Consider the following 56626-nt stretch of genomic DNA (forward strand, 5'->3'; position numbering starts at 1 on the left):
CAGAAGAAGACACGGATTGATGAATCGAACTATGATTTTTCATGGACTCGCCCTCGCTGTCGTTGGCTGTTTAGACTGCCACCGTGGCGCATTGACGCCTCGGCTTGGGCGAGTCCATCCAATTACAAAAGCTCAGGCATCTCCCCGATTAACTGTAGGAGCCGGCTTGCCGGCGAAGGCGGCCTTGAGTGCGGCATCGCATGTGAGCAGGGTTAAAAGCCTGGCAGCCGTGCGGTGCCGGGTCCCCCTTCAAGTGTTAGCAGCAACGCCTTCGCCGCAAGCCCCCCGGCAAACCCGGTGAGCTTGCCCGACGCACCAATCACCCGGTGACACGGGGCCACGATCGAAATCGGGTTCTTGCCATTCGCCGCGCCCACCGCCCTGACCGCCGTCGGGTTGCCGATCTGTTCGGCGATCTGGCTGTAGCTGCGGGTCTGGCCAAACGGGATGGTCAACAGCGCCGCCCAGACCTTCTTCTGAAATTCGGTGCCGGCAAAATCCAGCTCCAGATCGAAGCGATCGCGAGTGCCGGAAAAATATTCACCCAGCTGCGCCGCCGTGCGCACCAGGATCGGATTGTCCGGCGCTTCGCTCATCGGGCCGAGGCGCACCCGGCCGGGTTTGTCGTTTTCCCAGAGGATGGCCGCCAGTCGGGAACCGTTCGCTACCAGCTTCAACTCGCCGACCGCAGACGCCAGGGTGATGTATGTATAAGTCATGCCAGGGCTCGCGCGAAATTGCTGAACAGGCGTTAAGGATACTGTCCTGACGGGGAGGCGCAATACGTAATCCCGACCATACTTGCCTACTGACTTTGAAGCGTTCCTGTGTTCAATAACAACAAGAGACCGACTCATGAAGTACGAACCTTTTGCCAAATCGCTGATTGCGACCTCGTTGGCGCTCAGCTGCCTGACGGCCTACGCCGCCTCTGTCGCCCCGGCCACCGGGGAAAACGGCATGGTGGTCACGGCCCAGCACCTGGCCAGTCATGTGGGTGTGGATGTGCTCAAGAACGGCGGCAACGCCGTCGATGCCGCGGTCGCGGTGGGCTACGCGCTGGCGGTGGTATACCCCGCGGCCGGCAACCTCGGTGGCGGTGGATTCATGACCATTCAACTGGCGGACGGGCGCAAGACCTTCCTCGATTTCCGTGAAAAAGCGCCGCTGGCCGCCACCGCCAACATGTACCTGGACAAGGACGGCAACGTCGTGCCGGACCTGAGCACCCGTGGCCATCTCGCCGTGGGCGTGCCGGGGACCGTGTCGGGCATGGAGCTGGCGCTGTCGAAGTACGGCACCAAGCCGCGCAAGGAAATCATCGCCCCGGCCATCAAGCTGGCCGAAGACGGCTTCGAGCTGGAGCAGGGTGACGTCGACTTGCTGGACTACGCCACCGACGTGTTCAAGAAGGACATGAAGGATTCCGGCTCGATCTTCCTGAGCAACGGCGAACCGATGAAGGTTGGCCAGAAACTGGTGCAAAAAGACCTCAGCAAAACCCTGCGGGAAATCTCCGAAAAAGGCGCCGACGGCTTCTATAAAGGTTGGGTGGCCGATGCCATCGTCACCTCCAGCCAGGCCAACAAGGGCATCATCACCCAGGCAGACCTCGACAAATACAAGACCCGCGAACTGGCGCCCATCGAGTGCGACTACCGTGGCTACCACGTAGTCTCGGCACCGCCTCCGAGCTCCGGCGGCGTGGTGATCTGCGAGATCATGAACATCCTCGAAGGCTATCCGATGAAAGACCTGGGCTATCACTCGGCCCAGGGTATGCACTATCAGATCGAGGCGATGCGTCACGCCTATGTGGATCGCAACAGCTACCTCGGCGACCCGGATTTCGTGAAGAACCCGATCGCCCACCTGCTGGATAAAAACTATGCGACCAAACTGCGTGAGGCGATCAACCCGCAGAAAGCGGCGAAATCGAGCGAGCTCAAGCCTGGCGTAGCGCCCCATGAAGGTAACAACACTACCCACTTTTCCATCGTCGACAAGTGGGGTAACGCGGTGTCGGTGACCTACACCCTGAACGACTGGTTCGGTGCCGGCGTGATGGCGAGCAAGACCGGGGTCATCCTCAACGATGAAATGGACGACTTCACCTCGAAAATCGGCGTGCCGAACATGTACGGCCTGGTGCAGGGCGAGGCGAATGCCATCGCGCCCGGCAAGGCGCCGCTGTCGTCCATGAGCCCGACCATCGTCACCAAGGACGGCAAAGTGGTGATGGTGGTCGGCACGCCGGGCGGCAGTCGCATCATTACCGCGACCTTGCTGACCATGCTCAACGTGATCGACTACGGCATGAACATCCAGGAAGCGGTTGACGCGCCGCGTTTCCACCAACAATGGTTGCCGGAAGAAACCAACCTGGAGGCCTTCACCACCAGCCCGGATACGATCAAAATCCTTGAAAGCTGGGGCCACAAGTTCGCAGGTCCCCAGGATGCCAACCATCTGGCGGCGATCCTGGTGGGCGCGCCATCCCTGGGAGGTAAACCGGTAGGCAACAACCGCTTCTACGGGGCGAACGACCCACGGCGCAACACCGGGTTGTCGCTGGGTTATTGAGGGTTGTGTCTGGAAGGGGACGGGCTTATGGTCGTCCCCTGATCCCTCGACATTCAAGGAAGGAAATCATGACCACCGCCATGTTAATCATCGACGTCCAGCAGGCTCTGTGTTCCGGTGAGTACGAATGCTTCGAGATTGGCCGGGTTATCAACACCATCAATGACCTGTCTGCCCGGGCGCGCAAGGCCTCGGTGCCTGTGGTGCTGATCCAGCACGAAGAAACGGGTAATCCACTGGCGCATGGCGCGCCCGGTTGGCAACTGGCCGAAGGGCTGGAAACCTCGCCCAAGGACCATCGCTTGCGTAAGACCGCCGGGGATTCGTTCTACCAGACCGACCTGAAAAAACTGTTGGCGAAAGAAGGCATCGAGCGCCTGGTCATCTGCGGACTGCAGACCGACTATTGCGTCAATGCCACGGTGCGCCAGGCCCTGAAACTGGGCTACGACGTGGTACTGGCGGGCGACGCCCATTCCACCGTCGACAACGGTAACCAGACCGCCGAAGACATCATTGCCGAGCACAACAAGGACCTGGCCCACCTGACCGGCTCCGTGGCGCGGATCGATGTAGTCCCGGCCAAAGACATCCACTTCTAACCCCCACACATTTCCCTTGTAGGTGCGGGCTTGCCCGCGAGGGCGTCCGGTCAGTCAAACCATTATTGGCCGTAATGACGCCATCGCGAGCAAGCTTGCTCCTACATTAATTTCGGTCGTTCACAGATTTGCGCACACCCTCTAACCCTGTAGGAGCGGGCTTGCCCGCGAAGGCGTCAGGCCAGTCAAATCAATATTGGCCGTCATGACACCTTCGCGAGCAATCTCGCTCCAACACGTAGTGCGTCAAGTCGCAAACATCAAAACCCGTTCCTCCCGCACCGCCACCGGCACCACGCCGCCCAGCACCAGCCGGGTAATGGTCGCCGCCGCATTCGCGTAATCCTCATCCTGCGGCGTCTCGCGCCCGGTGATGTGCGCCATTTGCCAGCCCAAATTGGTGTAGGTGCGAGTCGCGGACCAGATGAACAGCATCAGGTGCTCCGGGTCCACCGGCGCCAATAATCCGCGGTCGATCCAGCTGCGCAGGCATTCGACATTGCGCTGGGCTTGGGCATACAGCAGGTCGCGGCACTCTTCGGGTAATTGCCGGGCACCCAGCAACAACTCGCCGCTGAACACCTTGGCAATGTGCGGATGCTCCCACTTGTTCGGGCTGAACAGCAGTTTGTAACTGTTGATGTCATTGCGCGCTGGACGCCCCTCACGGCCCTATGGCATGTTCGAAACGAACAGCCATGCAGTGAACGGGATCGCAAAGATGAAGGAGGGAAACAAGGTCGGCGGTGACGTGACGATGGCGACGCTCAAGGCGTTCAACCAGTGCGTGTTGCACCTGGCAAGGCTGGCGCGGGAGAGCGGGGCGTCGCGGTTCATCGTCGATGGTCTGCAGGCATTCGGTGAACTGGTGCCCTTCGCATCCGCCTGGTGGGGCGAAATGTCTGCACCCGGTCCTGAGGTGCCCATGCAAAGCTGGATGCACGGCAGCATCAATCTTCCTGAGACCTTTGCCGCCGAATGGCATCCGGTGGCGGCCAACGATCAGTTTTCCTATGCCACGCTCAATCGTCCCGGTGAGGTGGTGTGCGACAAGGGTTTCAACGACCCTTGCGAGGCCGTCAACGATTTCGCCCGGCGCTTCGATCTCTATCACTTGATGAGCATCACCTACGAATTGCCCGAAAGCGGCCTGATGTTTTTCGTCTGCCTCTACCGGGGTGAGCATGAACAGGCGTTCGAGGAGAACGAAGCCGAGCTGTTTTTGGCGTTCTGCGATCACCTGTTCCAGCAGTGGCGGTTTCAGGTGCAGGACATGATTCGCTTCGACTGCGAAAACGCCGCGAGCGATTTTGGCGTCGCGCGCATGGACGGCACTCTGCTGTATGTGGGGGCCAGGCTGTGCGTTGCCATCCAGCGTGAACTGCCCGGCTGGAGCGGTTCCACGCTGCCACCCGAGGTGATTGCGCAATTGTCCAAAGCCCCCTGCGTGATCCGCCTGGGTCGCTGTGCCCTGACCCTCACCCCCAACGCTGAACACGTCATCCTGTCCCTCGATGCACCCTCGGGTGGGGATGGCCTGGCGCCTCGGGAACGCACCGCCGCGATGCTGTTTGCCGCCGGCCACTCCTACAAGGAAATTGCCCGGATGCTCGCCCTGAGCCCGTCGACCGTGCGTACCTACCTGCGCAATTGCTACGTGCAGCTGGGTGTGAAAAGCAAGGTCGAACTGGGTTCCGTCCTGCGTTCGCCGGGTGTGCTGACGGAGTCCATGCGCCGGGATTAATCCCAGCCATTTCACCTATTTGCCTGACCCCCCTCATTTGCAGAGGTCCATTCGAGCGCCGCGCCCTATAGGGTATGCCCTGTCTATCAAGGGCTTGTGCAGTCGCTTCGGGCCGCTTCAAAACAATAAGAACAGGGGTGAGGCATTTGAGACTTTCCAGGTTGTTCATCGCCGTTGCATCGACCACGGCGTTTTCCTGCATGGCATGGGGCGCGACGCCCGCCGACACGGTCATGCGCAATGGCTACGTGTACACCGTCGATGGCCAGGACTCGGTACAGCAAGCCGTCGCGATTGCCGGTGGCAAGATCGTTTATGTTGGCAGCGATGCCGGGGTCGCCGGCTACATCGGCCAGCAAACCCGATTGATCGACCTGGGCGGGCGCATGCTGATGCCGGGCTTCGTCGATGCGCACATGCACCCGGGGGATGGCGGCCGCGCCATGACCTTGTGCGACCTGAAATACCAGATCATGACCCGGGCGCAGTTTAAGGCGAGCATCCAGGCCTGCCTCGATGCCGAGAAAGACAAAGGCCCGGACGTGTGGCTCGAAGTCGGCAGTTGGGACCGCATGGGCATGACCGGGCTCGATGGCGATGCCGACAAATCAACCCTGGACGCGCTCAAGACCCAGCGTCCGATCCAGGTCCGCTCCACTGATTTCCACACCATTCTGACCAACTCCCGCGGCCTGGAACTGGCAGGGATCAACAAGAACACGGTCGATCCCGAAGACGGCAAGTACCGCCGCGACAGCGCCGGCAACCCGAATGGCATCTGCGAGGACGGCGCCGCCGAGTCACTGGCCGCCGTGGTGCCACCGGCCTCTGATGCGGAAAAACTCAACCAGTTGCGTGCCGGCCTCGACGCGATGCGCCAACAGGGCATCACCAGTTTCTTCGACGCAATGTCCGGCCCGGAAAACGGCAAGGGTTTCACCCGCCTGCAACAGTCCGGGGAGTTGACCGCAAGGGCCTTGCTGGCGATCAAGCTGGACCCGGCCGCCGCCGCAGCCGACCCGGCGAAAACCATCGCCGAGGCCAAGGCCCTCGCCAGCACCTATGACCAAGGCGAAGTGAAGGTGGCGCCGGGGGTGAACATGCGCCACGTCAAACTGTTCATGGACGGCATCATCAATGCCCCGGCGGACACCGGCGCGATGCTGACGCCGTATCTGCACAACAGCGGCACGGACAAGGCGCCGCAGTGGACACCGGGCAACAACCTGGGCGAGTTGTACTTCCCGCCGGCCGTGCTCAATCCGTTGATGCTGGAAGCGGTCAAGGCCGGTTTCGATCCGCACCTGCACGCCACCGGCGAACGCGCTGTGCGCGACGCACTGGACAGCGTCGCGTACGTGCGCCAGCAACTGCCGGGCAATCCGTTCCGCCCGTCCATCGCTCACGCCGAGTCGGTCGATCCGGCCGACTATTCACGCTTCAGGGCGCTGGATGTCACGGCCACCATGTCATTCCAGTGGGCGCAGCAGGCGCCGTCCACCGTCGACGGCACCAGCGATCACCTCGGCGCCGCGCGTTTTGCGCGCATGGAACCCTCGGGCAGCATCGCCCATGCCGGTGGCCGCGTGGCCTTCGGCAGCGATTGGCCGGTTGATCCGCTGGATGAGTTCCTCGCCCTGAAAGTCGGTGTGACACGCTCGGGCGATCCGACCAACCCCCACAGCTACGGGCCCAAGTATGCCGGGCGCCTCAATGCCGATCCGGCGCTGTCGCGCGGCGAAGTGCTGCGCAGCATCACTCTCAATGCCGCCGAGCAGCTAAGGCTGGACGCGGTGCTCGGCTCGGTTGAAGTCGGCAAATTTGCTGACCTGATCGTGCTCGACAAGAACTTCATGCAAGTCCCCGAACAAGCACTGGGCCGTAACGATGTGCTGCTGACGCTGGTCGGCGGCAAGGTCGTCTGGGTCAAGCCACCGTTCCTCGGGCTGACGCCACAGGCTGGCGCCCAGACCGTCACTTCCCGATCCGCCCAATAAAAACGAGAGAGCGTTGCGATGCGATTGATTCCAAACCTGTTGGCCGCCGCACTGGCCTTGTCTTCGGTGCAGGCGATGGCCGCCGCTGACCTGGTGTTGTTCAACGGCAAAGTGTTCACCGCCGAGCCCGGCCAGGCGTTGGTGCAGGCCGTCGCGGTACAGGACGGCAAGATTTTGAAAGTCGGCAGCAACGCCGAGATCAATGCCCTGGCGGACGACAAGACCCAGCGCGTCGACCTGGCCGGCAAGGTGCTGATGCCGGGCATGATCGACACCCACAGCCACCCGGTGGTGGGCGCGTTCGACAGCATGAAGGCCAACCTGCTGGACGAAGTCAAACCGATGCCAGAGCTTGAGCAATGGTTGATCGAAGAGGACAAGGCCGGGCGTGCCCGGGCCGGCGATGTGATCAGCGTGGCCGGGGTGAGTTCGGCCTATTGGGAAAAAAGCCGCGAGCTCGGCAAGCTGTTCAATCAGGGGCGCTGGGCCGATCAGCCGATTGTCCTCAGCGGCATCGACGGCCACACCGGCTGGGCCAACAACGCGATGCTCAAGCGTCTGAACATCGACGCCGCACTGGTCAAGAGCCTGCCGGAGAAAGAGCGCGGCTACATCGGTCATGAAGAGGATTTCACGCCCAACGGCTACTTCGCCGAATCGCGCTGGGACGTGGTGCGCGGCGCGATTCCAGCGCCGAGCCAGGAGACCATGCTCAAGGCCGCACGCGAGGCGGTCCGCATCAACAACCAATACGGCGTCACGGCCTGGATGGACGCCGCAGCCAACGGCGGCAGCGAAGATTCGCTGTTCGATTTCCATGCCACCAAGGACACGGTGGGCGTGCTGCCCCTGTACAAGGCACTGGCGCAGAACGGCGAACTCAGCGCCCACGTCGCCGCGCTGATGGTCACCAACCCGAAGAGCAAGCCGGCTGACCTGGAAGTGATTGCCACGGTCATGAAGCAGTTCGAAGGCGTGCCGAACCTGACATTCCCCGGCATCAAGGTGTTTGCCGACGGCATTCTCGAATACCCGGGCCAGACCGCAGCGGTCATCGTGCCCTTCAAGAACAGCCATAAAAACGGCCAGTTGTTGATCGATCCTGCGCACTTCGGTGAACTGGTGGTGGCGGCGGAAAAGCGCGGCTGGATCGTCCACGTGCATGCGGTCGGTGACCGCGCCGTACGTGAAGCGCTCAATGGCGTGGCCTTTGCGCGCAAGCTCAGCCCGACGCCGGTGCCGCACAGCATCGCGCACTTGCAACTGGTCAATCCCAAGGAATTTCCACGCTTCAAGCAACTGGGCGTGATCGCCTCGATGCAACTGCTGTGGGCCACCGGCGAGTCCTACACCGTGGAACTGGTCAAGCCGTACATCAGCGCATTTGCCTACGGCTACCAGTATCCCGCGCGCTCCCTGCATAACGCCGGCGCGACGATTGCCGGTGGCAGCGACTGGCCGGTGTCCAGCAACAACCCGTTCAACGCCATCGCCCAGGCCAGCACCCGCAAAGGACCGCTGGGCGTGCTCAATGCCAAGGAGAGCATCGACCGCCAGACCATGTTCTACGCCTACACCCTCAACGCCGCGAAAACCCTGCGCCTGGAGCAGCAGATCGGCTCGCTCGCGCCGGGCAAGCAGGCCGACCTGATCATCCTCGACCGCGATGTGTTCAAGGTCAGCGATGACGATCTGTTCGAGACCAAAGTGCTGAAGACCTACTTCGCCGGCAAGCAGGTCTACGCCCCCGCGTCCTGATCTGCACACAGCCCAAACGTAACAACTGCCAGCCCCTCGTGACGCGAGGGGCGCGGCATCGCCATGCCTGAAATTCCCCCGTACACATAACAACAAGAGACCGGTATGAACGCATTTTCAGCATTGACCCTCGCCGCACTGGCACTCGCTCCCTTGACCAGCCACGCCGTGGCCCTCAACGATGACTTCAGCCTCGACGTGACCCTGGGCCTGGTCAGCGACTACCGCTCCCGTGGCATTTCGCAGACCCTCGGCGATCCGGCGGTGCAGGGCGGCGCGACCTTGCTGCACAGCAGTGGCCTGTACATTGGCGCCTGGACTTCCAACGTGGATTTCGGCGGCGGCTTCGATACACGGGAAGAACTTGAGTATTACGCCGGCTATTTCTGGCAGGCGACCGACGCGATCAGCCTCGACCTGGGCTACATCAAGTACGACTACCCGAAAAACGCCGAATTCAACCTGAGCGAGGTCTACGCCATTCTCGATTTGTATGGCGTGAAGTTGGGCGCCTATTACTCGAACGATACGCCGAACGTATTCGGCGACGACCAGGACACGCTTTACACCTATGTCGGCTACAAATTCATGTTGCCGGCCGAGGTCGGCCTGGAACTGCGCGTGGGGCGCAACGATGTCAAGGATCCGGCCTTCCTGTCCGCCAACGGCGACGACCGCGAGGCCTATTACGAGTGGGAAGCCAAGGTGACCCGCGACTTCGTCGGCGTGACCTGGGGCCTGAGCTATGTCGACACCGACCTGACCAAAAGTGAATGCACGGGCTGGTACGGCTATGACGATTTGTGCTCGGCGACCGTGGTGGCGAGTGCGACCAAAACCTTCTGAGTCCGTCCCTGGGGGCGGTAGCGGATGAGCGGGGTCAGCGAGGGGCGTTTGTGGCGAGGGGGCTTGCCCCCGTTGGGGCGCGTAGCGGCCCTAAAAGATAGGCCTGCTGCGCAGTCCAACGGGGGCAAGCCCCTTCGCCACCGGTTCGGCGTTTGTTATTGCTTGGGCAGGCTCCAACGCTCACGCAACTGTTCGTATTGCGCCTGCGGCAATTGCACCAGCACCGGCGATTTTGTCGGATCCAGCCATTGCAACAACCGCGCAATATCCCCCGGGTCCATGGCCGTGCAACCTCGGGTTGGCGCCGTGGGCCCGCGCCAGATGTGGAAGAAAATGCACGAACCCGCAGCGGCAGTGGCCGGGGTGTTGTGCTGGATGAATATGCCCTGGCGGTACAAGTCATCGCTGCGGCGCATGTGTTCGGAACTGCTCCAGTCCTTGGCCACCACCGCGCCGTCGAGCAATTGGTTGTAGCGGGCTGATTGGCTGTCATCCACGCATTCGACAGTCGGCGTCAGCGATAAATACGGCACGCGGGTGTCGGCCGCAGGCGCGTAGCCAAACGCCGTACCCAGCGTGAACATACCGGCCGGGGCCTTGCCGTCGCCCTCCTGTTTCACTGGCCCTTCAGCTTGCCCGGGATCGATCAGGCCCTTGCCCCAGCCCATGCCGTTCTTGCCGAGCACCACGGCGAATGGCGCTTCGAATTTTTCAAAGCGCTTGCCATGTCTTTCATAGCGCTGAGCGGTGGCCTGAATGTCATCCCAGCTGTTGCTGGTGACCACGATCAACTGATCGCTGCCGTCGAGCCCCTGGGCCATGGCGGCCAGGGGAACAACCAGCAGCAACAGGGTTTTAATCAATGTGTTCATGGCGCAAGTGGCGTGATGGGGAAATCCATCACGTCCGGTTTCTGTGGATTGCCGCTGTAGGTGAAGTGCCACCACTCGGCGGAGTAGCCGACAAAACCTTCCTTGGCCATGGCCTGGGTCAGCCGCTGGCGATTGGCTTTGGCCGTGTCGTTGATCGAGGTCGAATCGGTGTGCGCCCGCTCATCGAAGCAGTCGAATCCGGTGCCCATGTCGAGCGCGCCGTCGTGCCAACGCTCGCCATAAGGTGCGGTGCAATCCACCGCTTTCACCGAAGGCGACCAGGTGTCGGCGGGCAGGGCACCGGGGCCGGTCAGGGTCAGGTCGACGGTGTTGCCTCGGGAATGATTGGACACCCGCGCCACGTAGCCCAGGTGCCAGAAGTCCTGCTTGTTTACCCGTGGATAGAACTCGGTCTTGAGCGGGTCGCCGGGTTCGTTGGCAAAGCGGCCCATGTCCGCCACGGCGCGGGTCGGGCGATAGCAGTCGAATACTTTCAAGCCGTAGCCGTCGGACTTCAGCGCCGTTTGCACCCGGGCCAGGGCCTTGGCGGCATCCGCCGACAGCAGGCATTGGCCTGCCTGGTAGCCGTCGAGCGGGTGCCCGGTGAAGTTGTGGGCGCTGGCGTAGCGGATGTCCTGCTCGATACTCGGATCAATGCTGCGCACGTACACCATGTGCGCAGGTCTCGACGCGTCGGCCATGCACACCGTGGCAAGGCTCAAGCTCAGCAACAACAGACAGGGGGAACGAAACATCGGGAACGGCTCCAGGCATGACCAGTCGCCCAATCATGGCTTGAAACCGTGCGCACCTCCATGAAGTTGTTGATCGGCGTGATAGGACGAACGCACCAGCGGCCCGGAGGCGACGTTCTTGAAGCCCATGCGCGTGCCTTCCTCGGCGAACCAGGCGAAGGTGTCCGGGTGCACGAAGCGCTGCACCGGCAAGTGACTGCGCGAGGGTTGCAGGTATTGGCCGAGGGTCAGCATGTCGATGTCGTGCTCGCGCATGCGCTGCATGACTTCGATGACTTCCTCGTCTGTTTCGCCCAGGCCCAGCATCAGCCCGGACTTGGTCGGCACATTAGGCACCGCGAGCTTGAATTTTTGCAGCAGGTCCAGCGACCACTCGAAATCCGAGCCCGGGCGCGCCGCTTTATACAGACGCGGTACGGTTTCCAGGTTGTGGTTGAACACATCCGGCGGCGCCGTGGCGGTGATTGCCAGGGCCACGTCCATGCGCCCTCGATAATCCGGCACCAGGGTTTCCAATTGAACACCGGGCGACAGTTTGCGGATCTCGCGCAGGCAATCGACAAAGTGCTGGGCACCGCCGTCGCGCAAGTCGTCGCGGTCCACCGAGGTGATCACCACGTACTTGAGGCGCAACTCGGCGATGGCCACGGCGAGGTTCATCGGCTCGTTGGTGTCGAGCGGTTTTGGCCGGCCATGGCCGACATCGCAGAACGGACAACGACGGGTGCAGATGTCACCCATGATCATGAAGGTCGCGGTGCCACCGGAAAAACACTCGCCAAGGTTCGGGCACGAGGCTTCCTCGCAGACGCTGTGCAGCTTGTGTTTGCGCAGCAGTTGTTTGATCCGCTCGACCTCGGGAGAAATCGGCATGCGCACGCGAATCCAGTCGGGTTTGCGCGGGAATTCATCGGTGGGAATGATCTTCACCGGAATCCGCGCCACCTTGTCCGCACCGCGCAGTTTGGTGCCGACCTGTACTTTGGGCGGGAGGTTGCTGGCTGAATCGACAATGGCGTTCATGGTGCATTCCTTGTGCAGCAGGGAGCAGAACCCGTAGGAGTGAGCCTGCTCGCGATAGCGTCGTATCAGTCAATAGGAATAGCGACTGATCCACCGCTCTCGCGAGCAGGCTCACTCCTACAGCGGATTTGTGTGGATTGCTCAGTCGCGGTAGACCGGGAAATCAGCGCACAACGCCGCCGCCTGACGCGCGACATTGGCCTCGATGTCGGCATCGCCCAAATGATCGAGGATGTCGCAAATCCACCCGGCCAACGCAATGCTTTGCGCTTCCTTGAAGCCGCGGCTGGTGATCGCCGGCGTACCGATACGCAGGCCGGAGGTCACGAACGGGGATTGCGGATCGTTAGGCACGGCATTCTTGTTGACGGTGATGCCGGCACGGCCGAGGGCGGCGTCGGCGTCCTTGCCGGTCAGGCCCTGGCGGATCAGGCTGACCAGGAACAGGTGGTTGTCGGTGCCGCCGGACACCACGTCATAACCGCGCTCGATAAACACCTGCGCCATGGCCTGGGCGTTGCGGATCACTTGCGCCTGATAGGTCTTGAAGCCGGGTTCCAGTGCTTCCTTGAAGCACACGGCCTTGGCCGCGATCACGTGCATCAGCGGACCGCCCTGGCCACCGGGGAATACCGCAGCGTTAAGCTTCTTCTCCAATTCGGGATTGGCCTTGGCCAGAATCAAACCGCCACGCGGGCCGCGCAACGTCTTGTGCGTGGTGGTGGTGACCACGTCGGCGTAGGGCAGGGGATTGGGGTACAGACCGGTCGCCACCAGGCCGGCGACGTGGGCCATGTCGACGAAGAAGTAGGCGCCAACCTTGTCGGCGATCTGCCGCAAGCGCGGGAAGTCCAGGGTCTTCGAGTAGGCCGAGAAGCCGGCGATGATCATCTTCGGCTTGTGCTCGACGGCCAGGCGCTCGACTTCGTCGTAGTCGATCAACCCGGTACGGGTGTCGATACCGTATTGCACCGCGTTATAGAGCTTGCCGGAGAAACTCACCTTGGCGCCGTGGGTCAGGTGGCCGCCGTGGGCCAGGCTCATGCCCAGCACGGTGTCGCCGGCTTGCAGCAAGGCGAGGTAAACCGCGGCGTTGGCCTGGCTGCCGGAGTGCGGCTGGACGTTGGCGTAGTCGGCGCCGAACAGCTGCTTGGCGCGGTCGATGGCCAGTTGTTCGACCACATCGACGTGTTCACAGCCGCCGTAGTAACGCTTGCCCGGGTACCCTTCGGCGTACTTGTTGGTCAGGCCGCTGCCTTGCGCCTCCATCACTCGCTGGCTGGTGTAGTTCTCCGAGGCGATCAGTTCGATGTGGTGTTCCTGCCGCGCATCTTCGGCATTGATCGCTGCCAACAGTGCGTCGTCGTAGCCTTTGATCTGGTCGTGCTTGCTGAACATGGTGGGGTCCTTTTGCGGATTCGGGAAAGGTGAGGGGCGTCAGGCGTCGGCGTGTTCGGCGGTCAGGCGTGCATAGGCGTCCTGGTCCAGCAAGTCGTTCAATGCCAGGGCATCCACCGGTTTGAAGCGAAAGAACCAGCCTTCGCCCAAGGGGTCTTCGTTGACCCGTTCCGGGCTGCTCTCAAGCGTGTCATTGACCTCGACCACTTCACCGTCCAGCGGCATGCCGATGCTGCTGGCGGCTTTCACCGACTCCAGCACCGACACTTCGGCACCGGCACCGAAGGCGCCTAGTTCAGGCACTTGGACAAACACCACATCCCCCAGCGCTTGCTGGGCAAATGCGGTGATGCCGACGGTGACCAGGCCATCGGCCTCAAGGCGCAGCCATTCATGATCGACGGTAAAACGCAATTCGCTCATCTCAACTCCTTATTGTTTTAAGGCTCGTGGCGGGGCGACGAGCGGGGTTGGAGGAGTGATAGCAAGGGTAGTGCCAATGTTTTTTATTTGTTTTAAATCAATAGCTTGAAGTGATTTTATTAAGTGCGACAGATTTCATTCGTATTGAAATCAATACAGGAAGGCAGGGCTGTGGGCGTAGACGCGGTAAATGCGCGGTGGGAAAGGTTTTGTCTTGATTTCGCTACGCTGTATCGATTTTCAGACGGTGAACCCGGCAACAACACAGATCCCTTGGGAGCGGGCTTGCTCGCGAAGGCGTCGTGTCAGGCAACATGGATGGTGAATGACACACTGCATTCGCGAGCAAGCCCGCTCCCACATTTTTGACCGAGTCAGGTTCAGGATTTGCCGGGAATCCCGTATTTGCGCAAGCGAATCGCAATCGCGCTATGGGACGTCTGCAACCGCGCCGCGAGCAAGCGACTCGACGGATAACTGCGATACAGCTGCTCCAGCAGGTTCTTCTCAAAGTCGCCAACCGCCTCTTCCAGGCTGCCCACTTCACCGTCGTTTTGCCGCTCGACCGCCGTGCGGGCAATGTCGAGGTCGTCGATGTCCACCAACGGGTTTTCGCAAATCGCCGCCGCGCGAAAGATCACGTTTTGCAGTTGCCGCACGTTGCCCGGCCAGCGGTTGCCGAGCAGGGCGCTGAAGGTGCTCGGCGCCAAGCGACACGTCGGTCGCTGGATCTGCGCACACGCCTGCTGCATGAAGTGATTGGCCATCAGCAGGATGTCGTGGCCGCGCTCGCGCAGGGGCGGCACTTGCAGGTTGAGCACGTTGAGGCGGTAGAACAGGTCTTCGCGAAACCGGCCTTCGGCGACCATTTTTTCCAGGTCGCGGTGGGTCGCGCTGAGCACCCGCACATTGACCCGTACCTCCTTGTCGCCGCCGACCCGACGGAAGCAGCCATCGCTCAGAAAACGCAGCAACTTGGCTTGCAGGTACGGCGACATTTCCCCCACTTCATCGAGAAACACCGTGCCTTGGTCCGCCAGCTCCAGCAGGCCAAGCTTACCGCCCCGTTGCGCGCCGGTGAAGGCGCCGGGGGCGTAGCCGAACAGCTCGCTTTCAGCCAGGCTCTCCGGCAGCGCCGCGCAGTTCAGCGCCAGGAACGGCGCGTCGTGCCGTGGGCTGATGGCGTGGCAGGCGCGGGCCACCAACTCCTTGCCGGTGCCGGTTTCACCCTGGATCAGCAACGGCGCATCGAGTGCCGCGACCCTTTGCGCACGGGCCTTGAGCGCGCGGATCGGCGGCGATTCGCCAAGCAGCGCATCGAAGCCTTCGGCATGGTCATGGTGCAACGCCGACAGGCGTTCGCCGATGCGATTGGGTTGATACAGGGTGAGCAGGGCGCCAGCATCGGTAACCGGCATCGCGTCGAGCAGAAACGTCTGGCCGCCGAGGCTGACCTCGTGCATCGGCAGGCGGAAATGGTGAGCGATCAAGGTGCGCTGCAAATCGGCATGGTCGAACAATGCAGTCAGCGATTCACCGGCCGGTTCGCGGCCACAGAGGGCGATCAGCGCCGGGTTGGCCAACAGCACGTGACCCCGGTCATCCACCGCCAGCACCGGGTCGGAACTGGCGGCCAGCAACGCGTCCAGTTGCAGTCGGCGACGCTGCCCGGGGAGGATGTCAACCATGGTCACGGCTTGCACGCCCCGTACATCAAACAGCGCTTCGCGCAATTCCTCCAACACCTCGGCACCGAGGGTCGGCGCATCGATGTAGACGTTCGGCGGCACCATCTCCACGGCGTCCAGGTTGAAGCTGCGCCCGCCCAGCAGGGCCAGCACTTCCTGGGTGATGCCGACGCGGTCGATGAAGGTGACGTGGATGCGCATGACGGGCCTGCAAGGTGGGCGAAGTCAAGTCAGTATGCCCGGCAAAATTTGCATTTGGCGAGCGTCACCTCATGGCGTGCCGGTTTTGCGGGTGCTGGCGGCCAGGTCCTCCAGGAACGCTTGCAGGATCGGCGGCGGTGCCACGCCACGCCGGGTGATCACGTCGAACGGCGACTTCAGGCGCAGGCTCGAAGGGGCCAGTTGGTGCATCTCGCCGCTCTTGAGCCACTGGCTGGCGAAGTGTTCCGGGAGAAACCCCAGGTAGGCGCCGGAAATGATCAGGATCGCCGTGGCCTCGATGTTGTCCACGGTGGCGGCAGCCTTGCTGACGCCCAGGTGTTCGAGGTCGTATTGCTGCATGTAGCCGCGCACCACGATGCGGCTCGCGGCAACCTCTTCAAGCAATTCCTCGCCTTCAGCCTGGCTGCCGTACAACGGATGACGTCGCCCGCAATACAAACCCAGCGCTTCCTGGTACAGCGGTGATTGCAGCAGCCCCGGCACATGGATCGGGAAGTGCCCGATGGCCAGGTGCAGGCGACCGTCGAGCACCCGTTCTTCCAGTTCCGCCGGGGTGCCGACGTAGACGTTCAGGTGCACGTCATGGCCCCGTGAAACGAAGCGTTGGGTGGTGCGCGGGATCGGCGAGTCGGGGTCGGTGATGGTGGTGTCGATGATCCCCAGGTTGAGCTTGCCGCTGATGTGCTGCTTGAGCACGTCGGCGTCCATGCAGAAATTTTCCACCGCCGATAGCAGGCGCTGGGTCGCTTCATGAATCGCCACGCCTTGCTCGGTCAGGCGAAAGCCGCTGCGCCCGCGCTGGCAGAGTTTGACCCCCAAGCGTGTTTCCAGGTGGGTCATCTGTTCGCTGATGGTCGACTGCCCGGCGTTCAGCGCCGCTTGCGCCGCGGAAAACCCGCCACAGCGGACAATCGTGGCGAATACCCTGAGCAACTTCAGATCGACATCGTGTAGCTGGATCACCTTGAACCTCCGGCTTGTGGATGCATCGGTAATGCCGATATGAGTATCTGATGTTTAGCATTTTTTCCACGAAAACCTGCGCCCATAGTCTCTCCAACGGCGCTCGCCTTGCAGTTGCGCCAAGCCGATAACAAGAAGTGGAGAGGCTAGAAATGTCGAACAACGGTTATGAATCCGGTCGTCTGAACCTGCCATTCGTGGGTCATTGCACCTTTGGCAAATCCCCGGTGTGCACCGACTGGGACGCGCTGGATGCCGACGTCGCAGTGCTCGGCGTGCCCAACGACATGGGCACCCAGTGGCGCTCCGGCGCACGCTTTGGACCCCGCGGGATTCGTGAAGCATCGACGCTGTTTTCCTTCGGCCATGCCGGCGCCTATGACCACGAAGATGACGTGATGTACCTCACCGCGTCGGACGTGCGCATGGTCGACGTCGGTGATGCCGACATCGTCCACACCGACATGGCCACCAGCAACAAGAACACCGAATACGCGGTGCGCAAGATCCTCGATGCCGGGGTGATGCCCGTCGTACTGGGTGGCGACCACTCGGTGCACGCCCCGGTGATCAAGGCCTTCGAAGGGCGCGGCCCGATCCACATCATTCACTTCGATGCGCACCTGGACTTCGTCGACGAACGCCACGGCGTGCGCTACGGCCACGGCAACCCGCTGCGCCGCGCCTCGGAAATGAACCACATTGTCGGCATGACCCAGATGGGCATCCGCAACGTGTCGTCGTCCAACCGCGACGACTACGAAGCGGCCCACGAAGCCGGCTCGAAAATCCTCTCGGTGCGCGACGTGCGTCGCCTCGGCGTCGAGGGTGTGCTGGCGCTGATTCCGCAGAACATCAACTACTACATCACCATCGACATCGACGGTTTCGACCCGTCCATCGCCCCGGGCACCGGCACCCCGAGCCACGGCGGCTTCCTCTACTACGAAGTGCTGGAAATCATCCAGGCCCTGGCCAAGCGCAGCAAAGGCAACATCGTCGGCATGGACCTGGTGGAAGTGGCGCCGGTCTACGACCCGACCGGCATGACCTCGATCCTCGCCGCGCAACTGCTGCTCAACAGCATCGGTTTCATCTTCCACGAGCGGGGCAAGGTGCGAGCCGCCGCCGAGAGTGAAACCACGCCAGCCTGAACATCGAAACCAGTGACCCGGCAGGCTCTGACTGCCGGGCAGAGAGAATAAAAATGGACACGATCGTCAAGAGTTACCTGCAAAAATTCGGCGTCAGCGAAGCCACCCAGACCTTCCTCAGCAAGGTTCAGAAAATGTTCATCGGCGGTGCCTGGGTCGAAGCCAGCGACGGCCAGACCTCCGATGTGATCGAACCGTCGACCGAAGGCCTGATCACCCGCATTCCCATGGGCACCACCGCAGACCTGGACCGCGCCGTGCAAGCGGCCCGCGCGCAGTTCGATGGCGGCGCCTGGCGCCAGGCCAAACCGGCCGAGCGCGAGCGCATGATGCAACGCCTGGCCGACCTGATCGAACAGAACGCCGCTGAACTGGCAGAAATCGAATCCATCGACATGGGCAAATCGGTTGCCTTCGCCAAGGACGTCGACATCCAGGGCACCGTCGATACCCTGCGCTACTTCGCCGGTTGGGCCACCAAACTGCACGGCCGTACCGTCGAACCTTCGCTGCCGGGCAACTATCTGGCCTATACCCGCAAGGAAGCAGTGGGCGTGGTCGGTGCCATCGTGCCGTGGAACTTCCCACTGCAAACCATGGCCTGGAAGCTCGGCGCGGCGCTCGCGACCGGTTGCACCGTGGTGGTCAAACCGGCTGAGCTGACCTCGTTGTCGGCCCTGCGTTTTGCCGAACTGGTGCAGGAAGCGGGCATCCCCGACGGCGTGATCAACATCGTCACCGGGCGTGGCAGCGTGGTCGGCGCGGCCATGGCCACCCACCCCGGCATCGACAAACTGACCTTCACCGGCTCGACCCCGGTCGGCCAGACCGTCGGCCGTGCCGCGCTGGATGACATGAAGCGCCTGACCCTCGAACTGGGTGGCAAATCACCGGTCATCGTCTGCGCCGATGCCGACATTCCCGCCGCTGCGCAAGCGGTCGCCAACGGCGTGTTTTTCAACTCGGGACAGGTATGCGACGCCGGTACGCGGGCCTATATTCATAGCAGCGTCTACGACGAATTCCTGCGTGAACTGATCGCCTACACGCGCTCCCTGAAAATGGCCCCGGGCCTGGACCCGGAGTGCTTCATCGGTCCCTTGGTCTCGGCCCTGCAAAAGCAGCGCGTGACCGAGTACATCGAAACCGGCAAGGCCGAAGGCGCGCAACTGGTCTACGGCGGCCAGCCGGTCAATGGTCCGGGTTTCTTCGTCGAGCCGACCATCTTCGCCCATTGCCGCAACGACATGCGCATCGTCCAGGAAGAGATCTTCGGCCCGGTGCTGGTCACCGCACCGTTCGACGATGAAGAGGACGCACTGGCCCTGGCCAACGACTCGCCTTACGGCCTGGCGGCGGCACTGTATTCCAATGACCTGGGCAAGGTGCACAGCCTGATCCCACGCCTCAAGGCCGGCTCGGTCTACGTCAACGCCCACGGCACCCTCGACCCGTCGATGCCGTTCGGTGGCTACAAGCAGTCTGGATTCGGCAAGGACCTGGGCGCCGAGCAGCTCGATTACCTGCTCGAGACCAAGGCGGTATGGATCACGCTGCCATGAGTCAGGGCTGACTCCGCCTTTGTAGGCGCTGGCTTGCCAGCGAAAGCGGCCTCACATTCAACAGTTTTATCGACTGACTTGTTGCTTTCGCCGGCAAGCCGGCTCCTACAGGTTTTTGGAACAGCATGGAGGCACCTGGGCGTCGTTCACCCAAAAGAACGCGGTTTTCTCGTCATGATCTTCCAACAATAAGAGTCCATCATGAACACCAACGCCAAGTCCGCCACGAGCGTGTCCGCCCTCGACGAAAAATCCGTCGTCGAGGGGCATTCGATTGATTTCATCCCCGAGAGCGAGCGCACCGACAAACTGGCCAGCCAGGGTCCGTTCTGGTTTCTCGGCAACTTCACCTTCTTCACCATGACCATCGGCTTCGTCGGCCCAAGCGTCGGTTTGACCGCGCTCTGGACCACGCTCGCCGGCACGCTGGGCATCATGTTCGGCACGCTGTTCATGGCATTCCATGGTTCGCAAGGCCCACACCTGGGCTTGCCGCAAATGATCCAGTCCCGTGCGCAGTTTGGCTATCGCGGCGTGATCCTGGTGCTGCTCGCCACGCTGTTCGTCTTCGCCGGCTTCAACATCGTCAACTTGGTGTTGATGATGCAGGGGCTGCACACGCTGTTCGGCTTTCACCCCTGGGCCATTGCGCTGGCGGTGACGATACCGGCGGCGGTGCTGGCGATTCTCGGCCACGACTGGATGCACCGCAGCTTCAAATGGGCGTTGTACCTGTCGCTGCCGCTGTATGGCCTGGTGACGTTGGCGGTGCTGATGGGCTGGGTGCCGGACGCGGTCTTGCCGGCATTGGCACCTGGTGAGGTGGCCCCGGCGCCACTGGGTTTCAACTGGACCGGTTTCATCGCGCAGTTCGCGGCCGCCGCCAGCTACAACATCGCCTATGCGCCGTATGTATCGGACTACTCGCGTTACCTGCCGAAGAACACCTCCAGCGGCAAGCTGATCGCCGTGGTGTTCCTCGGTGCTTCGCTGTCCGGTGCGTGGATGATTTCCGTGGGCGGCTGGCTCGCCGATCACCTGCATTCCACTGACGTGCTGGTGGCCCTCGGGCAAGTCGGCAATACCGTATCGCCGCTGATGGGCACGGCGGTGGTGGTGATCACCATCCTGGCGTTCCTGCCGGTGATCGCGATGAACATCTACAGCGCCAAGCTGACCACGCTGACCTGTGTCGACTCGATCAAACACATCGAACCCACCCGCAAGGCCCGCATCCTCGCCATCGTCTTCGTGATCCTGTTGCAACTGGGCGTGGCGCTGAGCATCCAGAGTTCCGGCAAAGGCCTGTCGGTGCTGGGGATCTACCTGGTGGTGATGCTGTACTTCCTGGTGCCCTGGACCTCGGTCAACCTCACCGACTACTTCTTCGTGCGCAAGGGTCGCTACGCCATCCCGCACTTCTTCATGCCCCACGGCAACATCTACGGCAGCTGGGGGCTGCGCGGTATCGCCGCCTACGCCATCGGTTTTGTCTCGATGATCCCGTTCTTCTACATCTTCGACGGCGTCGAACAGCGCGAGGTGTATGTCGGCCCGCTCGCCAAGGCGCTGGGCAGCATCGACATCGCCTGGCTGGTCGGGTTGATCGTCTCGGGCCTGGCTTACTACTGGCTGAGCCGCTCGATCGATCTCAAACGCGAAGAAGCGGTGATCCAGCAGATCGAGAAAACCTCTCCGCAATACACCACCGGCGACACGCTGACCCACAAACAGCAGCCACTGCCGGTCTTCACAGAATCGACGGTCGGGAGATAGTCATGACCACGCAAAAATACGACTACATCATCATTGGCGCCGGCTCCGCAGGTTGTGTGTTGGCCAACCGCCTGAGCGAAGACCCGGCGACGTCGGTGCTGGTCCTGGAGTTCGGCGGCAGTGACAAAAGTGTGGTGATCCAGATGCCGAGCGCCTTCTCGATCCCGATGAACACCAAGAAGTACAATTGGCGCTACGAAACCGAGCCGGAAACCTTCCTCAACGGCCGACGCATTCACTGCCCACGGGGCAAGGTGCTGGGCGGCTCGTCGTCGATCAACGGCCTGGTGTACATCCGGGGTCACGCACTGGACTTCGACGAGTGGGAATCCCTCGGCGCCGAAGGCTGGGGCTATCGCAACTGCCTGCCGTACTTCAAGCGTGCCGAAAGCTACGAGTCGGGCGGTGACAGCTACCGCGGGCAAACCGGGCCGCTGCACACCACCAACGGCAACCACATGAAAAACCCGCTGTACGGGGCCTGGGTCGAAGCCGGGGCAGAGGCGGGGTACATCAAGACCGAAGACTGCAACGGCTACATGCAGGAAGGTTTCGGGGCCATGCACATGACCGTCAAGAACGGCGTGCGCTGCTCCACGGCCAACGCCTATCTGCGCCCGGCCATGGGCCGTCCGAACCTGACGGTGATCACCCACGCAATGACCCGCCAGGTCATCCTCGAAGGCAAGCGCGCGGTCGGGGTCATCTATGACCACGGCGGCGAGACACAGCAGGTGTATTGCAACCGCGAAGTGCTGATCTCGTCCGGGCCGATCGGCTCGCCCCACCTGTTGCAACGCTCGGGCATCGGCCCGGCGGAGGTCTTGCGCAAGGCCGGGATCGGCGTGCGCCATGACCTGCCGGGGGTAGGGGAGAACCTGCAGGATCACGCCGAGGTGTACATCCAGTTCGGCTGCAAGGAACCGGTGACCCTCAACAGCAAGATGGACCCGCTGAGCAAGTTGATGATCGGTCTGCGCTGGCTGCTGTTCAAGGATGGCCTGGGCGCCACCAACCACTTCGAGGCCGGTGGTTTCATCCGCTCCGAGGTGGGCCTGCGCTGGCCGGACATCCAGTTTCACTTCCTGCCGGCGGCGATGCGCTACGACGGCAATAAACCGATCAAGGGCCATGGTTTCATGGTGCTCACCGGGCCGAACAAACCGAAGAGTCGCGGCTACGTGCGCGTGCGCTCGGCCGACCCGTACGAGCACCCGGAAATTCGTTTCAACTACCTGGAGCGCGAAGAGGACCGCGCAGGTTTCCGTCGCTGCATTCGCCTGACCCGCGAGATCATCGGCCAGAAAGCGATGGACCGCTTCCGCGACGGCGAAATCGCCCCGGGGGCGCAGGTGACCAGCGATGAAGACCTCGACGCCTTCGTCCGTGACAATCTGGAAAGCACCTACCATCCGTGCGGTTCGTGCCGCATGGGCGAGGACGACATGGCGGTGGTCGACTCCGAACTGCGCGTACGCGGTATTACCGGTTTGCGGGTGATCGACTCGTCGGTGTTCCCGACCGAGCCGAACGGCAACCTCAACGCACCGACCATCATGCTCGCCGAACGGGCGTCCGACCTGGTGCGTGGCATCAAGATGCTGCCATCCGCGGATGTGCCGGTGGGGCTGGTCGAAGGCTGGGAAAACAGCCAGCGCACAACGCTGCCGGGGCGCAACGTGCGCGTCTGATCCACACAAAATCCTGTAGGAGCTGGCTTGCCAGCGAAAGCGGTCTACCTGACACACCGCGCCGCCCGGTTCGCCGGCAAGCCGGCTCCTACAGGTGATCTTCGTTGAAAAATAGTGCATCGCGGTCGCGTCGCCATTGCTAGGCTGTAAATCCTTGAGACCGCAATGGAGCACCCTCATGGCTATCCAGGCCCTGCGCGCCGACGCATCACACATCGAACAAATCGCCCCACTGTTCGACGCCTACCGGATGTTCTACCAGCAGCCGTCGAACCTGGCCCAATCCCGTGCATTCATCGCCGAGCGCCTCGCCCGGGATGAATCGGTGATTTTCCTTGCCCAGGACAGCGACGGTGAAAACCTCGGTTTCGTCCAGCTGTTCCCGACCTTTTCCTCCATCGATGCCCACCGCACCTGGCTGCTCGGTGACCTGTTCACCACGCCCGCCGCCCGGGGCAAAGGCGTCGGCACCTTGCTGATGAACACCGCGCGCGAGTTTGCGACGCTGGCCGGTGGCAAAGGCATGACCCTGGAAACCGCCACCGATAACCTCACGGCGCAACGCCTTTACGAATCCCTGGGCTGGGTGCGCGACCCCGGTTACTACACCTATGGCCTGGACTTGAAGAACAGCTGAATCAGCGGGCCGGTTCGCCAAACACCGGCCGCATGAACGAGCGTTCGTAGCTGAGGATGAATTTTTTCTCCTCAGCGAACTTGAACGCTGCGATGCATTCCGGATCGCTCATCGACTGCTGCCGGTAATGCTCGTAGGCCGCCAGGCTCGGGAAGGTGAACAGCGCCAAAGCGATATTGTTGGCGCCTTCCGACGGCAAAAAGTAGCCGTGATGCTGGCCACCGAACTTTTCCACCAAGGGTATCCACAACTTGCCGTAGTGCTCGAAAGCGTCGAGCTGATACGGGTCGAGCACGTATTTCAGGTAGCAAGTGACCATTTTCATTCCTTGATCAAAGTGTCGGAGCAGGCAGGTACTGTAGTGACTGGCCGCTGAAAACGACAGCGCGCGGCTCGACATTCGCCGGTGAATTTCCGCCAATCGCCTCGCATTATTCGTTCAGTCGATAGTGACCATTAAGAATCGCAAGTTCTGTTTTTCGGGCAAAGGCGGAAAATCGCCTGCATCGAAACGCTGCTCAAGGAACCTGCGCGATGAACCTGATGACCCGACTGGCTGTAATTGCCCTGCTGCTGGGCAGTGTGACATCGACCCCGGCGGCCCTTGCCGGAGACGCACCTGCCTGCCATCTGTCGCCGCTGACGGCGAGCCAGGGCAACTTGCAGTACGGGCAGACAGTCGGCGTGCTCTACAGCGAAAACACCGTGGAAAACCTGCAATACCTCGAGCAATACCACTCGGTGGCCGTCAACGGTGCGAAAAACGCGCTGGATTCGCGGATCCGCCAGGCGTTCGTCAACAGCTCCGACCCGGACCTGGCCATCGATTGGCTGATGAGTTCGCTGCACAACACGTTTTTGTCGGTGACCGTCTACGACAGCCTCGATGCCCTGGTGCAGGCCCATCCGGATGTGGTGGTGATGCTCGATACCCACAACCAGTTGCTGACCCAGCGTAACGACAGGGTCGAGGCGCGTTTCGCCGCACGCTTCTACGACGCCCACCTGCAATACATCGGCAAGGCCGAAGGCGCGGTGGAAAAACAACTGCCGTCGGTGTGGGTGCATGACAAGGCCGCGCCGCAGATTGCTGCTCAAATTGAACAACAACGCGACCTGCAACTGACGGCCTTGAAACAGTTCGATGCCTCGTTGAAGGCGCTGGTATCAGCCGGATTGACCGCAGCAGCCAATTAATAAGCCCGACGCCCATTGAGCGGCGGGCGAGCCGATTCACCGTGTTTCTTTTCAGGACCTTTTTGATGCGTACTTTTTTTGCCCCGACCCTGGCTTTCGCCTCGCTGTTGCTGGCCGGTTGTGCCACCCCGAACGCCCCGAGCATGACCTTGCAGACCAGCAAGTCGCCCGAGGAATACACCCATTGCGTGGTGCCGAAATTGCAACATGACGCGTTGGCGCCCACGGTCTCGCAGACCCAGCGCAGCTACCGGATCGTCGTCCCGAGCAAAGTGGCGGCGGACGATGTGCTGGAAACCTACAAAGCTTCCAATGGCGGCAAAGTGTTCCTGTACGAACGCAAACTGCTGGCCTCGACCAGCTTCGAACGCGCCGCGCAGGAATGCCTCTAAGCCAAATTCAAGGCAAAAAAAAGGTTCTTCACGCAATCCCGGGAAACTGTAGGAGCCAGCTTGCTGGCGATGCACTCAAGTGCGCCGCATTTATCCAGTTCACACGCGTTATCGTTAACGACCATCGCTGGCAAGCCAGCTCCTACAGGAGACCGCGCCCGAGTCCCGCGCCAGTGAAAGAGGCAAAAAAAAGCTGCCGGGAGTGGCAGCAGAAAGTTAAAGCACGCATTGGATGGGTGGAGTATGGCGGCCAGTGCATGACAGTTCGATGACGGCTTGATGGCCGCTGGTCAGGACACCACTTTCCGGGGTGATCGATTCCCTGTGGCGAGGGAGCTTGCTCCCGCTGGGTTGCGAAGCAACCTAAAAAATTCCCGGCGTACCGAATAGCTTGTGAGTGCTGCGCACTCAAGCGGGAGCAAGCTCCCTCGCCACAGGTCTTGCATTCCGTTTTAGTAGATCTCCGGGACGATGATTTCCTGCGGCACCGGCACCCGCGAATAATCCTTCTGGCGCACCCGTTGCGGCAATTCGATCACCGGCAGTTCGACTTCTTCATACGGCATCTGGTTGAGCAGGTGATGGATGCAGTTCAAGCGCGCCTTCTTCTTGTCGTCGGCCTGCACCACCCACCACGGTGCTTCATCAATGTGGGTGCGTTCGAGCATGATTTCCTTGGCCTTGGTGTAGGCCTCCCAGCGCCGGCGCGACTCCAGGTCCATGGGGCTGAGTTTCCACTGCTTGAGCGGATCGTGAATACGGCTGAGAAAGCGCAGGTTCTGTTCCTGGTCGGAAATCGAGAACCAGTACTTGATCAACTGGATGCCGGAGCGGGCCAGCATGCGTTCGAATTCCGGCACGGTGCGAAAGAACTCTTCGTACTGGTCGTCATTGCAGAAGCCCATGACTTTTTCCACACCAGCGCGGTTGTACCAGCTGCGGTCGAACAGCACGATTTCCCCGGCCGCGGGCAGGTGCGACACATAACGCTGGAAATACCACTGCGTGCGCTCGCGATCGTTGGGTGCGGGCAGGGCGGCCACTCGGCAAACCCGAGGGTTGAGGCGCTGGGTGATGCGCTTGATCACGCCACCCTTGCCGGCGGCATCGCGGCCTTCGAACAGGATCACCACCTTGTGGCCGGTCTTGACCACCCAGCTCTGCAACTTCACCAGTTCGCCCTGCAGGCGAAACAGTTCGGCGAAGTAGCGGCGCCGGGCGTCCTTCTCGCTGCCATCCTCCAGGTGTTCATCGAACAGTGCGTCGAGGTTGTGCCCGTCTTCCGATAATTCCAGTTCCAGTTCTTCGTCGCTGATATCCAGCAGCTCGCGGCGGATCCGCTGCATCAAGGTGTCTTGGGTTGAAAGCATGATGGGACACTCGCGTCGTGGGTGGCTCAGCCGATCCTAGTCACGCTTTGTTACGAAGTGGTGATGCGCCGAGGTGTCATCCGAGTGTCATCGAAGCCATGGCAAGATCCTCGCAATCCGTCTTCAGTGCCCGACGGCCGTCCGTGCGCCGGCCGTTGATTTGCAAGGAATCCCGAATGAAAGACGCCCCCCTGTTTGCCGCCATCGACTTGGGCTCCAATGCGTTTCGCCTGATGATTGGCCAGTCGGTGAGGCGCAACCAGCAAATGGTCATCCAGGAGGTAAAAACCCTGCGAGAGCCGGTGCGGCTGGCCGAAGGCCTGCAGGGTGGGGCGCTTGATGAGTTGGCCCTGGATCGCGGCTGGCAGGCGCTGGCGCGTTTCGGCAAGAAACTGCGCGGTTTCGAGGCCGGGCGGGTGCGGGCGGTGGCCACCAGTGCGGTGCGCGAGGCAGACAATGCGCCGCTGTTCCTGGCGAGTGCCGAGCGCCACCTGGGTTTCCGCATCGACGTCATTTCCGGTCACGAAGAGGCGCAACTGGTCTACGCCGGCGTGGCCCACACCTTGCCGGCGCAAAGCACGCGGCTGGTGGTGGACATTGGCGGTGGTTCCACGGAAATGATCATCGGCCGCGGCAGCCAGTTGCTGGTCACCGAGAGCATTGCCATCGGCAGCGGCACCTTCGGTGCGCATTACTTCCATGGCGGGCGGATCATGGCCGAAGCGCTGTTGGAGGCCGAGCGCGCCGCCACGGTGCAGTTCGAACGCATTGCCCGGCGTTATCGCGCCATGGGCTGGCAGCAAGCCATCGGTTCATCCGGCACCGCGCGAATGCTGGCCAAGGTGCTCAAGGCCAATGGCCTGAACGATGACGGCCTGAGCGGCATCACCTACGGCGGCCTGTTGCGCCTGTCGTTGCGGTTGCTGGAAGTCAGGCATGTGAAACACCTGAAGTTGGCGGGTTTGCCCACCCATCGCCTGAGCATTCTGCCCGGCGGCCTGGTGTTGATGCTGGCGGCGTTCAAGGTGTTCGGGATCACCCATATGATCGCGTCTGAACCGGGTTTGCGCTTCGGTGTGCTGCATGGATTGATGAGCCAACACTGACAACCCGCCAGCAGAGGTAAACCCATGCCCGACCCCCGTAGCGTACACCCTGGCCCGGGTTCGCCAGATCAAGGCGTTGATCCAGGCCGCCGTGGCACTCAATACCTCCCGCGAAAAAAATAAGCAATGCACAGATCCCCCGTAGGAGCTGGCTTGCCAGCGAAGGGGCCGGCAAGTTCAGCATCGATGTCACCTGACACACCGCCTTCGCTGGCAAGCCAGCTCCTACAGGGGGGCGTGGCGGCACCAATCAATTGTAGGCGCTGGCTTGCCAACGAAGAGGCCTTCGCAACACACTCGCGCCTACGGCAAATGCGCAAGACATGTTCCAATAGCGAGCCTTCGCAGACTGGAACCGGACCATGAAGAACCTCGCCGCACTGACCCTCGCCTTGTTACTCACCGCCAGTCTGCCCGCTCTTGCCGAAGGCGATGCCCAAGCCGGCGAGAAAGTGTTCAAGCGCCTGTGCAGCGGCTGCCATCAGATCGGTGAATCGGCCCGTGCCTTCTTCGGCCCGCAACTCAATGGGGTGATCGGTCGCCAGTCCGCCACCACCACCGACTACGTGTATTCCGATGCGATGAAAGCCGCCAACCTGGTCTGGACCCGCGAAACCCTGACCGCCTACCTCGAAGCGCCGAAGCAGGTCGTGCCCGGCACCCGCATGATTTTCTGGGGGCTGAGCGACCCGGAAAAAATCCAGGACCTGCTCGCCTACCTGCAAACCTTCGCGGCGCAATGATCACGTCAGATTAGTCACCAACCACTCGGTGAAGGCCCGCGCCATCGGGGTGTTCTCGCTGTCGCGGTGGGTCAGCAGTGCCCAGTTCGGGCCACGAATGGTTTGCTCCACCATTGGCTGCAACAGCCCGGTGGCCTGCGCCTGCCGACTGAGCAACTGGCTCACCAGCGCGATGCCGAGCCCACTGCACGCCGCGTCCAGCAGTAACCCCGGATCGGAAAAATTGAACCCCTGATCCCTTTGCCCCACATCAATCCCCGATTCCACCGCCCAGTGGCTCCAGTCCATCTCGCGCTCGCCATGCAACGTCGTGCGCTGTTCTATCGGCACGGCCGACAGGCTCGGGTGACACGCTGGAAAGAGGCGGTCGGCGTGCAGCACCTTGAAGCTGCATTCGGCCTGCGAGCTGATGTCGTCGCGCACCGCCAGGTCGATGGTCTGGCTGGCCATGTCCGGCACTTCATCGGTGCTGAAAATCCACAGATCGACCTGCGGATGCAGCTGCCGGAATTCTCCCAAGCGTGGCAACAACCAGTGCCGGGCAAACGCCGGGGTGGTGTTGAGCACCAGTTGATTGGGTTTCTGGTACTGCCCCAACCGGCGAATGCCCACTGCCAGTTGCTGCAACAACGCCTGGGTGGTGCTGAGCAGGTCGTGCCCGGCATCGGTCAGGCTGACGCTGCGGCCGCTGCGATAGAACAGCGGTTGTTCCAGGTACGCCTCGAGGCTGCGGATCTGCTGGCTGATCGCCGATTGGGTGAGGTGCAGCTCTTCGGCGGCCTTGTGAAAACTGCCCAGGCGGGCGGCGGCTTCGAAGCCGCGCAGGGTGCTGAGGGGCGGCCAGTGTTTGAGCATATCGATAAGTTCCTCTAATCAGTTGCCCGCAAAATCCATCGTTTGTTTGCCCGTTTTTACCGACCGTAGCATGCATGCCAAGACCGCCAAGGCGATTTTCATTGAACACAATGACTTAACTCAGAGGTGCTTGTCATGCAGCAGAACGTAATTCAAAACAGTGGCTGGACGATGCCGGCCGAATGGGTCACCCACGCCGCGACCTGGATGGTCTGGCCGCACAACAAGCCCCTGTGGGAGTCCGGTTGGCGGGTGACGTTGCCGCAGGTTCAGGAAGACTTCGCCCGGGTGGCCAACGCCATCGCTCGCTTCGAACCGGTGAAGCTGGTGGTCGATCCGTCGGCCATCGCCAGCGCCAAAGCGTTGTGCGGGCCAAACATTGAGTTGATCGAACTGGCGGTCAACGACAGTTGGTGCCGCGACTCCGGCCCGAGCTTCGTATGCCATCCGCAACAAGGCCTGGCCGGTGTCAGCTGGCGCTTCAATGCCTGGGGCGGCAAGTCGGCCCACGATCTGGACGAAAGCCTGGCCCGACGCGCGCTCAATCAGTTGGGCCTGGAGTGTTTCGGCACGGCGCTGAGCAACGAAGGCGGAGCGATTCATGTCGACGGCGAGGGCACGCTGATCACCACCGAATCGGTACTGCTCAACCCCAATCGCAACCCGGGCGTAACCAAGGCCGAGATCGAAGAGATCTTCAATCGCTTGCTGGGCGTGAAGAAAACCATCTGGCTGCCCGGCGATCCGGACTACGTGACCGGCGACATGACCGACGGCCACGTCGATGGCGTGTGCGCCTTCGCTCGCCCTGGCGTATTGCTGGTGGACGCCACCCACGACAAAAACTCGGTGTACGCAAAAGTCGCAGCAGAAAACCGTCGTGCCCTCCAATTGGCCACCGACGCTCAGGGCCGTCATTTCGAATTGATCGAACTCTACGAAGCCACCGATGCGGTCGACACCGAAGCCGAAGTGTTCTGCGCCTCCTACACCAACTTCTACATCGTCAACGGGGCGATCATCATGCCGGCCTACGGCATCGACGCCGACAAGGTGGCCGCCGGGGTTCTGGCGCAGGCGTTCCCCGGACGCGAAGTAGTGCCGGTGCGGATCAACCATCTGGCCCATGGCGGTGGCGGGGTGCATTGCATCACCCAGCAACAGCCGGCCTGGCCAGTGGAGGGTTGAAGCCATGACCTTACTCACTGTCGCCACCTCCCAGATGCCCTGCACCTGGGACCTGAAACACAACCTCGATCAGGCCGAGCAACTGGTCCGCGAAGCGGCGGCCAAGGGCGCACAGGTGATCCTGTTGCAGGAGCTGTTCGCCACGCCGTATTTCTGCATCGAGCAACACCACAAGCACCTGGCACTGGCCGAGGAGTATCGCGACAGCGCGGTACTCAAACGCTTCGCCGCACTGGCCAAAGAGCTTGGTGTAGTGCTGCCGCTGAGCTGGTACGAAAAGGCTGGCAATGCCTACTTCAATTCGTTGAGCGTGGCCGACGTCGACGGGCGCTTGCTGGGCGTGTACCGCAAGACCCACATCCCCAACGCCATCGGCTACCAGGAGAAGGAATACTTCAGCCCCGGCGACAGCGGTTTCCGGGTCTGGGACACCGCGTTCGGGCGCATCGGCCTGGGCATCTGCTGGGATCAGTGGTTCCCCGAAACCGCCCGTTGCCTGGCGTTGATGGGCGCTGAAGTGCTGCTGTTCCCCACGGCCATCGGCTCCGAGCCGGGTTGCGCAACGCTCGATTCGCGCGATCACTGGCAGATGACCATGCGTGGCCACGCCGCCGCGAACCTGCTGCCGGTGGTGGCGGCCAACCGTGTCGGCCGGGAAGCGGCGACCACCGATCCGACCTTGCAAATGAGCTTCTATGGCTCGTCATTCATCTGCAACCACAAGGGCAAAATGCTCGCCGAAGCCGACCGTGACAGCACCGGCGTGCTGGTCCACAGCCTGGACCTGGCGGCGATGCGCGAGGACCGCCTGACCTGGGGCATCTACCGCGACCGCCGTCCGGAGATGTACGGCGCCTTGTTGACCCAGGACGGTCGTCAAATCCATTCACGTTGGGCAACCGAAGGGGTGTGACATGAACACGATCAACAAGCTGTGCCTGGCCATGGGGCTGGCGCTGACCTGCGCGGTGCCGGCGCTGCACGCCGAAGAAAAAACCCTGCGGCTGTACAACTGGGCCGATTATTTTGCCGAAGACACGCTGAGCAAGTTCACCGCCGAAACCGGGATCAAGGTGATCTACGACGTGATGGACGGCAGCGAGACCCTGGAAGCGAAAATGCTCGCCGGTGGCAGCGGCTACGACCTGATCTTTCCCGGCGACACGGTGGCCGAACGCCTGATGCGCGCCGGCAGTTTGCAACCGCTGGATCAATCAAAGCTCACGGCGCTGAACGACATCGAACCCGCCTTGCAAAAGCTGCATTCGCACTATGAGCATTCGAGCAAAGCCACTGTGCCGTACACCTGGGGCACCATCGGTCTCACCTATAACGCCGAGCAGATCGCCCAGCGTGCGCCGGACGCACCGGTTGGCAGCCTCGACATGTTGTTCAAACCGGAACTGGCGGCGAAGTTCGCCGACTGCGGCATCTCGATGATCGACTCCCCGGACGAGGTGCTGGCAGTGGTGCTCAACTACCTCGGTCGCGATCCACGCAGCGCCAAGCCGGCGGACCTGGCGGCGGCGAGCGAGTTGCTGATGAAGGTGCGGCCGTATATTCGCAAGTTCCAGTCGCAACCGGTGACCGACCTGGTCAACGGCAACCTGTGCATGTCCCTCGGCTACAGCGGTGACATGACCCAGGCCCAGCGCGCCTCCGACGGTGCCGGCAAGAAAACCGCGTTCCACTACCGTATTCCCCGAGAAGGCACCACGGTATGGATGGACACCATGGCCATTCCCGTCGACGCCCGGCACCCGGAATACGCCTACGCTTTCATCAACTTCGTCATGCGCCCGCAGAACATGGCCGCTATCAGCAACTTCACCGGCTACTCGACTTCCAACGCCAAGGCGCGGCCGGACGTCGACGCCGCCATGCGCAACAACCCGGACATCTACCTCGATGAGGCGACCTACGAGCGACTGATTCCCGGCAAGGACATTCCCCAGAGCGACATGCGGGCACGCATGCGCACCTGGACCCAGTTCAAGACCGCTACAGTCAATTGAATATCGGTCGGCCGGTGGGCCGACCACCCCTCTATTGCAGGAACCTACATGCCGACACGTCGTACATTCATCAAGCAGGTTTCAGTAGTCACCGGGCTGGGCGCGTTGGCGTCCATGGGGCTTGCGGCCCTGCCAGTGCGGGCGGCCGGCAAAGCCATGTGGCACATGCCCGATGAAGGGGAGAAGCACCAACGGGCGTTTATCGCCTTCGGGGCGCAGGACGCGATCTGGGAAGATTTCACGCCCCATGTGCAGGACGCCCTGGGCTTGATTGCTCGCACGATCGCCAAGTACGAGCCGGTCACCGTGTTCTGTCGCCAGGGCGAACGGGCACTGGCCGAAGCCAAATGCGGCAGCAAGAACACCACCTTCGTGATTGCTGATCTGGATGACATCTGGATGCGCGACATCGGTGCCAGTTTTGTCGTGGACGGTAGCGGCGGTCTCGGTGCCGTCGACTTCAACTTCAATGGTTGGGGCAACAAGCAGCAGCACGAGGAGGATGCGCAACTGGCGACGCTGGTTGCTGAAAACGCCAAGGCGGTTTACCAGCGCAGCGCACTGGTGGGCGAAGGCGGTGGCATCGAAGTGGACGGCCACGGCACCGGGATCATGACCGAAAGCAGCTGGATCAACCGCAACCGCAACCCCGACTGGAGCAAGGCCGAGGTCGAGGCTGAACTGAAACAGCGGTTGGGCCTGCGCAAAATCATCTGGCTGCCGGGTATCAAAAACAAAGACATCACCGATGCCCACGTCGATTTCTATGCGCGCTTCGTCAAACCCGGCGTGGTGATCGCCAACCTCGACAACGACCCGCAGTCCTACGACTTCAAGGTCACCCGTGCCCACCTGGAGATACTGGAAAACGCCACCGACGCCGATGGCCACCCGCTGCAGGTGCATACCCTGTCGCCGCCGCTCAACCCGCGCAGCAGCGAGTTCACCCTGGACAACCCGGACTTTGCCGCCGGCTACATCAACTACTTCGTGCTCAACGGCGCTGTCATCGCCCCCGAGTTCGGCGACAAGGAAGCCGACGTCAAGGCCTTCGACTTGCTGTCCGAACTCTACCCGGAGCGTAAGGTGGTGCAGATCAACGTCGACGCCATCTCTGCCGGCGGAGGCGGCATTCATTGCGTGACCAGCCATCAGCCATTGGTGTGAAGCTTCCAGGCTATTTACAACCCCTGTAGGCGCTGGCTTGCCAGCGAAGGCGGTGTATCAGGCGACATTGATGCTGGATGTCCCGGCCTCTTCGCGGGCAAGCCCGCTCCTACAAAAACACACGGTGCCGGCGCCTTGCGCAAACCACTGTAGGAGCTGGCTTGCCAGCGAAGGCGGTATATCAGGCGACATTGATGCTGGATGTCCCGGCCTCTTCGCGGGCAAGCCCGCTCCTACAGGGTTTTGCGGCGGGTCAGGCTTTGCTGGCCTTGAGGTAGGCACCCAAACGCTGGCCCATTTCTTCACCCAGCGCCTGCAAGCCGCTGAGCGGGCGCACCATCACTTCAAACTCGACAATCTTGCCCTGTTCGTCGAAGCGGATCATGTCGATGCCCTTGAGGGCTTTGTCGCCGACCTTGGCGCTGAATTCGAGGATCACGTTCAAGCCATCCGCCGTCGCCAGTTCGCGGTGATAGGCAAAGTCCTCGAACACGTTCATCACCGTATTGAGGATCATCGACACCACCGGCGCGCCGGGATACGGCGTGTGCGCCATCGGCGAACGAAACACCGCTTGCGGGGCGAGCAGTTCGGGCAAGGTGCTCAAGTCCTTGCGGCTGATCATCGCGTGCCACTGCTTCAGGGACGCGGCGACATTAGGGTTCAGGTTCAGCTCAGACATCTTCAACTCCTGTTTTTTATTGTTGTGGTGCGAAAGCGTTGGTCGATCACACGGGCCGCATCGTCGGCCCATTGCCGGTAAAGCGGTGGCCCCGGATGGAAACCATCGCTGGCCATCAATCCAGGTTCCGGAGCCAGCGGCGTCGTCAGCATCGTACATTGATCCACGCGCGCTGCCAGCGCCGCCAGCTGTGAGTTGAAGCGCCGCGCCCGCAACCCCAGGAACCAGCGCAACGGCTGCGGCAGGGCGGGGAACAGGTGCATTGGCGGCAGTGGCGACACGACAATCTGGCGCACCGCGAACTTGTCGCTCAACAGCGCCATCAAGCGTTGTTGCCGGGCGATCCAGTGGTCAACGGCGAGGGTACTGGTGACGTCGTTGACGCCAATCGACAGCAGCGCCACGTCAAACGGCTCGGCGGCATGATGTTCGAGCCAGTCGAGCAACCCTTGCGCGTCCAGGCCCGAGCGCGCCAGGAGTTTCCACGACACCTGGTAGTCAACCGCCAGCCGTTCGACCAGCCTACCGCTCAGGGCCTCGTTCTGCGTCAGGGCCCCCACGCCGGCTGCAGCGCTGTCGCCGATGATCAGCAGGCGCAAAAACTCGCCGCTACCAGCCTCGCCCTGACGTTCACCTTCGGCCTCCGGCAGCTTGGGCGTCACCCGTCGCGTGTACAGGCCCTGCACCAGCAACAGCGGGCCAAGAAGCATTTTGGCGAGGGTTTCAACCCGGCTCAATTGCGCTTATCGCCCGACAATGCACAGCTCGCCGGTCGCTCGAATCATCGCCTGGCCATGCAGGTAATCCTTGATCAGCGCCGAGCGCTCGGTGGCCAGCCATTGCGGGCAGTTCGGGTCTTTACGGTAAGGCTGGAACGCGGCGTATTGCTTGAGCAACTGGTTTTGCAGGGCATCGAGCTTTGGCCGGATTTCTTTGTTGAGGTCCGGGCGTGGCGTGTCCGGCGCCTTGCGTGCCGCTTGCCATTGCGCGAACCGGCCGTATTGCACCAGTTTGCTGGCCTCGATCTGCGCGGCGATCAGGTCGGTGACCTCATCGGGGTCAAGCTTGCGTTGGGCCGCCTGCGCGCGGGCGCTGGCAATGACTTGCGCCTCCCGGGCACTGTCCTGGATCGGTTTGCCTGTGTCCCATTTGGTCAGCGCCACCAGCTCACTCAAGTACAAACGCTGATCCATCGTCGCCAGCAACGGCTGCAAGGCATCGGGCGCTGGCGACGCGATGGCCTGTGCGCCGCCAGCAAACAGACCGAACAGGGCGCAGGCCAGGCAGTTTGGCAGACGTGGGAAACGGGGCATGGGCAGAACCTCCTTGGACGCAAAATGGACTCCGGCTTGTTTATCACAAGTGCGGCCAGGGAACGATAGGGCGCGAAGGATTCAGGCCAATAACCGCTCGATCCGGGCCAGCTCCCAGGTGCTGAGCAAACTCACCGGGTCGGTGCCGAAGCGCTGGCCAATTTCGAATGCGTATTCGCGGCCATCGGGGCTTTGCCCATGCAGGCAGTGGCGCAGGTGCCCGGCTTCGACGTCGAGCGTCAGGCGCCAGCCGTCGATATCGACCAACACATGAGGCGAATCGCCAGCGTCGTTGACGCGCTTGAACGGACAAATGCCCTGCGCGGCATCGCGCATCGGCTGGTAGACCTCGCGGGCGGTGAGGGCGGGCATAGTCGTCTCAGGCAGGAAATCAAGGGGCACAGGATAAATCATCGCCCTGCAAAAAAGCCCGGAACAGCACAATCCGTTGTAGGAGCTGGCTTGCCAGCGAAGAGGCCGGCATGTCCAGCATCAATGCCGCCTGACCCGACGCTTTCTCCGGCAAGCCGGCTCCTACAGGGAAATCATTGCGTGCTCTATTTTTTGTTCAACGCCGCTTCCGCCGCGGCGATTTCTGCCTGGCGCCGCACGATCATGTCGCCCACCGGCGGTCCCTGGAAGCGCCGGGCCTCAAAGCCGAACCAGACGATGGCCGTCAGCACCAGGAAGCCGATGGTGATGTATAACGCCCAATCGTTGGGTGGCTGGATGCCGATGACGAAAATGATGATCATCGACAGGATCGAAAGAATGGCAAACACCGAGTACCAGAAACGTCCCATGTTCCACGGCCCCATGGTCGGCCACTTCGACGTCCCGTAGGTAAACAGGCCGAGGACGATGGGAATCGCGAAGGAAAAGAACAAAAAGATCACCGTGCACGACACGACGATCGTGTACACCGGCGTCGCCCCGACCGAGATTACCGACGAGCCCCAGTCGAACAGCACGGCGAGGGTAGCACCGGTCCAGATCGCCGCCACCGGGCTGCGAAAGGTTGGCGAGACCGAGGCCAGTGCCTTCGAGCACGGCAGGCCACCGTCCCGGGAGAAGGCAAAGATCATCCGTGAAACCGAGGTGACCGTGGCCAAGCCGCAGAGTATCTGCGAGATGAAAATCGCCACGTACAGCACCAGTTTCAAGGTCGGGTTGACCTGGGTATTCATGGCCCAGAAAAACACATTCCAGCCTTGCTTGGCGGCGTCGTCCATGTTCGGCAGCATCAGCACGAAGGCGCTGAGCATCAGCCAGCCGAACAGCAACGACCAGAGCACCGACATGACCATGCCGCGAGGCACCGACATGGCCGCGTTGCGGGTTTCCTCGGAGGTGTGCGCCGAGGCGTCGTAACCGGTGATGGTGTAGATCGGCAACAGCAGGCCGAGCATGAAGATCCAGCCGTTCGACACCTGCGGCCAGACGCTGCCGCCGACTTCGCCAGAGTAGTTGCTGAAGGTCCACAACCGGGCGAATTCATAGCTGGGGGCCGACAGCAGGCAAACGATGGTCAGGGCCAGCGCCGTGGCGAAAATCAGGTAGCCGGAAAAGTCAGTGAGCTTGGCCGTCAGGCCGATCCCCAAGTGGTTGCACAAGGCCTGAAGGCCCGTGAGGATCGCCAAAAAAATCACCCTGACCGTGGTCGTGTCTTCCATGCCCAGCGCCGGGCCGAAGGCTCCGAAAAAGAAGTAGTAGGTGCCGACGTTGATCGCACCCAGCACCGTGACCAGCCCCAGCAGGTTGAACCACGCGGTCAGCCAGCCCGTGAAGCGGTTGCCGAGAATCGAGCCCCAGTGATACAGCCCGCCGGCGGTAGGGTAGGCCGAGGAAATCTGCGCCATGGCCATGGCGAACACCCCGGAGATCAGGCAGCCGATGGGCCAGCCGATGCCGATGGAAATACCGCCCGCGCCCGAGGTGCCCTGGGCCAGCGAGTTGATGCCACCGGAGAGGATGCAGATGATCGAGAAGGAAATGGCGAAGTTGGAGAACACCCCCATTCGTCGTGAGAGTTGCTGGGCGTAGCCCATGCTGTGCAGCACCTTGACGTCTTCGTCGTGCGCGTCGGTGCCTGGCTGGCTTGCTGGGTTCATCTTGTGTGCCCCTTCAGGTTTTGGACAGGCCGAACTGAGCCGCCGTAGGCTCGACCTTGGTTTTTCTGTAGGCGCGAGCAAGCTCGCGCCTACAGACGGCCGTGCAGTGCCGCGTCGAAAATCTTTGCCACGCCGTCGCGGGTCAGTGGCAATGGGTTGCCACCGGCAGAAGGGTCGACAATCGCCATGTCGGCGATCAGGTCGGCCTGCCGGTCATCCACGCCCAGTTCCACCAGGGTATGGGGCACGCCGATGTCCTTGCGCAGCTTGAGGACGAAGGCCAGGAAACTGTCGAACCCCGGCGAGGGCAGGCGCAGGTAGGCCGCCAGGCGTGTGATGCGTTCTTCGATGGCTGAGCGATTGAACTGCAATACATAGGGCATGAACGTCGCGTTGGTCATGCCGTGATGGGTGTCGTACAGCGCGCCGACCGGATGCGAGAGGGCGTGCATCCCGCCCAGGCCTTTCTGGAACGCCGTGGCACCCATCGCCGCCGCCGCGAGCATGTGCCCGCGCGCTTCAAGGTCCGAGGGCGTGTGCACCGCTTTCACCAGTGCACTGGCCACCAGACGCATGCCTTCCACGGCAATGCCATCGGCCAGTGGATGAAAACCGGGGGCGCAGTAGGCTTCCAGGCAATGGGACAACGCGTCCATGCCGGTGCCAGCGGTGATTTTTGCCGGCATGCCGACGGTGAGGGCCGGGTCGCTGATGACCACGCGCGGCATCATTTTCGGGTGGAAGATGATGCGCTTGGTGTGGGTGCGCTCGTCGATGATCACCGCGGCGCGGCCGACTTCCGATCCGGTGCCCGCGGTGGTCGGCACCGCAATGACCGGGGCGATGCGGCTGTCGTCGGCACGGGTCCAGTAGTCGCCGATGTCTTCGAAGTCCCAGACCGGGCGGGTCTGGCCGCTCATGAAGGCGATCAGCTTGCCCATGTCCAGGCCACTGCCGCCGCCGAACGCAATCACCCCGTCGTGCTGGCCGCCACGCCAGGCGTCGAGCCCGCCGGCAAGATTGGCTTCCACCGGGTTGGGCTTGAGGTCACAGAACAACGCCACGCCCAGACCGGCGGCGCGCAAGGCTTCTACCGCCGCCGTTGTAATCGGCGCACGCCCCAGGCCGCTGTCGGTCACCAGCAACGGCCGCTCGATACCCTGGCTGCGACAGACTTCGGCCAGCTCGGCGATACGCCCGACACCGAAGCGAATGCTTGTGGGGTAGTTCCAGTTTGCGCTCAGGTTCATGGTCTACACCTCGTGACGCAGATGAAAGGATTTGGCTCGGGTCAGGTGTTCGTAGCCCAAGGGCGAGAGGGTGACGCCGCGCCCGCTGTGCTTGACACCGGTCCAGGCCAGGGCCGGGTCGAGGTAATCGCAGCGATTCATGAACAGCGTTCCGGTGGTGATTTCGTTGCCCACACGCTCGGCAGCGGCAAGGTCTTGGGTCCAGATCGAAGCGCTGAGCCCGAACTCGCTGTCGTTCATCAAGGCTATGGCTTCTTCATCGCTGGCCACCGGCATGATGCCGACCACCGGGCCAAAGCTTTCGTCGCGCATGACCGACATTTGATGGGTCACATCCACCAACACCTGCGGCGCGAGGTAGGCGCTGCCCGGTACGTCGGCAGCAAATGCCTGCGCATCGATCAGCGCCGTCGCGCCCTGTGCCAGCGCTTCGGCGATCTGCCCGCGAACGAAAAATGCAGCGCCCGGCGTCACCAGCGGACCGAGGGTGGTGGCTTCGTCCAACGGGTTGCCCAACACGTACTGGCGGGTCAGTTCGGCGAAGCGTTCGACAAACTGCGGGAAGATTGTCTGGTCGACGTAAATGCGTTCGATGGCGCAGCAACTTTGCCCGGAGTTGAAGAAACTGCCGTCCACCAGGTTTTCCACCGCATATTCAAGGTTGGCGTCGGCGCGGACATAGGCCGGGTCTTTGCCGCCGAGCTCCAGGCCCATGCCGAGAAACTGCCCGCTGGCGGCGCTTTCCATGACCCTGCCAGCCTCCACGGAACCGGTGAAGTTCACTTGCTGCACGCGCCCGGACGCGATAATCGCGCCGGTCGACTCATGGTTGAGCAGCAGGTTCTGGAACAGTCCCTCCGGCAGTTTGGCGCGGCGCATGGCTTCGGCGAAACGCTCACCCACCAACAAGGTTTGCGAGGCGTGCTTGAGGATCACGCTGTTGCCGGCCATCAACGCCGGGATGATCGTGTTCACCGCCGTCAGGTAGGGGTAGTTCCACGGCGCGACCACCAGCACCGTACCCAGCGGCTCGCGCTTGATATAGCGGCGAAAACCCGCGACGGGCTCGGGTTCGATTGCGGCCAGGGCCTGCGGCGCGAAGGCGATCATGTGCCGGGCGCGTTCGGCAAAACCGCGCAGTTCGCCGGCGCCGTAACGCACCGGTCGACCCATCTGCCAGGCCAGTTCCGGCACGATGTCTGCCTGCATCGACAGCATCGCGTCCACCGCTGCGTTGCAGTAAGCGGCGCGTTCGCTCAGCGGGCGGCGTTGCCACAATGCCTGTGCATTGGCCGCGGCCATCAGCGCCTGCTCGACCTGCTGCGCATCGGCGACCTCGCGCTCGGCGTAGACCCGGCCATCGACCGGGGAGATGAGCTGAATCTTCTCTTTCATGGCCATCTCAATAGCGCTCGAAGCCGCGCTGCAATTCCCAGTCGGTGATTCGCCGGTCGTACTCTTTCTGTTCCCACTCGGCGGTGTGCACGTAATGGTCGACCACCTCGTCGCCGAATGCTTCGCGCAACATGGCGGAGGCCTTGAGGGCGGCGCTGGCATCGCGCAGGGTCTTGGACACTTCCGGCAACTGCTCATCGAGGTAGGCGTCGCCTTCGAACGGCGGCGTGAGCTCGAGTTTTTCGTCGACACCGGCCAGGCCCGCCGCGATCAACGCCGCAAATGCCAGGTAGGGGTTGAGGTCGGCGCCGCCGATGCGGCATTCGATGCGGATCGACTTGCTGCTTTCGGCACACAGGCGAAAGCCAGCGGTGCGGTTGTCGCGGCTCCACACCGCCCGCGTCGGGGCAAAGGTGCCGGCCTGGAAGCGCTTGTAGGAGTTGATGTAGGGCGCAAGAAAACAGGTGATGTCGTTGGCGTACTTGAGCTGCCCGGCGACCCAGGCACGCATCAGTTTCGACATGCCGAACTCGGCCTTGGCGTCGTAGAACAGCGGCTTTTTCGCGTTCTTGTCCCACAACGAATTATGGATGTGGCTGCTGGAACCGGCGGCGTCATAGCGCCACTTGGCCATGAAGGTGATCGCCTTGCCCTGCAACTGCGCGATCTCTTTGCAGGCGTGCTTGATGATGACGTGGTGGTCGGCCATGGTCATGGCGTCGGCATAGCGAATGTTGATCTCTTCCTGCCCCGGGCCCCATTCGCCCTTGGAGTTTTCCACGGGAATGCCCGAGGCTTGCAGATGCTTGCGAATCGCCCGCAGCACCGGCTCTTCGCGGGTGGTCTGCAGGATGTTGTAGTCCTCGATGTAATGGCCGGCGGTTTTCGGTTTGTGATAGTTGCGCTTGTGGATCGCCTCGTAGGTTTCGTCGAACAGATAGAACTCCAGCTCTGAGGCAAACATGCCGGTGTAGCCACGCTCGCGCAGGCGTTCTACCTGTTTTTTCAAAATCGCCCGCGGGCTGTGAGGCAAGTCTTTGCGATGGTGATGATCGAGCACGTCGCACAGCACCAGTGCCGTGCATTCCAGCCAGGGCACGCGCCGCAGGGTGGACATGTCGGGTTTGAGCACGAAGTCGCCGTAGCCCTTGCTCCAACTGGCCGCGGCGTAACCCGGCACCGGCTCCATGTCGATGTCATCGGCCAGCAGGTAGTTGCAGCAGTGGGTTTCTTCGTGGCCGCTGTCGATGAAAAACTCGACCTGAAAGCGCTTGCCGACCAACCGGCCCTGCATGTCGACCATGCAGACCAGTACGGTATCGATTTCGCCGGCAGCCGCGGCGCGCTTGAGTGCATCAAAGCTGAGGAGGGGCTCTGTCATCACGTCAATCCTGCGTGAAAGGTTGGGGCCTGTCTGAAATAGCTGTTGCAGACGCTCTCCAGAAAAAACCAAAACCTGCAGAACCGAGCATCATGAGCAACGAGTTGCTCAAAGCTTAGCCTACCGTTGCAAAGTGCAAGTTTTGCCAGGTAAAAGCCTCGCCGACCTCACCTGACCTTGTAGGAGCGAGCTTGCTCGCGAAGCACACAAGAGCGCCGCGTTTCATCAGGCATCACGCGTAATCGTTAATGACCTTCGCGAGCAAGCTTGCTCCTACAAGGGAAAGCTGCTCGGTTTCGACATCCAACCGGCACGCCTGCTGGCGGTGTTCGTCCTCGATACGCAAGAAACGACGCTAGTCACGCCGATTAAAAAGTGAGCCACGAAAAAGCCCGGCGGTTTAGGCCGGGCTTTTCGTTGAGTCCTGCGGTGAAGCACTGCATTCAGACCGCGCGGCTTTCGATCAGACGGTCGGAACCACCTTCAGCAACGCGGTTCTGCATCAGTTTGTCGGAGCCATCAGCGGCTACCCGGTTCTCGATCAGGCGGTCGGAACCACCCTCGGCGACACGGCTTTCAATCAGACGATCCGAGCCGCCTTCAGCGACCACAGGTTGGGCAGAGGTAGCGGCGAAAGCGTTTACTGCGAAAATCGATAAAGCGATGCTGAGAAGGGTTTGACGTTTCATGAGGGTGTGCTCCGGGGGGGCTTATGGGTGGGTATGGAGCTGATGTTACGCCGGGGATTTTTTAAGAGAACTTCATTGAATCAATGGTGACTATCGACGCAGTCAATGGATGAAACGCTGCACATCAAAGCACCACTTTCCTGTGCCGCAGGGCAATCACGCTTCGCTGATCTGGCTCACGCTGGTGATCTGCCCGTTCCACACCATTTCGTAATGGGCCGTCTGCACAATCGATGACACCGGCCTCGGCGTCATCAGCGCCCAGCAATGGCTGCCCGGCAGGCGCACCGAGTGATACCGCAAACCGGGACACCTGGCCTGCCGGATATCCCCGCCCAAGCGCCGGGAAGCGCTGTAATCGTCCGGCGCGTATATCGGATCGGTCAGCGGCAGGGCGGTGGCGTCCTTCATCCCCCCCTCGGCAAACGCGCAGGCCAACCCGCGAAACACAAAGCGTTCATAGTTCAGGCTAGGCACCTTCGACCAATACAGGCCCTGGTGATGCCGCACCTCGGCCAGCGCCGCTTCCATCGAATCGGCCAGGTACAACACACCAAAACTGCCGTCACTGAAACGCGAACCCGCCGGATTGACATGGGTAAACGGTGCGATGGCATACGAGCAACCCGCAATGCCAAACGGAATCTCGCTGCGCGCAATCAACTCCAGCTGACCCAGCTCATTCTTCAAGCGCGGATTGGTCAACGCCTGAATCTCGAACAACACCTCGAACTCATCCGCATCCGCCACGTCATCAAACAACGCAATCGGCGGAAACTTCGAATTGACCAGGCGATAAGCCTGCAAAGACTGTCCGGCAAACACCGCCAGCTCACTCGCCATCACCATTGCGCGCCCCGCAGCATGTCGATGCGGCGGAAGGTTTCATACAGCGAAATCATGTCGCCCTGAGCCATGATCGCCAGCGGCGAACGCCCGTTGAAAAATTCGTTGTCATTGGCCATCGAGGCAAAGCCATACACGTTGTCAGGGTTATCGAACACCAGCCGCAATGTCGCGTGCATGTTCAACACAAAACTGATGCGCTGCATCTGGTCCGCATCCAATGCCACCGCCCATTGCGGGTCACGTTGCCGGGCGCGGGTGTAGGTGCTGCGGGAAATACGCAAGATGCGACAAGCCTGGTCGCTGCTGGCCTGCCACTTTTGCAGAATGCTCACGGCAGCGCGCAGGCCGGTGACACACTGGTTTTTTGTGAAGGATTGGGCTTGGATGGGGACGGCCACGGTTGCGTGCTCCATTTGAATCTACAGATTCGAATGTAGTTTTAATGAATCTATAGAGCAATGTTGCGGCGACCAGTGGGTTTGCGCGCCTCTGCAATAACTTGGCGATACTGCGGGTGCGATGAACTACTGAAACCGCCGGTGCAGGTCCGGAAAAATATCCTGAGCAAACCACGCGGGGAGGCCGGGAGTCACAATTCTGGATTTTGGTGTGCGGCTTTCTACCAGGCCGACTTTTACCAGCCGGGTTAACTCGTCGATTGCCGGGCGGGGTGTCAGACCGGTGAAGGTTTTTATTTCGTTGCGCGGCAAACTGCCCTGAGTGATCAGGGCAATAATCGCGGGTGCACTTTCCGGACGGATGCCTTGCTGTAGAAGTCTCTCGTTGTAGCGAAACGCACGTAACACGCGCTCGCGCAGCCGGGCAGGGTCAACGGCGGCAATCATATAGTCGACCTGGTCGTGACAAACCTGCAGCATGAACTCTATGAATTCGAAGTAACGTCGCTGGGACAGTTGACCTCTTCCGTCCAGATCGCCTTCCCGTGCACGATCAGCCATGGCCAGGGCGCTGTAATAATCCTGATGCCGTCGTGCGAGGCCGCGAGACAATGACCAGAGGGTTGGCTGCAATCCCAGATGCACCAACTGCAAATGAGTGATCAGCCGCGCCACTCGACCATTTCCGTCGGCAAAGGGGTGAACCCAGGCAAGCCGATGATGGTAGGCCAGCGAAGAAATCAGCTGGCGGCGAGGATCCGTCTGCCGGCCAAACCCTGACTGAAGGTGTCGCAACATCGCTTCGACAGCCGAAGCGTCCGGCGCGTCATGGTTGCCGACGACCACGTTTTGTCTCGTGACCGAACGAAGTAGGCCGGGCTGCATGATTGAGCCATCTGACAGTGTGCGTTCTGCGTCACTGGCGCCGCGAAATAACCGGTCGTGCGCAGCGCTGACGAACTCAGGTGCGAACAGGGCGCTCCAGGTAAAGGGGCCACGCTGGCGTAGTGCCCGTTCGAACAAGGCTTGCACCGCCATTTGTTCAATTGCCAGGCTTCTCAACTGCTTGCGATCTTTGACGGGCGCCGTTTGTGCTTTCTGCATATCGGCGGGCTCGGTGTATTGCCCTTCGATCAGGTTCGAGTAGTACGTATTAGTGATTTGCAGGAGACGGCCGAGTCGTGCAGCGGTTTGAGGTGGTAGTCGCCCGGCTAGAAATTGAGTCTTTCTGGGCAACGCATCGGCAAGATCAATGATCGAAGGGGGCAGCGATTCCGGGAGAACCGGGTCCAACCAGGATTTCGATGTGATTAAGGACATAGGAGTTTCAATCGCCAGGAGTACCTTCACATTTTATTTCACATAGACAATCGCCGATCAAGCTTTAATTTATTGGGCTAAATTTGATGTGAGAGCTTTTTTTACGAAGCAGGCTTCACATTTTATTTCACAATTTTGTTTGAATAATCCGCAGTGCTCTGGAACATCAGTCGGCAGCGAATCCAAAGCGGGCGCCCATCAGGCGCCCTTGGCCCCATGTTTCGCTGAGGCTCTCAATCACCGTCTGCAATTTGCCCCGCCATTGGGTTATCCAATGCTTTGCCATTAGGAACAAACGCCGCACTGCCGTTTTCCTTTGAATGAAACAACCGCGCGCCATTGTTCGGTTTGCTGGTGATCAGCTGATGGTCGGCCGTCAGATACGCCAGCGGTAGCTGCTTAATGTTCTTGTACTGCTCGACGATGATCGTGCGTTCGGGGTTCCACTTTTCGCCGGTTTTTTGTTCCAGCCACGCCATCAACGCTGCACTGTCCCCGGTTTGTGGAATGTCCGAATCCGGGAGCACGTAGTAGAACGGCGAGCCGTGATTCTGCAGGTACATCGGCAACTTGTTGTCGACATCCACCAGCACCATGCGCCATTCATTCCACGGCGCGGTCTTGATGGCTTCGGCACGCACATCCTGGGTGAATTGCTGGACGCCGCCCTTGCCGCCATTGGTCCAAGGATAGACAACCCCCAGCACCAGAAACAGAAACCCGGCCGACCCGGCAATCCCCTTGGTCCAACCCGGCCCGCTGGTTTTGCCGGCCGCCTCGCGCGCCGCCACGCGCCCGGTCACCCACCACGCCGCCAGCAACTGCGCGAACGGCACCAGCGGCAACACGTAATAGCTGCGCCGGCTGCCACTGGCGGTGAAAAACACGAACAACAAACCGAGCCCCAGGATTAGCCAGCGAACATTGGGTTCGGTGTGCTTCCAACTGCGCACGGCCACCCATAGGCCGAGGATCCAGCACGGTGCCCAGGGTAGGGTATAAACGGGCAGGTAAAGCAGGTAGGTGTAGATCGGCCCGATGTTGTCGAACGGCTTGAAGAAACGCACCACGTTCTCCTGAAACACCAGCGCCAGGCCACTCGGGCCATAGGTCGGCGTGCCATAGCGATGCGACAGCAGGAACGGCAGCATGTACACCACGCCGCCCACGAGCATTGCCAGGAACAGCCGTGGGTTGAGGTGAAGCTTCCAGCGCTTCTCGCTGAGCAGGTGCGGCAACAGCATCAGCCCCGGCAGGATGAAGCCAATCAACCCCTTGAACAGCGAGGTCAGCGCCAGGATCAGGAAAAACCCGCTGTAGCGACTCAGTCGCGTATCGTCCGGCCCCCGCCAATACCACCAGACGGCCGCCAACACACCGCACACTGTCAGCACGTCCGCCGTGGCAACCCGCGCCCAGAACATGAAAAAGAACGTCGTCGCCAGAAACCAGCCGGCGATCAGGCCGGTGCCTTTGCGGTAGAGCCGCTCACCAATCAGGTACACCAGCCAGACACTCAGCCACGCCGCCAGTACCGAAGACAAACGCAGCGACCAGTGCCCCAGCCCACCCATCAAATGGGCCGTGGCGGTAATCAGCCAGTAGGAGGGCAGTGGTTTGTCGTAATAAGGCATGCCCTTGAGGTAAGGGTCGAAATAATCGCCGGTTTGCAGCATCTGCAATGCGATGTTCGCCCAGCGCGTCTCCGCGCCCCACAACTCACGGGCACCCAACCCGAACAGCAATAGAAACGCCGATACGCCCAGTAGCAGGATCAGCGCACCGCGGTCACTTTTCAGAAACCTGACTAACGAATTGTTCATGACTGTTTCGCACATTGCGCTCGCCGTGATGACGGGGATGCGACTGGAATGGCAAGGCTATCGGGCGAAATGTGATGGAATTGTGAGTAGATTGAGAACAAAGCGTTGGTTCGGATTGAGGCGAGGTATCTGCATCAAGGGATGTAAGGCTGTGAGTGAGACAATGAAAAATTGTTCATGCCAATCACGGTTCCTACTTTTTAAAAACATACGCCGAGCGCTGCGTATCCCTCACAAAAACCTCGGATGTTGCCTACAACGTCGCCAGCAAACGCCCGCTATTGCGAATATGAAAAAACGGGAAATATTGAAAGGGCAGAAATGGGCACACCCGACGTCGGTGAGACCTTTTGAACAGCAAAGCCCGAAGGGAAGATCCATGCTGCAAAACGACCGCGAAAATCTTGAACTCGATAAACTGCAAGTCGAAATTCGAAGGTTCATGGCCGAAACCCGAAAACTTACGGTAGAAGAACGCAAGCTCAGGCAAGAGACCTTCTGGTACCCGATCGCGGTGGGGGCTGGTATGGTGACCGCTATCGTCGCGGCTGTCAGTCTTTGGGCGAAGTTATGAGCAACCGTACTCGCCACAGCAGGCTCGCCCTATAACGCCGACAGGAATTAGCAGCATGTCCACACAACCCACGAATCAATCCAGCATTGAACAACTGCACCGCGACGTTGCAGCGTTTGCCGAAGAGATGCGCCGGCCTGAACCGAACGCGATCCGCTCCGGTTTGGTGCCGTTCAGCATCGGCGCCGGGCTGGCGCTTGCAATCTTTGTTGCCGCCGCCATGGTCATCCGAGTGATCCAGTCCTGAAACAGGTGTAAACCTGATTCAGGACCAAAGAAGAGCGCAGGTGCCCTCGGCACTTATGCAGTCACTGCGCAGCCTGCGCCCGCAACCGTCGCCCAATCACATCCATCAAATCGCAGCCATCGCGCAACGGAATGACCAGCAGTTTGGAAAAGTCCTCTAACACGACCGTGTCGCAACCGAGTTCGGATCGGTAGGCGATGTTTTCCAGTACCTGCGTGACGGTCCGAATACGGTAGTCGGCCATGGCTTGCAGGACATCAAGTGGGGCTTGGGTGTCGATGAGCAGGGAGGCCGGAACCAGGTCGATTCCGGTGAGGGGCATGTATCGATTCATCGTGAGGGTCTCTATTTGATTGGCTAAAAGCCGTCACGCAGTCGTCGCCAAACGCTTGGGTGGCAGCTGTGCGCAGGTTGGCGAACCGGCATAGAGAAAACCGGCAGACCCGGAGGTCTCCCGCGCACAGCCGCCATAACGGCGGCTTTGCGGGTGCGATGATACCTGCAATGAAGCCGATAGCATTCGCATTCTCTATGATCAGGTCGCCAAACCTGAATCGCCATGTGGACGACGGCACCGACTATAAGCCGCACGGGATCAGCGCCGGAAGGTGAGACATTCCGATCTTCATGTAGGACCCACGACGATAAAACTTCAGACCTTGCCCCTCACATCGCTGGAAATATAAACACAGACCTGAGATGTTCACGCCCCTTGGTTTCAGCCACCCACGCTATCCTTACTCATCGCTCCTGCCGTCGAGATGGACCTTCGCCCATGCAAACCCCCAACACCCAACGCCCGCTCTGGAAAACCTACCTGTTTTTCCTCGCCCCGATGGTGCTGTCGAACTTCCTGCAATCGATGTCCGGCACGGTCAACAGCATCTACATCGGGCAGATGCTCGGCACTCAGGCGCTGGCGGCCGTGTCCGGCATGTTTCCCATCGTGTTTTTCTTTATCGCCCTGGTGATCGGCCTCGGCGCGGGTGCGGGGGTGCTGATCGGGCAGGCATGGGGCGCGCGCGAGACGCATTTGGTTAAGGCGATTGCCGGGGCGACGGTATTGCTGGGTGTGTTGATCGGGCTGGTGGCGGCGGTGGTGGGGAGTCTGGTCGCGCGGTCGGCATTGCAGGGGCTGGGGACGCCGGCGGATGTGCTCGACGACGCCGTGGCATATGCCCATGTGATGTTGTGGATCATGCCGTCGCTGTTGGTGTTTGTCTTGTTCACCCAATTGCTGCGCGGGGTCAGCGATACCTTGTCGCCGCTGTTGGCGCTGGTGGTGTCGACGATGGTCGGCTTGGCGCTGACGCCGGCGTTGATTCGCGGCTGGTTGGGGTTTGCGCCGATGGGGATCCAGAGCGCGGCGATTGCCGGGTTGGTAGGTAACCTGGTGGCGATGGGGTTGCTGGCGTGGCGGCTGATCGGCAAGGGCCACCCGCTGGCGCCGGACCGGGAGTTTTTTGCGTCGATGAAGCTTGATTGGGCGATTCTCGCCAAAGTGCTGCGCATCGGTTTGCCCACCGGGTTGCAGATGGTGGTGTTGTCGCTGTCGGAACTGGTGATCCTGGCGCTGGTGAACCAGCACGGGTCGCAGGCGACGGCGGCCTATGGCGCGGTGACGCAAATCGTCAATTACGTGCAGTTCCCGGCGCTGTCGATTGCGATTACCGCGTCGATCCTCGGCGCGCAGGCGATTGGGGCCGGGCGTACGGAGCGCATCGGGCCGATCCTGAAGACCGGGTTGATGATCAACGTATGCCTGACCGGTGGTCTGGTGCTGTTGGGGTACCTGTTGTCGCACTGGCTGCTCGCGTCTTTTCTTACAGAGGAAGCGACATTGAGCATGGCCCAGCACCTGTTGCACATCATGCTCTGGAGCCTGCTGGTGTTCGGCTTTCAGGCGATCATCGGCGGCATCATGCGCGCCAGCGGCACGGTGATGGTGCCGGTGGCGATTTCCATTGTCTGCGTGGTCGGGATCCAGTTGCCGGCGGCGTATCTGCTGGATGCGAAGTTTGGCCTGCAAGGGGTGTGGATGGCATTCCCGGTGGCGTATATGGGGATGCTGGCGTTGCAGACGCTGTATTACAAACTGGTGTGGCAGCATCAGAAGATTGAGCGGTTGGTGTAGGCGCAATGCGAACGGAGGGGCAAGCCCCCTCGCCACAAAGCGGCCTCGCCGCAAAATCGATCGGAGGTGTTCACATGAGCCCCTTAGCCCATTCCATCCTGCAAGACCGGGCCGCGGCCGGGCGGCGTTTGATCGAGCCGTTGCTGCCTTACGCAAACCGACCCGAGGTGATCGTGCTGGCCTTGCCCCGTGGCGGTGTGCCGGTGGCCTATGAGGTGGCCACGGCGCTGAAGGTGCGCCTGGACCTGATGCTGGTGCGCAAGCTCGGCGTGCCATCCCGCCCCGAATACGCGATGGGCGCGATTGCCAGCGGCGGCATCCTGATTCGCAACGAAGAAGCCCTGCGCGCGCACCCGATTGATCGCGCCGCGTTCGACGCCGTGGTCAATCGGGAAACCCGCGAGCTGCTGCGCCGCGAAACGGTTTACCGTGGCACCCGGCCGGCGGTGGCGCTCAAGGATCAGGTGGTGATGCTGATCGACGACGGCCTGGCCACCGGCGCCTCGATGAAGGCCGCGATCCAGGCGCTGCGCGTGCAGGCACCTTCGCGCATCGTGGTTGCGGTGCCGGTGGCGCCGATCGAAACGGCAGAAGCGCTGCGCCATGAGGTGGATGAGCTGGTCTGCCCGCTGATGCCCGAGTGGTTTACCTCGATTGGCCATTGGTACATGGACTTTTCCCAGACCTCGGACGCCGAGGTGATCGACCTGTTGCAGCGGGCGTGGCAGCGCGAGGCGTGCGGATAACCTCGAAATCAACCCATGCAGTGGAAGAAGCGCCCGTTGTTTGCTTTAGTGCATCTGGTGCCGCCTTTCGTGTGCGGCACGCCCACTCAGAGCGGGAGCCCTCCCGGAGAGCGCCATGAACCTTCGATCCGCGCGTTGCGTCGCTCTGGCCGGCCTGTTGGTGCTGGGCTTGGTGCCGTTCGCCGGAGCCGTGGAATACAAGGAAGTGAACGCCAAGGCCAGCACCCTGAGCTTCACCTATCAGCAGATGGGGTCGAGGAACTACGGCACGTTCGGCAAGTTCGAGGCCAATCTCGATTTCGACACCGACAACCCCGGTGCCGCCCACGCCGCGCTGACCATCGACCTGAAAAGCATCGACGCCGGCAGCGACGACGCCAACACCGAACTGAACAAACCGGCATGGTTCGATACATCGGCGTACCCAGTGGCGACCTTCGAATCGACCGCCGTCAAAGCCCTCGGCGATAACCGCTACACGTTCACCGGCAAGCTGTCCCTGAGGGGCCAGACGCGTGTGGTGAAGGTGCCGGTGCTGCTGAAATCCGAGAACAACGTCGGCATCTTCGATGGCGAACTGGTGCTCAAGCGCGACGACTTCAAGATGGGCGAGGGCGAGTGGGCGGATACGGTGGTGTCCAACGAAATCAATATCCGCTTTCGGATGGTGGCTCCGCAGCGCTGACAGAAGACGTACGCCATGACACGAAGGCTGCTTTTGGCTGTGGGTTCTGGTGTTGGCCGGTTGCACGCATAACCCTGCCGACATCGGCCTGAATGGCGCCACTCATGACTGTGGAGTTATCCCATGAACGATCTGCACGCTTTACCGGCCAACGCTGCGCTTGCGCAGTCGCGGTCGTCCCCTTGGCGCGACTGGCTGTCGGTGTTGTCGGTGGCCCTGGGGGCGTTTGCTTTTGTCACCACTGCATATTTGCCCGTCGGCATTCTGCCACCCATCGCCAGTGCATTGGGCATCACCGATGGCGTGGCCGGGCCGATGGTGACCGTGCCGGGCATGGTCGCAGTGGTGTCGGCACCGGCGATCATGCTCGGTGCCGGGTGGATGAACCGTCGTCACCTGCTGCTGTTGCTGACCCTGTTGTTAGTGGCCTCCAATGCCGTGTCCGCCGATCGCTGAAGCCCTGCAACGCTGAGCGGCCCGTATTTGCACACAGGCGTCTTGCACCGACGCCTGTGTGTTGGCCACGGTGCAGAAGCGTCTTGTGAAGCAGGCATAGAGTTCGAGAGGGGGCATCGTGCCGGGCTAGTATCTCTGCCAAGCACCTGCGATCCACTCGTCATTGCGCACTGCCCGTTGTGGAATCATCGCGAGCTGGACCTTGGCGTTGTTTTCCTTTTGCGCCATCCAGCGTTGCAGCGTGGCTTGCAACTCGGGTGACTGCGCCGCAGTCCCATACACATGGGCCGGCAACAGAGCCTGCAGACGCAAGGTGTGGAGACGCTTCAACGCGTCATTCAACTTGTAGTACTCGCCATAGAGATCGTTTACCACTTGCCGGTACTCCGGGTGGTGGTTGTCATATTGGTCGGTGTCCATTTTCTGCCGGCTTTGTTGCTGCACCTTGTCCACCATCTGATCCAGCGCCTTTTTAACCTCCGTGTATTCACGATCGGTCACGATGGTTTCACCGGTTTCCTCGGTTTGCTGCCAGCGACGCAACGTCGCCCAGGAAAACGGCACGTAAGCCCCCGGTGCACTGTGATCACCAAAGCTGTTGGCCTGCTTGAAGAACCCGCCCCGAAACGGCAAGTCACCGTCCTTCGCCAGCGCCCGGGTGCAGGCCGCCTCTTCAATGGAGGCGCAGCCAGGTTCCCACAGGATCGACGATTGTTCGCTGCCATTGAACTTCACCGGCATGAAATGGTGCAGCCGGCCATGATGCTGGTACGGCGCACCTCCGACGCGAACCAGGCCGACCGCAAAAATCAGGATGCCAAGCACCGTGTTGGTCAGGAACATCGAAGCAAACCCCGGCATCCAGATGCTGCGCTTGACGTTCATCCAGGGTGCCGGAACACCGGGCACCATGTCATCGTTGTTAACCATTCGGTGATGGACCAGCGGCGCGGCTTCGGCGACGAAGTTGGCATCGCCGACGCGAGGGGAGCCGTAGGTGTGGAGGAGGATGTCGTAATTGTTGTCGGGAGCGCAGCGCAGGGCTTCAGCCAATAAAGTGGCAATTGCGCCACCCAGGCTGTGGCCGCAGATAATGATTTTTTGGTTGACGTGAAATTGGTCCAGGTAGTTCTGAACGAATGTCTTCAACGCTTTGTATGCGTCGTAAAAGCCATGATGAACCTTGCCTTGACCTCGACCCTCTTCAAAAGGCACTTGTTGCGCATCTGCGTCTCGCCACCAATCTGATAATTCAAGCGTTCCCCGAATGGCGATCAGCACAACTTCGTCGTGATGGGTGATGAAGGCTTGCGTGCTTTTTCCGCTAAGCCAATGGTCATTTGAATCATCAAAAAAATGGAGCTTCGAGGGATATTCCTGATCATCTTTTTTCTCAGGTTTGTTTTGCTCATACAGGGCAGGATCAAACGGCAAAATCTCGAAGCGTTTTGAATACGGCACGTCTTCGTACAGCGGGAAAAATCGATTGACCGATGACTGCGTCCTGTCCACTTGCCAGCGTTCCTGGAACCCGGGCAGTGCATGACCAAAGATATTGCCCACCGTGGGCTCAAACGGAAAACTCACTCGGTCAACCGGATTCTTCTCGGGTTTTTGACCGAAATCGGAGTAGCTGAGGTTGGCCATGATCGCCAGCTGATACAGGTTCAACGCACAAAAGTAACTGTCAGTCGACAGCAACGGCCGGAGTGCACGCAACGGCCGAACTTCCAGCAGCGTGTGTCGGTTGGGCAACAGGCACACGCCATATAAGTGCGATGCCTGCGGGCCAAACCCCAGTTCCTCCATCGCCCTGAGCACGTTGACATTGGGGGTGTGTTTGCGTTCAGCAACGGGAGGCAAGTGGGCGCCATGTTTGACCAAGTCGCGTACTTCGACCTGAATGAAATCTTCCGAGCCTTTGCGTGCGGGGTTGTGCTCGACGCGGAACCCGTCTTTGTGGAAAAAACGGGTTTGTTCGGCTCGGACCTGGAGTTCGGTGATGGGGAGGGGGTAGGTCTCTCTTATCTTCAGTCGCGAATAGGTCTGGATGCTTCCGGTATACGGGGTGTCGAGCGTGAGTGTTGCGGGTCCGCGGTAACAATCATTGATCTTGGCAGTGCCTTCGTCATCCAATACACCTTTGTATTGTTGGTCAGCACTATCCTGGAGGGTAAAGCTAAGTCCGGCATAAGGTTTTCCATCACCGAATTCATCTACCAGTTGAAAGCTAATCCAATTGCCTTTTAATGGGCAATTCAGCATCTTGTCGTTAAATGCTGATTGCTCCCAGTCTTCCAAGGCTTTATATGTGCTCATTACTTGCTTCCCTGTTCGTTACAGTTGGGGTAGACCGTGCAGCTGCGTCCATCGGGCATCTTGAATGACTTCAAAAATTTATACGGTCTAATGCAGGGTTCTTCATTGTTAGTTCCCCAAAGCCCTGTACATGCCTTCCAGCCTTCAGGCGTTTCATGCCACCACCCGCGATAATACGGCTTCTCTTTTTCTTCTTCTGTCAATACTAGCTTTACAGTTTTCCCTGTTAGCTGATCACGCGGTAGACTACCGTTGATGAGCGCTGTTCTAAGCTCTTTGTGTGTATGCAGTGAACCGCACTTCAGTATCTTGCGAATAAAACGTTGTGATCCGACTGTTCGAAAGTACCACTGACATTGCCCTTCAAAGACCAGTGGTTCTGAAGCGGGAAGGCGAGGCAGCTTCACAGAAGTTTCATTACTTATTGAAAGCCCTTTGAAACTTTTACTCATGTCCAGATCCCGCTGACCCCACTGTCCTTCAACATCGAGCCCCAAGCTATCCAGCACCGTCGAACAGCCGTGGGCCGTATCCGTCAGCGGCACCTTGAACTCAATCGGTTTGGTACCCCTTGGTCGTTCGCTTTTGAAGAACACACGTCCCGGCCCTTGACGCTCTTTTCCGGAGGGGTCTTTGCAAGTGACACCGGGTGCAGGGACGTAATAGGCCGTTGCATCTACAGTGAAGTTATCTGGGATGTCGGCTTGAAAAGTGAAACTCTCTTTAGTTGTAGTCGAACATCCGCTTATCACGAGGATGCCTATTAATATGAGTGAATAATGATAGGTGTTAAGCAGTTTGGAATAATTAATAGGATGTGGGGCTGAAATAAGCAGCGATCTAAATGTGTTCATAGGTATGATCTTATTCAGTGCAGTTGGGGTAGACGGTGCAGACACGTCCATCTAAAAGCTTGAATGACTCCAGGAATTTGTAGGGTTTGACACAAAGCTCCTCATTGGCGGTCCCCCATAAACCGGTACATGGCTTCCAGCCGTTTGGTGTTTCTATCCAAAAATCCCTGTAGTAGGGCTTTTCCTTGGCTGCAATCGTGAGCTCCAGCCTCACAGTTTTACCCGCTAACTGTTCACGCGGCACCGCACCACCAATCAAACTTTTCTTTACAACGCCATTGGTATCAAGTGCACGGCATTTCGGGGTTTTTACGATGTAGCGATAAGCGCCGTACGTACGGAAAAACCATTGGCATTGCCCTTGAAGCTCCAATGTTCCTGAGTCGGGAAAGGGGGGGGTGTTTTCAGAGGTTTCATCTCGAATGGACAGACCACCGTATTGCATGCCCTTGTTTGAGTCCCGCGGACCCCATTGCCCTTCAAAACCCAGATCCAGACTGCGTAACACCAACGAGCAGCCATGCGCCCTGGCGGTTAGGGGCACTTTGAATTCAACGCGGTGCGCAGCCTTGGGTTGAATCGGTCTGAAAAAGGTACGTCCTGCGTCATAGCGTTCTTTATCGGAGGAGAAGTCGCACTCTTCTCCGGGCGCTGGCTTGTAATAAGCGGTGCCATCGATTTCGAAGTTCTCCGGCATGTCAGCCTGAAAGGTAAAACTCTCCCGAGGCCCTAACGAACAACCACCGATCACACAAAACCCCACCCCGAGGATCACACGCTGCAAGCCCGTCATATCGGCTTGTCCCCTAACCAGAATTTCACTTCATCAAACAGCCGCTCGAAGTGCGCCTCAGGTGTTTCGCCGCCTCTGGGCAGCCAGCTGCGAATGACCGAGGGCCGGGTCACGTCGAGGTGCTGGAGCACGAGGAAGTGAATCTGTTGCGGGCTGTGCCAGCCCCACGCTTGCGCCTGGGCGAGTTGCGCCGCGAGCCAGTCCTTGGGGGGGTAATGGGCACTGAGCGAGGCCATGGCATCGCTGTGTTCGGCCCAGAGGTATCGGTAAATATTGGGCAGTAGAATGTCCAGGGACTGGCTGACGGGCGAGGGCACGTGATGCCAGGCCGGGTCGGCTGGCACCGGGTGTGGCCCGGGCGCAGGGTTTTCGAGGCTGGCCCAGTGGCTGCCTTGCCAAAAGCACGCGCTGATCACCGGTCCCAGGTATTCGGGCACGCTGCCGGATGGAAGATGCGCCAGGGCGCGGGCAAGGACGCGGTTATCGTGGAAGCGATACAACCCCTGGTTGGGCCGCGAGCCGATGATCAAGCGCTCTTGCCAATGCTGGATCAGCGCCGGGAGCTGGTTTTTTTCGATGCTCGCCAGCCAGCCCCAGTGGCGTTGAGGCGCGTTGAGCAGGGCGGTGATGCGCGGGTCATGGGCGTTGTCGAGGACAAACACGAAGGGGCCCGCGTCCGCCAGTTCCGCTACTTGGGTGTTGCTGTACAGGCTGCGATAGCGTTGCAGGTCGAAGTTCTTCACCAATGCCTGGCGGGCTTCGCGTTCGCCTTCGGAGTCGAGGATCACGCAGGGCGAGCGACCGAGTTTCAGCTGTTCTGTGATCCACTGTTGAGGCTCAGTCATGTTCATGCGGCGGCTCCTTGCGGCGAGCACAGGCC

Annotated in this window: 54 protein-coding genes and 3 pseudogenes (1 of these 57 cut by a window edge); 26 read left to right on the plus strand and 31 right to left on the minus strand. The window is 60.8% G+C overall.

Features of this window, described 5'->3' with window-relative positions; genetic code table 11:
- Positions 1-212 precede the first annotated feature (212 nt).
- The gene (locus tag J1D76_RS18535) at positions 213-719 is read right to left on the minus strand and encodes a methylated-DNA--[protein]-cysteine S-methyltransferase (protein ID WP_421139724.1); all 507 of its coding nucleotides are present in this window, start codon (positions 717-719) and stop codon (positions 213-215) included.
- 136 nt (positions 720-855) lie between these two features.
- Between J1D76_RS18535 and ggt the strand changes: the two genes are divergently transcribed.
- Positions 856-2583, plus strand: a complete 1728-nt coding sequence (ggt, locus tag J1D76_RS18540) for a gamma-glutamyltransferase (protein ID WP_421139725.1) — start codon at positions 856-858, stop codon at positions 2581-2583.
- Positions 2584-2651: 68 nt separating this feature from the next.
- Positions 2652-3185: a cysteine hydrolase family protein gene (locus tag J1D76_RS18545; RefSeq protein ID WP_421139726.1), complete on the plus strand. Its 534-nt coding sequence runs from the start codon at positions 2652-2654 to the stop codon at positions 3183-3185.
- 246 nt (positions 3186-3431) lie between these two features.
- On the opposite strand, the pseudogene J1D76_RS18550 reads toward J1D76_RS18545, so the two are convergent.
- A pseudogene (locus J1D76_RS18550) lies at positions 3432-3788 on the minus strand (TetR family transcriptional regulator C-terminal domain-containing protein); the annotation flags it as partial.
- Positions 3789-3906: 118 nt separating this feature from the next.
- On the opposite strand from J1D76_RS18550, the gene J1D76_RS18555 reads away from it, so the two are divergent.
- The 4 genes from J1D76_RS18555 (at position 3907) to J1D76_RS18570 (ending at position 9530) form a co-directional block, all read left to right on the plus strand.
- Positions 3907-4929 (plus strand): helix-turn-helix transcriptional regulator, encoded by a 1023-nt coding sequence (locus J1D76_RS18555; RefSeq protein ID WP_421139727.1) that lies wholly within the window; start codon positions 3907-3909, stop codon positions 4927-4929.
- Between the two features lie 200 nt (positions 4930-5129).
- Positions 5130-6926, plus strand: coding sequence for an amidohydrolase (locus J1D76_RS18560; RefSeq protein ID WP_421139858.1), 1797 nt, complete (start codon positions 5130-5132; stop codon positions 6924-6926).
- 18 nt (positions 6927-6944) lie between these two features.
- On the plus strand, positions 6945-8684 hold the full coding sequence (locus tag J1D76_RS18565; protein ID WP_421139728.1) for an amidohydrolase: 1740 nt from the start codon (positions 6945-6947) through the stop codon (positions 8682-8684).
- Positions 8685-8789: 105 nt separating this feature from the next.
- Positions 8790-9530, plus strand: a complete 741-nt coding sequence (locus J1D76_RS18570; protein ID WP_421139729.1) for a TorF family putative porin — start codon at positions 8790-8792, stop codon at positions 9528-9530.
- 155 nt (positions 9531-9685) lie between these two features.
- Here the strand turns inward: J1D76_RS18570 and J1D76_RS18575 are convergent, their stop codons facing one another.
- The 7 genes from J1D76_RS18575 to J1D76_RS18605 form a co-directional block, all read right to left on the minus strand.
- On the minus strand, positions 9686-10402 hold the full coding sequence (locus J1D76_RS18575; protein ID WP_421139730.1) for a L,D-transpeptidase family protein: 717 nt from the start codon (positions 10400-10402) through the stop codon (positions 9686-9688).
- Positions 10399-11157 carry a M15 family metallopeptidase gene (locus J1D76_RS18580; RefSeq protein ID WP_421139731.1) on the minus strand — a complete coding sequence of 253 codons (759 nt, stop codon included), beginning with the start codon at positions 11155-11157 and terminating at the stop codon, positions 10399-10401. The genes J1D76_RS18575 and J1D76_RS18580 overlap by 4 nt, the downstream gene beginning before the upstream one ends.
- Before the next feature lie 33 nt (positions 11158-11190).
- Positions 11191-12180, minus strand: a complete 990-nt coding sequence (lipA, locus tag J1D76_RS18585; RefSeq protein ID WP_421139733.1) for a lipoyl synthase — start codon at positions 12178-12180, stop codon at positions 11191-11193.
- A gap of 141 nt (positions 12181-12321) precedes the next feature.
- Complete coding sequence (gene glyA / locus J1D76_RS18590; protein WP_421139734.1) at positions 12322-13578, minus strand: serine hydroxymethyltransferase; 1257 nt, start codon at positions 13576-13578, stop codon at positions 12322-12324.
- 39 nt (positions 13579-13617) lie between these two features.
- Positions 13618-14001 carry a glycine cleavage system protein GcvH gene (gene gcvH, locus J1D76_RS18595; protein ID WP_421139735.1) on the minus strand — a complete coding sequence of 128 codons (384 nt, stop codon included), beginning with the start codon at positions 13999-14001 and terminating at the stop codon, positions 13618-13620.
- 380 nt (positions 14002-14381) lie between these two features.
- Positions 14382-15890 (minus strand): sigma-54-dependent transcriptional regulator, encoded by a 1509-nt coding sequence (locus J1D76_RS18600; protein ID WP_421139736.1) that lies wholly within the window; start codon positions 15888-15890, stop codon positions 14382-14384.
- Positions 15891-15959: 69 nt separating this feature from the next.
- A complete protein-coding gene (locus J1D76_RS18605; protein ID WP_421139737.1) occupies positions 15960-16874 on the minus strand; it encodes a LysR family transcriptional regulator in 915 nt (304 codons plus the stop codon).
- A 152-nt stretch (positions 16875-17026) separates the two neighbouring features.
- Here J1D76_RS18605 and speB point away from each other — a divergent pair, with 152 nt between their 5' ends.
- The 5 genes from speB to J1D76_RS18630 all read left to right on the plus strand — a co-directional run bounded on the left by speB (position 17027) and on the right by J1D76_RS18630 (position 23694).
- The gene (gene speB, locus J1D76_RS18610) at positions 17027-18028 is read left to right on the plus strand and encodes an agmatinase (protein WP_008049320.1); all 1002 of its coding nucleotides are present in this window, start codon (positions 17027-17029) and stop codon (positions 18026-18028) included.
- 53 nt (positions 18029-18081) lie between these two features.
- Positions 18082-19590, plus strand: a complete 1509-nt coding sequence (locus J1D76_RS18615; protein WP_421139738.1) for an aldehyde dehydrogenase family protein — start codon at positions 18082-18084, stop codon at positions 19588-19590.
- A gap of 201 nt (positions 19591-19791) precedes the next feature.
- Positions 19792-21366: a purine-cytosine permease family protein gene (locus tag J1D76_RS18620; RefSeq protein ID WP_421139739.1), complete on the plus strand. Its 1575-nt coding sequence runs from the start codon at positions 19792-19794 to the stop codon at positions 21364-21366.
- Positions 21367-21368: 2 nt separating this feature from the next.
- Positions 21369-23057: a choline dehydrogenase gene (gene betA / locus J1D76_RS18625; protein ID WP_421139740.1), complete on the plus strand. Its 1689-nt coding sequence runs from the start codon at positions 21369-21371 to the stop codon at positions 23055-23057.
- A 178-nt stretch (positions 23058-23235) separates the two neighbouring features.
- A complete protein-coding gene (locus J1D76_RS18630; protein WP_421139742.1) occupies positions 23236-23694 on the plus strand; it encodes a GNAT family N-acetyltransferase in 459 nt (152 codons plus the stop codon).
- A 1-nt stretch (position 23695) separates the two neighbouring features.
- On the opposite strand, the gene J1D76_RS18635 is transcribed toward J1D76_RS18630, so the two are convergent.
- Positions 23696-24013: an NIPSNAP family protein gene (locus J1D76_RS18635; protein WP_421139744.1), complete on the minus strand. Its 318-nt coding sequence runs from the start codon at positions 24011-24013 to the stop codon at positions 23696-23698.
- A 215-nt stretch (positions 24014-24228) separates the two neighbouring features.
- Here J1D76_RS18635 and J1D76_RS18640 point away from each other — a divergent pair, with 215 nt between their 5' ends.
- Both J1D76_RS18640 and J1D76_RS18645 read left to right on the plus strand, forming a co-directional pair.
- Entirely contained in the window at positions 24229-24891 is a 663-nt protein-coding gene (locus J1D76_RS18640; protein WP_421139745.1) for an ATPase, read from the plus strand.
- Positions 24892-24956: 65 nt separating this feature from the next.
- A complete protein-coding gene (locus tag J1D76_RS18645; protein ID WP_421139747.1) occupies positions 24957-25283 on the plus strand; it encodes a hypothetical protein in 327 nt (108 codons plus the stop codon).
- 452 nt (positions 25284-25735) lie between these two features.
- Here J1D76_RS18645 and ppk2 read toward each other — a convergent pair whose 3' ends face one another.
- Positions 25736-26653 (minus strand): polyphosphate kinase 2, encoded by a 918-nt coding sequence (gene ppk2 / locus J1D76_RS18650; protein WP_421139749.1) that lies wholly within the window; start codon positions 26651-26653, stop codon positions 25736-25738.
- Between the two features lie 176 nt (positions 26654-26829).
- On the opposite strand from ppk2, the gene J1D76_RS18655 reads away from it, so the two are divergent.
- Positions 26830-27759 (plus strand): Ppx/GppA family phosphatase, encoded by a 930-nt coding sequence (locus J1D76_RS18655; protein ID WP_421139750.1) that lies wholly within the window; start codon positions 26830-26832, stop codon positions 27757-27759.
- Between the two features lie 362 nt (positions 27760-28121).
- Positions 28122-28502, plus strand: a complete 381-nt coding sequence (locus J1D76_RS18660) for a c-type cytochrome (RefSeq protein WP_421139752.1) — start codon at positions 28122-28124, stop codon at positions 28500-28502.
- Here the strand turns inward: J1D76_RS18660 and J1D76_RS18665 are convergent, their stop codons facing one another.
- A complete protein-coding gene (locus J1D76_RS18665) occupies positions 28503-29357 on the minus strand; it encodes a LysR substrate-binding domain-containing protein (protein ID WP_421139753.1) in 855 nt (284 codons plus the stop codon).
- Positions 29358-29492: 135 nt separating this feature from the next.
- Between J1D76_RS18665 and J1D76_RS18670 the strand changes: the two genes are divergently transcribed.
- From J1D76_RS18670 to J1D76_RS18685, 4 genes are read left to right on the plus strand one after another with little or no spacing between them, the layout of a single operon-like run.
- On the plus strand, positions 29493-30545 hold the full coding sequence (locus J1D76_RS18670) for an agmatine deiminase family protein (protein ID WP_421139754.1): 1053 nt from the start codon (positions 29493-29495) through the stop codon (positions 30543-30545).
- Positions 30546-30549: 4 nt separating this feature from the next.
- On the plus strand, positions 30550-31458 hold the full coding sequence (gene aguB / locus J1D76_RS18675) for an N-carbamoylputrescine amidase (protein WP_421139755.1): 909 nt from the start codon (positions 30550-30552) through the stop codon (positions 31456-31458).
- Between the two features lies 1 nt (position 31459).
- Entirely contained in the window at positions 31460-32560 is a 1101-nt protein-coding gene (locus J1D76_RS18680; RefSeq protein ID WP_421139757.1) for an extracellular solute-binding protein, read from the plus strand.
- 48 nt (positions 32561-32608) lie between these two features.
- A complete protein-coding gene (locus J1D76_RS18685; RefSeq protein ID WP_421139758.1) occupies positions 32609-33727 on the plus strand; it encodes an agmatine deiminase family protein in 1119 nt (372 codons plus the stop codon).
- Positions 33728-33980: 253 nt separating this feature from the next.
- Here the strand turns inward: J1D76_RS18685 and J1D76_RS18690 are convergent, their stop codons facing one another.
- The 8 genes from J1D76_RS18690 to J1D76_RS18725 form a co-directional block, all read right to left on the minus strand.
- The gene (locus J1D76_RS18690) at positions 33981-34409 is read right to left on the minus strand and encodes a nuclear transport factor 2 family protein (RefSeq protein WP_421139759.1); all 429 of its coding nucleotides are present in this window, start codon (positions 34407-34409) and stop codon (positions 33981-33983) included.
- Positions 34410-34411: 2 nt separating this feature from the next.
- Positions 34412-35146 (minus strand): SGNH/GDSL hydrolase family protein, encoded by a 735-nt coding sequence (locus J1D76_RS18695; RefSeq protein WP_421139760.1) that lies wholly within the window; start codon positions 35144-35146, stop codon positions 34412-34414.
- Between the two features lie 6 nt (positions 35147-35152).
- Positions 35153-35722: a chorismate mutase gene (locus J1D76_RS18700; RefSeq protein ID WP_421139761.1), complete on the minus strand. Its 570-nt coding sequence runs from the start codon at positions 35720-35722 to the stop codon at positions 35153-35155.
- Between the two features lie 81 nt (positions 35723-35803).
- Entirely contained in the window at positions 35804-36094 is a 291-nt protein-coding gene (locus J1D76_RS18705) for a DUF7693 family protein (RefSeq protein ID WP_421139762.1), read from the minus strand.
- A gap of 185 nt (positions 36095-36279) precedes the next feature.
- Positions 36280-37833: an amino acid permease gene (locus J1D76_RS18710; RefSeq protein ID WP_421139764.1), complete on the minus strand. Its 1554-nt coding sequence runs from the start codon at positions 37831-37833 to the stop codon at positions 36280-36282.
- An 89-nt stretch (positions 37834-37922) separates the two neighbouring features.
- Positions 37923-39083 (minus strand): iron-containing alcohol dehydrogenase, encoded by a 1161-nt coding sequence (locus J1D76_RS18715; RefSeq protein ID WP_421139765.1) that lies wholly within the window; start codon positions 39081-39083, stop codon positions 37923-37925.
- 3 nt (positions 39084-39086) lie between these two features.
- A complete protein-coding gene (locus tag J1D76_RS18720) occupies positions 39087-40478 on the minus strand; it encodes an aldehyde dehydrogenase family protein (protein ID WP_421139766.1) in 1392 nt (463 codons plus the stop codon).
- 7 nt (positions 40479-40485) lie between these two features.
- Complete coding sequence (locus J1D76_RS18725) at positions 40486-41859, minus strand: glutamine synthetase family protein (RefSeq protein ID WP_421139767.1); 1374 nt, start codon at positions 41857-41859, stop codon at positions 40486-40488.
- A 298-nt stretch (positions 41860-42157) separates the two neighbouring features.
- Here J1D76_RS18725 and J1D76_RS18730 point away from each other — a divergent pair.
- Positions 42158-42238: pseudogene (locus J1D76_RS18730) on the plus strand (cupin domain-containing protein); the annotation flags it as partial.
- Between the two features lie 73 nt (positions 42239-42311).
- Here J1D76_RS18730 and J1D76_RS18735 read toward each other — a convergent pair.
- The 5 genes and pseudogenes from J1D76_RS18735 to J1D76_RS18755 form a co-directional block, all read right to left on the minus strand.
- Positions 42312-42548: pseudogene (locus J1D76_RS18735) on the minus strand (hypothetical protein); the annotation flags it as partial.
- A gap of 156 nt (positions 42549-42704) precedes the next feature.
- Positions 42705-43397, minus strand: coding sequence for an RES family NAD+ phosphorylase (locus tag J1D76_RS18740; RefSeq protein ID WP_421139768.1), 693 nt, complete (start codon positions 43395-43397; stop codon positions 42705-42707).
- A complete protein-coding gene (locus J1D76_RS18745; protein WP_421139769.1) occupies positions 43391-43795 on the minus strand; it encodes an antitoxin Xre-like helix-turn-helix domain-containing protein in 405 nt (134 codons plus the stop codon). Before J1D76_RS18745 ends, J1D76_RS18740 begins: the two co-directional genes overlap by 7 nt.
- A 126-nt stretch (positions 43796-43921) precedes the next feature.
- A complete protein-coding gene (locus tag J1D76_RS18750) occupies positions 43922-45115 on the minus strand; it encodes a Fic family protein (RefSeq protein ID WP_421139770.1) in 1194 nt (397 codons plus the stop codon).
- A gap of 233 nt (positions 45116-45348) precedes the next feature.
- Entirely contained in the window at positions 45349-46938 is a 1590-nt protein-coding gene (locus tag J1D76_RS18755) for an ArnT family glycosyltransferase (protein WP_421139771.1), read from the minus strand.
- A 379-nt stretch (positions 46939-47317) separates the two neighbouring features.
- Between J1D76_RS18755 and J1D76_RS18760 the strand changes: the two genes are divergently transcribed.
- The gene (locus tag J1D76_RS18760; RefSeq protein WP_421139859.1) at positions 47318-47512 is read left to right on the plus strand and encodes a hypothetical protein; all 195 of its coding nucleotides are present in this window, start codon (positions 47318-47320) and stop codon (positions 47510-47512) included.
- Positions 47513-47567: 55 nt separating this feature from the next.
- On the plus strand, positions 47568-47759 hold the full coding sequence (locus J1D76_RS18765; protein ID WP_421139772.1) for a hypothetical protein: 192 nt from the start codon (positions 47568-47570) through the stop codon (positions 47757-47759).
- A 61-nt stretch (positions 47760-47820) separates the two neighbouring features.
- Here the strand turns inward: J1D76_RS18765 and J1D76_RS18770 are convergent, their stop codons facing one another.
- A complete protein-coding gene (locus tag J1D76_RS18770; protein WP_421139773.1) occupies positions 47821-48093 on the minus strand; it encodes a hypothetical protein in 273 nt (90 codons plus the stop codon).
- A 441-nt stretch (positions 48094-48534) separates the two neighbouring features.
- Between J1D76_RS18770 and J1D76_RS18775 the strand changes: the two genes are divergently transcribed.
- From J1D76_RS18775 to J1D76_RS18790, 4 genes are all read left to right on the plus strand, one after another.
- Complete coding sequence (locus J1D76_RS18775) at positions 48535-49893, plus strand: MATE family efflux transporter (protein WP_421139775.1); 1359 nt, start codon at positions 48535-48537, stop codon at positions 49891-49893.
- A 74-nt stretch (positions 49894-49967) separates the two neighbouring features.
- The gene (locus J1D76_RS18780) at positions 49968-50639 is read left to right on the plus strand and encodes a phosphoribosyltransferase (RefSeq protein WP_421139776.1); all 672 of its coding nucleotides are present in this window, start codon (positions 49968-49970) and stop codon (positions 50637-50639) included.
- Positions 50640-50754: 115 nt separating this feature from the next.
- Positions 50755-51324 (plus strand): YceI family protein, encoded by a 570-nt coding sequence (locus tag J1D76_RS18785; protein ID WP_421139777.1) that lies wholly within the window; start codon positions 50755-50757, stop codon positions 51322-51324.
- Between the two features lie 123 nt (positions 51325-51447).
- Positions 51448-51780 (plus strand): hypothetical protein, encoded by a 333-nt coding sequence (locus J1D76_RS18790; protein ID WP_421139778.1) that lies wholly within the window; start codon positions 51448-51450, stop codon positions 51778-51780.
- Between the two features lie 126 nt (positions 51781-51906).
- Here J1D76_RS18790 and J1D76_RS18795 read toward each other — a convergent pair whose 3' ends face one another.
- The 5 genes in view from J1D76_RS18795 to tssI are tightly spaced (at most 10 nt apart) and all read right to left on the minus strand, a layout consistent with a single transcriptional unit that may run on beyond the window.
- Complete coding sequence (locus J1D76_RS18795) at positions 51907-54099, minus strand: lipase family protein (protein WP_421139779.1); 2193 nt, start codon at positions 54097-54099, stop codon at positions 51907-51909.
- Positions 54099-54953: a hypothetical protein gene (locus J1D76_RS18800; protein WP_421139780.1), complete on the minus strand. Its 855-nt coding sequence runs from the start codon at positions 54951-54953 to the stop codon at positions 54099-54101. Before J1D76_RS18800 ends, J1D76_RS18795 begins: the two co-directional genes overlap by 1 nt.
- A 10-nt stretch (positions 54954-54963) precedes the next feature.
- Positions 54964-55746 carry a hypothetical protein gene (locus J1D76_RS18805; protein WP_421139781.1) on the minus strand — a complete coding sequence of 261 codons (783 nt, stop codon included), beginning with the start codon at positions 55744-55746 and terminating at the stop codon, positions 54964-54966.
- Positions 55743-56597 carry a DUF4123 domain-containing protein gene (locus J1D76_RS18810; RefSeq protein ID WP_421139782.1) on the minus strand — a complete coding sequence of 285 codons (855 nt, stop codon included), beginning with the start codon at positions 56595-56597 and terminating at the stop codon, positions 55743-55745. Before J1D76_RS18810 ends, J1D76_RS18805 begins: the two co-directional genes overlap by 4 nt.
- A protein-coding gene (gene tssI, locus J1D76_RS18815; protein ID WP_421139784.1) for a type VI secretion system tip protein TssI/VgrG crosses the window boundary here: on the minus strand, positions 56594-56626 show its 3' portion. 2001 nt of this gene lie beyond the right edge of the window; 33 of the gene's 2034 nt are visible here — the last part of the coding sequence; the start codon falls outside the window, past its right edge; it ends in the stop codon at positions 56594-56596. The genes J1D76_RS18810 and tssI overlap by 4 nt, the downstream gene beginning before the upstream one ends.

The organism is Pseudomonas sp. NFX15, from assembly GCF_049132105.1.
GTDB lineage: Bacteria > Pseudomonadota > Gammaproteobacteria > Pseudomonadales > Pseudomonadaceae > Aquipseudomonas.

Bases quoted from the DNA above. Each gene is read 5' to 3' on its own strand.
- J1D76_RS18685 (WP_421139758.1), top strand. From the start codon at position 32,609: ATGCCGACACGTCGTACATTCATCAAGCAGGTTTCAGTAGTCACCGGG.
- J1D76_RS18535 (WP_421139724.1), bottom strand. From the start codon at position 719: ATGACTTATACATACATCACCCTGGCGTCTGCGGTCGGCGAGTTGAAG.
- J1D76_RS18810 (WP_421139782.1), bottom strand. From the start codon at position 56,597: ATGAACATGACTGAGCCTCAACAGTGGATCACAGAACAGCTGAAACTC.
- J1D76_RS18740 (WP_421139768.1), bottom strand. From the start codon at position 43,397: ATGGTGATGGCGAGTGAGCTGGCGGTGTTTGCCGGACAGTCTTTGCAG.
- aguB (WP_421139755.1), top strand. From the start codon at position 30,550: ATGACCTTACTCACTGTCGCCACCTCCCAGATGCCCTGCACCTGGGAC.
- J1D76_RS18725 (WP_421139767.1), bottom strand. From the start codon at position 41,859: ATGACAGAGCCCCTCCTCAGCTTTGATGCACTCAAGCGCGCCGCGGCT.
- J1D76_RS18545 (WP_421139726.1), top strand. From the start codon at position 2,652: ATGACCACCGCCATGTTAATCATCGACGTCCAGCAGGCTCTGTGTTCC.
- J1D76_RS18640 (WP_421139745.1), top strand. From the start codon at position 24,229: ATGAACCTGATGACCCGACTGGCTGTAATTGCCCTGCTGCTGGGCAGT.
- J1D76_RS18755 (WP_421139771.1), bottom strand. From the start codon at position 46,938: ATGAACAATTCGTTAGTCAGGTTTCTGAAAAGTGACCGCGGTGCGCTG.
- J1D76_RS18805 (WP_421139781.1), bottom strand. From the start codon at position 55,746: ATGACGGGCTTGCAGCGTGTGATCCTCGGGGTGGGGTTTTGTGTGATC.
- J1D76_RS18660 (WP_421139752.1), top strand. From the start codon at position 28,122: ATGAAGAACCTCGCCGCACTGACCCTCGCCTTGTTACTCACCGCCAGT.
- J1D76_RS18710 (WP_421139764.1), bottom strand. From the start codon at position 37,833: ATGAACCCAGCAAGCCAGCCAGGCACCGACGCGCACGACGAAGACGTC.
- J1D76_RS18655 (WP_421139750.1), top strand. From the start codon at position 26,830: ATGAAAGACGCCCCCCTGTTTGCCGCCATCGACTTGGGCTCCAATGCG.
- J1D76_RS18645 (WP_421139747.1), top strand. From the start codon at position 24,957: ATGCGTACTTTTTTTGCCCCGACCCTGGCTTTCGCCTCGCTGTTGCTG.
- J1D76_RS18630 (WP_421139742.1), top strand. From the start codon at position 23,236: ATGGCTATCCAGGCCCTGCGCGCCGACGCATCACACATCGAACAAATC.
- J1D76_RS18785 (WP_421139777.1), top strand. From the start codon at position 50,755: ATGAACCTTCGATCCGCGCGTTGCGTCGCTCTGGCCGGCCTGTTGGTG.
- ppk2 (WP_421139749.1), bottom strand. From the start codon at position 26,653: ATGCTTTCAACCCAAGACACCTTGATGCAGCGGATCCGCCGCGAGCTG.
- J1D76_RS18715 (WP_421139765.1), bottom strand. From the start codon at position 39,083: ATGAACCTGAGCGCAAACTGGAACTACCCCACAAGCATTCGCTTCGGT.
- J1D76_RS18700 (WP_421139761.1), bottom strand. From the start codon at position 35,722: ATGCCCCGTTTCCCACGTCTGCCAAACTGCCTGGCCTGCGCCCTGTTC.
- J1D76_RS18750 (WP_421139770.1), bottom strand. From the start codon at position 45,115: ATGTCCTTAATCACATCGAAATCCTGGTTGGACCCGGTTCTCCCGGAA.
- J1D76_RS18575 (WP_421139730.1), bottom strand. From the start codon at position 10,402: ATGAACACATTGATTAAAACCCTGTTGCTGCTGGTTGTTCCCCTGGCC.
- J1D76_RS18580 (WP_421139731.1), bottom strand. From the start codon at position 11,157: ATGTTTCGTTCCCCCTGTCTGTTGTTGCTGAGCTTGAGCCTTGCCACG.
- J1D76_RS18620 (WP_421139739.1), top strand. From the start codon at position 19,792: ATGAACACCAACGCCAAGTCCGCCACGAGCGTGTCCGCCCTCGACGAA.
- lipA (WP_421139733.1), bottom strand. From the start codon at position 12,180: ATGAACGCCATTGTCGATTCAGCCAGCAACCTCCCGCCCAAAGTACAG.
- J1D76_RS18720 (WP_421139766.1), bottom strand. From the start codon at position 40,478: ATGAAAGAGAAGATTCAGCTCATCTCCCCGGTCGATGGCCGGGTCTAC.
- J1D76_RS18770 (WP_421139773.1), bottom strand. From the start codon at position 48,093: ATGAATCGATACATGCCCCTCACCGGAATCGACCTGGTTCCGGCCTCC.
- speB (WP_008049320.1), top strand. From the start codon at position 17,027: ATGTCGAACAACGGTTATGAATCCGGTCGTCTGAACCTGCCATTCGTG.
- ggt (WP_421139725.1), top strand. From the start codon at position 856: ATGAAGTACGAACCTTTTGCCAAATCGCTGATTGCGACCTCGTTGGCG.
- J1D76_RS18780 (WP_421139776.1), top strand. From the start codon at position 49,968: ATGAGCCCCTTAGCCCATTCCATCCTGCAAGACCGGGCCGCGGCCGGG.
- J1D76_RS18795 (WP_421139779.1), bottom strand. From the start codon at position 54,099: ATGAGCACATATAAAGCCTTGGAAGACTGGGAGCAATCAGCATTTAAC.
- J1D76_RS18670 (WP_421139754.1), top strand. From the start codon at position 29,493: ATGCAGCAGAACGTAATTCAAAACAGTGGCTGGACGATGCCGGCCGAA.
- J1D76_RS18690 (WP_421139759.1), bottom strand. From the start codon at position 34,409: ATGTCTGAGCTGAACCTGAACCCTAATGTCGCCGCGTCCCTGAAGCAG.
- J1D76_RS18600 (WP_421139736.1), bottom strand. From the start codon at position 15,890: ATGCGCATCCACGTCACCTTCATCGACCGCGTCGGCATCACCCAGGAA.
- gcvH (WP_421139735.1), bottom strand. From the start codon at position 14,001: ATGAGCGAATTGCGTTTTACCGTCGATCATGAATGGCTGCGCCTTGAG.
- J1D76_RS18570 (WP_421139729.1), top strand. From the start codon at position 8,790: ATGAACGCATTTTCAGCATTGACCCTCGCCGCACTGGCACTCGCTCCC.
- J1D76_RS18775 (WP_421139775.1), top strand. From the start codon at position 48,535: ATGCAAACCCCCAACACCCAACGCCCGCTCTGGAAAACCTACCTGTTT.
- J1D76_RS18635 (WP_421139744.1), bottom strand. From the start codon at position 24,013: ATGGTCACTTGCTACCTGAAATACGTGCTCGACCCGTATCAGCTCGAC.
- J1D76_RS18555 (WP_421139727.1), top strand. From the start codon at position 3,907: ATGAAGGAGGGAAACAAGGTCGGCGGTGACGTGACGATGGCGACGCTC.
- J1D76_RS18705 (WP_421139762.1), bottom strand. From the start codon at position 36,094: ATGCCCGCCCTCACCGCCCGCGAGGTCTACCAGCCGATGCGCGATGCC.
- J1D76_RS18765 (WP_421139772.1), top strand. From the start codon at position 47,568: ATGTCCACACAACCCACGAATCAATCCAGCATTGAACAACTGCACCGC.
- J1D76_RS18665 (WP_421139753.1), bottom strand. From the start codon at position 29,357: ATGCTCAAACACTGGCCGCCCCTCAGCACCCTGCGCGGCTTCGAAGCC.
- J1D76_RS18800 (WP_421139780.1), bottom strand. From the start codon at position 54,953: ATGAACACATTTAGATCGCTGCTTATTTCAGCCCCACATCCTATTAAT.
- betA (WP_421139740.1), top strand. From the start codon at position 21,369: ATGACCACGCAAAAATACGACTACATCATCATTGGCGCCGGCTCCGCA.
- J1D76_RS18565 (WP_421139728.1), top strand. From the start codon at position 6,945: ATGCGATTGATTCCAAACCTGTTGGCCGCCGCACTGGCCTTGTCTTCG.
- glyA (WP_421139734.1), bottom strand. From the start codon at position 13,578: ATGTTCAGCAAGCACGACCAGATCAAAGGCTACGACGACGCACTGTTG.
- J1D76_RS18760 (WP_421139859.1), top strand. From the start codon at position 47,318: ATGCTGCAAAACGACCGCGAAAATCTTGAACTCGATAAACTGCAAGTC.
- J1D76_RS18615 (WP_421139738.1), top strand. From the start codon at position 18,082: ATGGACACGATCGTCAAGAGTTACCTGCAAAAATTCGGCGTCAGCGAA.
- J1D76_RS18790 (WP_421139778.1), top strand. From the start codon at position 51,448: ATGAACGATCTGCACGCTTTACCGGCCAACGCTGCGCTTGCGCAGTCG.
- J1D76_RS18680 (WP_421139757.1), top strand. From the start codon at position 31,460: ATGAACACGATCAACAAGCTGTGCCTGGCCATGGGGCTGGCGCTGACC.
- J1D76_RS18560 (WP_421139858.1), top strand. From the start codon at position 5,130: ATGGCATGGGGCGCGACGCCCGCCGACACGGTCATGCGCAATGGCTAC.